The organism is Oceanobacillus polygoni (genome assembly GCF_008304605.1).
GTDB lineage: Bacteria > Bacillota > Bacilli > Bacillales > Amphibacillaceae > Oceanobacillus > Oceanobacillus polygoni.
The window spans coordinates 1-57,671 of sequence record NZ_PIJY01000030.1 but is presented as its reverse complement, the minus strand read 5'-3'; the positions used below and the strand labels follow the sequence as shown (position 1 = coordinate 57,671).

The window sequence follows — 57,671 nt, the reverse complement described above, 5'->3', positions numbered from 1 at the left end:
GATGTCTGGTCGTCCAAAACATCTATATAGCATTTATCAAAAAATGGTCAAGCAAAATAAGCAATTCAACGAAATATATGATTTATTAGCCGTTCGGATTATAGTAGAAAGCATAAAGGATTGTTATGCGGTTCTAGGTATAATTCATACAAATTGGAAACCAATGCCTGGCAGATTTAAAGACTATATTGCAATGCCAAAGCAAAACTTATACCAATCGCTTCATACAACTGTGATTGGGCCGAAGGGTGATCCACTCGAGGTACAAATTCGTACAAAAGAGATGCATGAAATCGCAGAGTACGGAATTGCTGCTCATTGGGCGTATAAAGAAGGAAAGCAAGTGAAGAGTGGGAAGAAATCCTTTGAGGAAAAATTAACGTGGTTCAGAGAAATTCTTGATTGGCAAAATGATACACATGATGCAGAAGAATTTATTGAATCTTTAAAGATTGATTTATTTTCCGATATGGTATATGTCTTTACACCAAAAGGGGAAGTGATCGAACTTCCTTCAGGTTCCATTCCACTTGATTTTGCTTATAAAATCCACACCGAAATTGGAAATAAAACCATTGGTGCTAAAATCAACGGGAAAATGGAACCACTCGATTACAAGTTGCAAAATGGCGATATTGTCGAGGTAATGACATCGAAGCATTCCTACGGACCTTCTCAAGACTGGCTCAAGATGACACAAACCTCACAAGCAAAAAGCAAAATTAAACAGTTTTTTAAGAAACAGCGTCGAGAAGAGAATGTGATTAAAGGGAAGGAAGCTGTCGAAAAAGAAATTCGGGCATTGAATATTGAACCGAAGGAAGTGCTTGTACCCGATAATATGCAACGCGTGTTTGATAAATTCAATTTCACAGGCGAAGAAGATATGTATGCAGCAGTTGGTTACCAAGGTATTACAGCTGCATTAATCGCTACAAGGCTGACAGAAAAAATAAGACAGACGAAGCAAAAAGAACGCGATTTAGAAGCAACTTTAGAAGAAGTCAAAACGGAAACGAAACCACAGCGATCGCATAAAAGGGATTCTGGTGTAAAGGTAGAAGGAATCGATAATCTACTTGTTCGACTCGCGAAATGCTGTAACCCGGTTCCTGGTGATGATATCCTTGGGTATATTACGAAGGGAAGAGGGGTGTCTGTACACCGCTCAGATTGCCCTAATGTACAGACCGAGGAAGCAAAGGAACGCTATTTGCATGTAGAATGGGAAGAAGGGAACTCCGATCGTAAACAATACCATGTAGATATTCAAATTACTGGATATGATCGGAGGGGCCTACTTAACGAGGTTCTTCAGGTTGTTAACGAGATGAAGACAAATATGACACATGTAAATGGCAAGTCTGACCGAAATAGAATCGTCGTCATACAAATCACGATACTGATTCATAACACAGGACATTTACGTAAGGTCGTTGAGCGAATTAAGCAAATTAGAGATGTATATACAGTAACACGGACCGTTCAATAGATTATTTTGATTGGTTGGATTAAAGGAGCTTTTGATAATGAAGGCAGTAATACAACGAGCAAAAGATGCCAGTGTAACAGTAAACGATGAAATTATAGGTGAAATTGCAGATGGGTTTGTCGTACTACTTGGGGTCACACATGATGATACCATTGATGATGTTCAGTATCTTGTAAATAAAATTGTTCATTTGCGCGTCTTTGAAGATGAAAATAAAAAAATGAACTTATCATTAAAAGATATCGGGGGTAGTATTTTATCGATTTCCCAGTTCACCCTGTATGGAGAAACAAGAAAAGGAAGGCGGCCAAGCTTTATACAAGCTGCGAAGCCAGAAATTGCAAACGAACTGTACAAGTCCTTTAATGCTTCGATTAAAGAGCAAGGAATCCCTGTAGAAACTGGTGAGTTTGGCGCAATGATGGATGTACAATTAACAAATGTAGGACCTGTTACATTAATTATTGATAGCAAAGATAAATAAAGTATAAAAATAAGGGAGGCCATCAGCCATCCCTTATTTTTTGGGATAAAAGTGAGTATTTGTTATTCTACAAAGTTTTTAGCTAGACCTTGTAAAATTCCGTGTACTAGCTGCTGTTGATAAACTTGTGTTTGCAGCTGAGCCTCTTTTTCAGGATTTGATATAAAGCCAAGCTCCAGCAACACGGAAGGTTTGAGATTGTGTCGAATAACAAATAAATCACCTTCATGTGCGCCTCTGTCTCGATCTCCTGTTTCTTCAATAATCCCCTGTTGGATGTTTTCTGCTAGCTTTTCAGCATAATCCGCATAATAATAGGTTTCAATACCAGATACATCTGGAAATTCAGGGATGCTGTTATAGTGGATACTTAGAAATGCATCTGTATCGACAATGTTAGAGTAGGTAATCCTACTAGCAAGTGAAATGAATTCATCTTCCTCCCTAGTGAGAAGTACATTCGCTCCAAGTGCTAAGAGTTCTTGCTCGAGCTCATGCGCTGTTAAATAAGCAATATCTTTTTCATACGTTTCTGATGCACCAATCGCCCCTACATCACGTCCGCCATGACCAGCATCGATAACGATTGTTTTATCTTTCCAGACATTGCTGTTTGATGTATTCTTTTTTGGTTCCACGAGACGTTTCAATACAAAGCCAGTAATCTCGTCATTTGCAACTTCATACCAATTATTTGTAGAAGCAATAACTTCCATTTCAGTATCTTTTTCTGCAAAATGAACAATGGCATAATCTGTGGAAGGACCATCACGAAGCTGTGTATTATCTTGTTGAATGACAATGCTGTCCATATCAGAATCTACTTCACTTTCTTCTTCCTCTGTTTCATTAGATTGAGATTCTGAAAGCGTCACGAATTCCAACTTAATCCAGCCGGTTTCATTCTCTAGTTTTATTTCTACCCAATCGTCTTCTTGTTCGATGACAGAAAACGTTTGACCAGTATCCACTCTCCCAATGCTTTCATAATCAGTACCAGGTCCACTCCGGACATTTAAATTGGAAGCATTTATGGTAACTTCAGCAGCACGAACGGTATATGGTTCCGATAGCAAGGAAAATACAGCTATAAGTAGGAATAATATAATTTTTCTTGAATGCACGATGTTCCTCCCTAACCTTAAATAATATATTTCATTTACCAAGTATAATAAAAATCTACTTTAAAGGCAAAGCTAGAGATAGATTGAATACCATACTCATCTTTAAAGGAGGAGTTCGTCGTGCGAATGAATGAAAAACAGTGGAACATTGGTAATCAGAAGGATATTTTATCAGCAGATTTGCATCGATTTACAGAGTTAGAAGGAAGAGGGACGAATTTGGAAATTGCCAGTGAATTAGGTATCTCCATCGAGGATGTCAAATTATTAAAGAAAAAGCTGAATCGTGCTTGACAATCGATTCTGTTCCGCTTAATATAATAGACATTCCATTATATAAATCAATAAATACCGTTGAAGGAAAAAGTAATCAAGTACCATTGGAATAGAGAGAAAATGTCATTGGCTGTAAGCATTTTCCCAGATGACTTGATGAAAGACGCTCCTGAGGTTTTGTATCGAAATAGAGTAGGTATGAACGTTTTGCAGGCGTTAACTGTGAAGAGCGGGTGCTATTTATTTAGCATCAACTAGGGTGGCAACGCGGGTTAAATCCCGTCCCTTATTTTATATAAGGGACGGGATTTTTTTAATACCATTACAATTATTAAGGAAACAGGGGGTTTTGAGATGAGTATGAAAGCACCAAGAGGTACAGTGGATATCTTACCAAAGGATGCAGCTAAATGGCAATATGCAGAAAATAAAATTAAAAACGTGTGTGATCGATTCCATTATAAAGAAATCCGCACCCCTATATTTGAACATACGGAAGTGTTTCAACGTGGAGTAGGAGATTCAACAGATATCGTTCAGAAGGAAATGTACACCTTTGAAGATCGGGGTGGGAGAAGTCTGACATTACGTCCAGAGGGTACTGCATCTGTGTCAAGGGCTTTTGTTGAGAATAAGTTATTCGGTGATCCGAATCAACCCGTTAAATTATACTATTTTGCACAAATGTTCCGTTACGAGCGTCCCCAAAAAGGGCGGATGCGTCAATTGAATCAATTTGGTGTAGAGGTGCTTGGTAGTGCTGATCCAGCAGTTGATGCAGAAGTAATCGACCTTGCGATGACGGTCTATAAAGAGTTGGGATTAACGTCATTAAAACTAGTGATTAACTCACTTGGAGATAAAGAAAGCAGAGATAATCACAGACAAGCGCTTGTTAATCACTTCGAACCGTATAAAGAAGAGCTTTGTTCGGATTGCCAAAAACGATTATCGCAAAATCCGCTTCGTGTGTTAGATTGTAAAAAAGATCGAGATCACCCAACAATGAAAACAGCACCATCGATTCTTGATTATTTAAATGAAGCATCGAAAACCTATTTTGAACAGGTGCAAGCATATTTAACATTAATGAATATCGATTTTGTTGTTGATCCAAATCTTGTTCGAGGTCTCGACTATTATAACCATACTGCATTTGAAATCATGAGTGAAGCGGATGGCTTTGGTGCTATTACAACGCTTGCTGGTGGCGGACGCTACAATGGTTTAATTGAGGATCTTGGTGGTCCAGAAACACCTGGAATAGGCTTTGGTATGGGCTTTGAACGTCTACTCATGGCACTTGAAGCAGAAAATGTTGCGATTCCAATTGATAACAGTCTAGATTGCTTTGTCGTTGCAACGGGATCTTCAGAAGTTGAAAAAGAAGCAACACGACTTGTACATGAGCTAAGAACGAATGGAATCCAAGTGGATAGAGATTATCAAGGTCGTAAAATGAAAGCACAATTTAAAGCCGCTGACCGTTACCAGGCGAAATATGTTTTAGTTCTTGGTGAGGAAGAAATAGAAAAGCAAGTGGTTAACCTGAAAGAAATGGAAACAGGGGAACAAATGGAACTACCGTTAAATCGTTTAATTGAGGAATTAAGTGAAAGGCTTTTAGGAGGGAAATAGAGCATGAGTGAACGAATCTATACAGGAAAATTAACAGAAGCAATGATTAATGAGGAAGTACTCCTAAAAGGATGGGTACAGAAAAGGCGCGATTTAGGTGGTTTAATATTTATTGATTTACGTGATAAATCAGGTGTTGTCCAGGTGGTATTTAATCCTGATAAATCACAAGAAGCATTAGAAATTGCGGAACGGATTCGTTCGGAGTACGTGGTAGAGGTTCAAGGAACAGTCGTTAAACGTGATGAATCAACAGTTAACCCGAATATGAAGACAGGAACAATTGAGGTTTTCGCAGCATCCGTTACTATTTTGAACAAATCGAAAACACCACCATTTGCAATTCAAGACGAAACGGATGTTTCGGAGGATATCAGGCTGAAATATCGTTACCTAGACCTTAGAAGAAATGCATTACAGGAAACATTCAAGTTACGTCACCAAACAACACAAATCATTCGTAACTTCTTGAATGATAATGAGTTTCTAGAAATGGAAACACCAATATTGACAAAAAGTACACCAGAAGGAGCGCGAGATTATCTTGTCCCTAGTCGCGTGCATCCAGGTGAATTTTATGCATTACCACAATCACCACAATTATTTAAGCAGCTCATTATGATGAGTGGATTTGAAAAGTATTACCAAATTGCTAGATGCTTCCGCGATGAGGATTTACGTGCTGATAGGCAGCCAGAATTTACGCAGATTGATATTGAAACTTCTTTCTTAACGAGTGATGAAATTATGGAAATGACGGAAAGAATGATGCAACAGGTCGTAAAAGAGGTAAAAGGTATCGATATGGAACTTCCTTTACAACGAATGCCGTATGATGAAGCGATGGATCGCTTTGGCTCCGATAAACCGGACACACGATTTGGACTTGAATTAATTCATGTTTCAGATGTATTAGCGGGGTCAACTTTCAAAGTCTTCCAAGGAGCAATCGAATCAGGCGGGAAGGTTGCACTCTTAAATGTAAAAGGCGAAGCTGCTAACTTCTCTCGTAAGGATATTGATAAATTAACGGACTTTGTAAAAGTGTATGGTGCTAAAGGTCTTGCTTGGGTGAAGGTAGAAGGAGACGAATTAAAAGGACCAATCGCTAAATTCATCACGGACGATGAAAAGGCTGGTCTTTTGGAAAAAGCAACAGCAACAGATGGAGATTTGCTCTTATTTGTAGCAGATAAAACATCTGTAGTCTTTGACAGTCTTGGAGCTTTACGCTTGAAGCTAGGAAAGCAGCTTGAGCTTATCGATGAATCGAAATTCAATTTCCTCTGGGTAACAGATTGGCCGTTACTCGAGTACGATGAGGAATTGGGTAGGTATTTTGCGGCGCATCATCCATTTACGTCACCAGTCGAAGAAGATCTAGATAAATTAGAAACCGATCCAGCTAATGTAAGAGCAAATGCTTATGACCTTGTGTTAAATGGTTACGAATTAGGTGGAGGATCAATTCGTATTTATCAGAAAGAACAGCAAGATCATATGTTTAAAGTGTTAGGATTTACAGAAGAAGAAGCGGGGGAACAATTTGGTTTCTTGCTTGAAGCTCTGGAATACGGAGCGCCACCACATGGTGGGATTGCACTTGGACTAGACCGTATTATCATGCTACTTGCTGGCAGATCTAACCTTCGGGATACGATTTTGTTCCCGAAAACTGCATCTGCATCTGACTTAATGACGAATGCACCGAGCGAAGTAAGTCACGCACAGCTAGATGAACTTGCTATTAAACTTTCAGAGAGAAACACGGTTAATTAAATTAAAAAGTGAAAATTTAATAGTTGTAAATATTGAAAAAAGTCTTTCGATATGTTAAGATAAATTTACAAATTAGCAAACATCTCTTCAATCCTGATGTGTTCGTCTATTCAACGTATTTTGACCGAACAACTGTATACTTGGGAGCTTGATTGTGTTTTTATAGTGAATGCAGGCCTTGTTGATTTTACATCCAAGGAAGCTTGATACCTATAAAACTGGGCACCCACCTGCCTAAAGCGGGATCAAAACTCAAGATAGAACGGCACAATCGGGATTGAACGAGTACATAAAAGATAACAGCGCAAGCGTCCATGGTTAATATCCTGGACAGAGCAAAAGGGACCTCTCAAAAGGTCCCTTTTGCTTACCAAAAATTAATTTGATCCTTGAGCTAATTGCTCTAAATTACCGTTTTTGTCCATACGGAAAGCGGGTGCTGAACGACTGTCTTTATCATCAAGTACAGTCATTTTACGAGCCCGATCCATGATTTGAATGAAAGTCTGGTAATCTTCTTGAATCGAAACGAGTTGATCTTCCGTAGAGGAAAGTTGTTTTTCTAGTTCTTGCACTTTTGATTTTAAGATGTTGTTTTCCTTTTCAATCGTTTCTAATGCTGCTTTTGATTGATTTGAAGCATTCGATTCCTTTTTTAATTCTCTTAAATATTGAATGATCATATCGATGTTTAAGTTTGGTTCTTCTGCAACAACTAGAGAGTTATTATCGAGATTTGTTTCTACTACTTCGTTTACTGTCGACAAGGAAATCGCAGGAACTCTCGTTTTCTTTATCGTAGAAGTCATTGCTCTTTTCTTCTCTTTTCGTTGTCTTTTTGCAAGGTCAATAGCACTCTCATACTTTGATCTGACTTCGGCATTCCAGCGGAAGCCGCAAGCTGCGGATGTGCGATTTAGATGATCTCCAACTTCATCGAATGCATTTAATTGTGTACTGCCCTCTCTAATATGGCGTAGCACTGTTTCTGCAAGTAGTAAATCGTCCTCGTGTGACCAAGCATCTTGTCTAACTTTAACCAATATATTCAACTCCTTTTTCATAGTAGCACAACAATAGATTGTATGTTTTAAGTCTATTGTTACCGCATAGAAAAGGAATTATACGTTATTTCTTATTCTCCCGCTGAATTTTGTCATGTACTTGTTTTAATGCTTGCTCGAATTTACCACTATCTTTTGGGTGGTAGTAGTTTTTATTTTTGATAGAATCCGGTAAATATTGTTGCTGAACCCAGGCGCCGTCATAGTTATGTGGATATTTATAGTCAATCCCTCGGCCAAGCTTTGCTGCACCTGAATAGTGTGAATCCTTTAGATGTGCTGGGATATCACCACTTTTTCCGCTCCGAATATCGGATAAAGCTGCGTCAAGTGCTTTGTATGCTGTGTTCGATTTAGGGGATAGCGCAAGCTCTACAATTGTTACAGCTAATGGTATTCTAGCCTCTGGGAAACCAAGCCTTTCTGCTGCTTGAACAGCTGCTACTGCACGTGGGCCTGCCTGCGGATTTGCAAGACCGATATCTTCATAGGCAATGACAATCATTCGGCGGGCAATACTATCTAAGTCACCTGCTTCAATTAATCTGCCTAAATAGTGGAGAGCTGCATTAACATCGCTACCACGAATCGATTTTTGAAAAGCTGAGAGCACATCATAGTGTGCGTCGCCGTCTTTATCATGTGAGAAGCTTTTCTTTTGCATACATTCTTCAGCTGTATCCAACCCGATAACGATTTGGTTATCCACGTTTTCTGGTGTGGAAGAAACTGCGAGTTCAAGTCCATTTAAGGCAGATCTTAAATCACCATTGGCAGAATTAGCGATATGATCAATGGCTGGATCAGAAATAACTACATCACGATTTCCATAGCCGTTTTCCTCATTGACTAAAGCACGGCGAATCGCAGTTTTGACATTCTCTGGTGTTAGCCCGTGCAGTTCAAATAGATGACACCTACTTCGAATTGCAGGGTTAATGGAATGATATGGATTGCTTGTTGTACAGCCAATTAATGTAACTAAATTGCTTTCTAGATGTGGAAGTAGGAAGTCTTGCTTTGCTTTATCTAAGCGATGTACTTCATCCAATATTAAGACGACCTGTCCCATCATCTTTGCTTCTTCGACTACAATTTCCATATCCTTTTTCTTATCAGCGACTGCATTCAGCATCTTAACTGGCAAACCGACACTTTTAGCAAGGGCATATGCCATGGAAGTCTTTCCGGTTCCAGGTGGACCGAAAAGAATCATCGATGCTAATTGATTCGCTTGTACCATTCGATTTATTATTTTTCCTTCCCCGACAAGATGTTCTTGACCGATAATATCTGTGATTAATTCAGGTCTCATTCGAAATGCGAGAGGTTTTTGTTTCATTTATATCTCCCTTTATATATAATTAATTAATTGTATTAAGTATTGTTCAAAAAGTCCGGTGGAAATGACACATCGAGAACAAGGGAACTTCTCCACAGGACGTGCTAGTTCCGGCTTTGCAACAAAGCTTTTCGATAGGGCGAGTAATCGCAGTCCCAAGACGTTGCGTACTTATCCGAGTTCGGTCCTTTTCATTCTCCTTTTGAACATTTATACTTAGGTTTGCTAAAATGCAAGATATACCCCATTCATGCTATAATAACAAATATTATAAACGAATGGACGATGGAAAGAAACAGAGGTGTGTTATAGATGAAGATTTCAACTAAAGGTAGATATGGTTTAACCATTATGATTGCTTTAACAAAAAAACACGGGGATGGTCCTTTATCCTTAAAGGCAATTGCCCAAGAAAATAATTTATCGGAGCATTATTTGGAGCAGCTTGCTTCTCCGCTTCGCAATGCTGGACTGATTAAAAGTATACGTGGTGCATATGGCGGATATATCTTATCGAAAGATCCAAAGGAGATTACAGCTGGTGATGTAATCCGCGTTCTGGAAGGTCCCCTTACGATTGTAGAGGGAATTGAAGATGAGCAGCCTGCACAGCAAGCATTATGGCTACAAATTCGTGATGCGGTGAAGAATGTTTTAGATAATACGACATTAGAAAATTTGGCAAATCATGATGATGATGAAGTACAGGATTCTTATATGTTCTATATTTAACAATGGTACAACCCGTTTATAAAAGAAAGGAAATGGATAATGGAACCAATTTATTTGGATCATGCGGCAACAACACCAATGGATGAGGAAGTTATTCAAGCAATGCTTCCTGTATATAAAGAAAACTTTGGTAACCCATCAAGCGTACATTCTTTCGGGAGGAAGGGTCGCCAAATTCTTGATGAGGCAAGACGTATCATGGCCTTAAGTATCCATGCAAATGAAAAAGAAATTACGTTCACAAGTGGAGGGACCGAAGCAGATAACCTCGCACTTTTAGGAACTGCGCTAGCAAACCGTCATAAAGGAAATCATATTATTACAACCAAGCAAGAGCATCACGCAGTGCTTCATACAGCTGAGGAATTAGAGGGTCTTGGCTTTGAGGTTACGTATCTTCCAGTGTATGAGAATGGGCAAATAGCGATAGAAGATGTTAAAGCCGCATTAACGGAACAAACGATTCTTGTGTCGATTATGTTTGTTAATAATGAGACAGGAGTTATCCAGCCGATTAAGGAAATAGGAGAGCTTCTAAAGGATCATCAAGCATATTTCCATACAGATGCTGTACAAGCATATGGTTTAATTGATATTGATGTGAAGGAATTGGGTATTGATATGCTTACCGTTTCTTCGCATAAAATAAACGGACCAAAGGGTATTGGTTTTTTATATGCGAATGAAAATGTCATGCTAAAGTCTCTGCAACATGGTGGGGAACAAGAACGTAAACGTCGCCCAGGTACAGAAAATGTTGCTGGCGCTTTTGGTTTTCAAAAAGCTGTTGAGTTAGCAATGGAGCATAAAACGAAAAGGAAAGAGCAGTATCAAGCCTATAAAGAGCTATTTATTCGAACGCTAGAAGAAAATGGAGTACAATTTGAAGTGAACGGAGATATTCAGGTAACCATCGCTTCGATTATTAATATTAGCTTTCCCGGAACAAATGTCGAAGCGCTATTAGCAAATTTCGACTTAGATGGGATTGCCGCATCTAGTGGTAGTGCATGTACGGCAGGAAGTGTTGAACCATCGCATGTATTGACAGCTATGTTCGGGAAAGATAACCCATGCACGACGAATTCGGTTCGATTCAGTTTCGGTATTTTTAATACAGAGGAAAATGTGAAAGAAGCAGCTAATCGTGTCTCTCGAATCGTCAAACGATTAACCGCATAAATGTGTAACCTCTATAAAGGATTGTGAAAAAAATGAAAAATAATAAAGATACACGTGTCGTAATAGGAATGAGTGGAGGTGTTGATTCATCGGTAGCTGCTTTACTGTTGAAAGAACAGGGCTATGATGTTGTCGGTATCTTTATGAAAAACTGGGATGATACTGACGAATTTGGTGTTTGTACAGCAACGGAAGATTTTGATGATGTTGTACGCGTATGTAATCAGCTGGATATTCCGTATTACTCTGTAAACTTTGAGAAGCAATATTGGGACAAAGTGTTCACCTATTTTCTTGATGAATATAAAGCAGGACGTACCCCAAACCCAGATGTTATGTGTAATAAAGAAATAAAATTCAAAGCATTTCTGGATCACGCTTTAGCACTTGGTGCAGATTATTTAGCTACTGGGCATTATGCGCAAGTACGCGAAAATGATGGACGCGTCGAAATGCTGCGTGGAGTGGACGACAATAAAGACCAAACGTATTTTCTAAATCAATTATCTTCAGATGTATTAGAGAAAGTAATGTTCCCACTCGGTCATTTACCGAAATCAGAAGTAAGAAAAATAGCAAAAGAACATGGTCTAGTTACGGCTGATAAAAAAGATTCTACTGGAATTTGTTTTATTGGGGAGCGGAATTTTAAAGAATTTCTTAGTGAATACTTACCGGCACAGCCTGGTGAAATGCAAACACTAGATGGTGTGGTAAAAGGTCGTCATGATGGCTTGATGTACTATACAATTGGACAACGCCAAGGATTAGGTATCGGTGGTTCTGGTGACCCATGGTTTGTTGTAGGAAAAAATTTAAAAGAAAACATCTTATACGTTGAGCAAGGCTTCAGTCACGAAACACTCTACTCGGATGCTTTAGTCGCTACAGATGTAAACTGGATAAACACGGATGTCATTACAGAAACATTTACATGTACAGCAAAATTCCGTTATCGTCAAAAAGATAGTAATGTAACAGTTACTGTTCAAGAAAACGGAAACGTTTATGTGGAATTTGCTGAAAGCGAGCGTGCGATTACTCCGGGACAAGCAGTCGTATTTTATGATGGAGATGTTTGTCTTGGCGGGGCTACCATCGATCAAATTATTAAAAATAATCGCGCACTAGATTATGTTGGTTAAGTAGGGAGTTTTTTATCGTGGATAAGAATTCACAAGCAATAGATTATATGAAAGAACGAAATTTTGAAGAAGCAGCAAAGCTATTTAATGAAGTGATTGAGCAGAATCCAAATGACGCACTTGGCTATATCAATTTCGCCAATCTGTTGATGCAGGTGAATGAAAATGATCGTGCACTCCGTTTTTTGGAAAAAGCTATTGAATTAGACCCAACAGCTGCTACAGCATATTATGGATTAGGTAATCTTTATTTTGAGCAGTCCGAGTTTTCGAAAGCACAAGCAAATTTTCAAAAAGCAGTTGAGCTTGGCCTGGAAGAAAGTGATGTATACTTCATGCTTGGTTTAACGTTGCAAAGTCAAGAACAACCAAGGCTCGCATTGCCGTATTTACTAAGAGCAACTGAACTGAACCCGGATGATGAAGAAGTACTTTTCCAATATGGACTTTCACTTGCACAGAGTAATAGTTTAGCTGATGCTGAGACAGTATTTCATCGTGTTCTTGAGATCAACCAAGAACATAGTGATGCCCATTACAACTTAGGAGTAATGGCGTTGTTTAATGAAAAAGCACAAGAAGCTTTGGAACATTTTGATAAGGCAATATACATTCAGCCAGATCATCTTCTTGCTTTAAACGGTAAGAAAAATGTGGAGCAGTTAATGAACGAAAACAAGTAATAAAGGCGGAAGCGCCCGTAGAGCGACTTACGGACTAGATTGAACCGATGTTCACTTCACCACAAGGGTATACGTGCGACTAAGCCTCTGTCACAGCGAGTCGGCAAGGCAAGTCTTCTTTAGATTGTCATGAAGTAGGAAAGTCTTGCTGGGCGCTTGAGTTGAAAAAAGATAGTGGGGTTGTTTCAAATGGAACGGGATCAACAATCAATCGAAGAAATGGGATATATTAAAGGTGAGATTCTATATACCATTTTTCATAATGAAGTAGAGCATTTTTCTATCATTAAGATCCGGGTTCAGGATACAAATGAAGATTTCAAAGAAAAAGAGATTGTTGCAAAAGGCTATTTTTCCAATCTCCAAGAGCAAACCCTCTATTACTTTTATGGAACGTTTGAAAGGCATGCCAGGTTCGGGTTGCAGTACAAAGTTTCTTCCTACAAAACGGTTGTACCGGATACAAAAGATGGTTTAGTAGCCTATTTATCAAGTGATCTCTTTTATGGCGTTGGAAAAAAGACTGCTGAACGAATCGTTGAACATTTAGGAGAAACGGCAATTACACAGATTTTGAATGATGGAAGTATTCTGCAGCGTGTGCCAGGATTGAAGAAAGAAACGGCCGAGCGTTTAGCGACGAGTTTACAAGAAAATCAAGGGTTTGAACATATTGCAGTTTATTTAGCCAACTATGGTGTTGGGTTAAAAATGGCGCAGCGCATTTATCAAGAATATAAAGATGAAGCGATTGATGTTTTGGAAGAAGACCCATATCAATATGTTTTTGCAATAGATGGATTTGGGTTTCAAACCGCAGATGACATTGCTAGGCAAAATGGAATATCAATGACACACCCAAACCGAATTGGAGCTGGGTGTATTTACATCCTACAAAAAAGCATTCAAGATGGTCACGTATATGTACCAATGGAACTTTGTGTTGACCAAGTTGGAGAATTGCTTCGTATTCATCCTGAAGAAGCTAACATTATTATGGAACAGATGGAAGAATTAAATAAAGAGAAGAAAGTAATCATCCAAGATACAAAGGTTTATCTCCCTTCGCTTTACTATGCTGAGGATGGTTTTGCAGCAAATTTAAAAAGGATCATGGAGAAACCGATTGAGGATGAGACGCCATTAGCTGAAATGATGAAGATTACTGGCGAAATTGAAGATTCAGAAGTACTTAGCTATGGGAAAGAACAATTTAATGCAATTAATCAATCGCTACATTCGAAAGTAATGATTTTAACGGGTGGACCTGGGACTGGAAAAACAACTGTTATTAAAGGGATTTTAAAAGCTTATGCAGTAATCCATGACGTTTCGCTTAATCCGAAAGACTATGAAGATCAAGCTGATTTTCCATTTGTTTTGACTGCGCCAACCGGCAGAGCAGCAAAACGTTTGAATGAGTCGACTGGTCTTCCAGCACTAACAATTCACAGACTGCTTGGTTGGAATGGAAGTAACGGATTTAATAAGGACGAGCAGGAACAGCTGGTAGGAAAGATTCTCATTGTTGATGAGTTTTCCATGGTAGATATTTGGCTTGCAAACAGTTTATTTAAGGCAATACCAGATGAAATGCAAGTACTGCTCGTTGGTGATGAAGATCAGCTGCCATCAGTTGGTCCTGGTCAAGTATTAACGGATTTATTGAATAGCAATTTACTACCTCTTGTTCGGCTTAATGAAGTATATCGTCAAAAAGAAGGATCGAAAATTATCCAGCTCGCACATGAAATTAAAAATGATCAACTGACAGACCAGTCGTTACAGAATGATAAAGATTTTAGTTTTATTGCATGCCATGAACATCAAATGCTCCAAGTAGTTACATCCATTTTCACAAAGGCTAAAGATAAAGGACTTGATGTCAAAGAGATTCAAGTATTAGCTCCCATGTATCGAAGCCAGGCAGGGATTACAATGATTAACCAAGAATTACAGAGGCTGATCAACCCTAAAACGAAAACCAAACGAGAAGTAAAGTACCATGATGTCGTTTATCGTGTTGGGGATAAGGTGATTCAGCTTGTTAATCAACCAGAGGATGGCGTATATAATGGTGATATTGGCGAAGTTGTTGCTATTTTTCGAGAAGAAGAGAACGTGGATAATGTGGAGCAGGTGGTCATAAGCTTTGATGATAAAGAAGTGGTTTATGAACGCAACAACTATATTAATTTTACACATGCATATTGTATTTCCATTCATAAGTCGCAAGGTAGTGAATTCCCAATCGTAATTCTCCCGGTTGTTTCGACCTATCATCGAATGCTGCGAAAAAATTTATTGTACACTGCAATTACAAGAAGCAAAGAGTCTTTAATTATTTGTGGTGAACACCAAGCGTTTTTAAGAGGGATTCAGACCGTGGATACGAATAAACGATTTACGTCATTGAAAGAGCAATTAAGTGAAAGAATGAAAGATATGAAAGTGGAAGAAACGGAAGAAGTGGCTGAAGAAGAAATCTCGCCATACGATTTCATGTAAATAAAGGTATAAAAAGTATTCAAGCGGGCAACTATAGTAGCGTAATACTCGAAAAGGAGTTAAAATCATGCTACGATGCCCGAACTGTAATGGAAAAGACATTGGAAAAATAGGAACACAAGATTATTATTGTTGGACTTGCTTTATTGAAATGACAGTAACCAGCAATGAATTAATGGTGCATCAAATCGAAGCTGATGGAAGCTTAAGCTCATTGGATGATTTGTTTACGAAAGAGGAAAGAAAATTACCATAAACACTCCCGGCGAGGATAACGAGATAAATACAAAATGCTTGAGGAGTGTTTATCATGGTTGAGGATAAAAAACGCTTTCGATTACTGTATTGGCTATTAATAGGGATTGTTTTATTTATATTTTCCTTTCTGCTAGTAAAAACAATGCCATATTACGAAGCCTTTTTTTCATTTTTATGGAAGTTTTTCATTCCGTTTTTAGTTGCAGCATTAATTGCTTATTTACTTCATCCATTAGTGGAAAAACTCCACGAGTGGAATATTCATCGAGGTCTCTCGATCCTGTTAATCTATTTAATATTCTTCGGCGGGGTCGGTTATTTATTTTACAGAGGATATCCTGCCATTGTTCATCAGGTTCAAGATTTGAATGAGAATCTGCCCGAGTTTATCCGTATGTATGAAAGTTGGATCTATCAGGTATACAGTTATACTTCGTTTTTACCAGAAACGGTTCATGACAAAATTGATCAACTTGTAGCAACGATAGAGACTTCCTTGGATAATTTACTCGGTAAGCTTGTCGGTGGTTTTACAAGAATATTCGACATGATTGTCCTTATAACGGTTATCCCGGTACTTGTCTTTTACTTCATCAAGGATTATGTGAAGATCGAATCTTTTTTTATGTGGTTTATTCCACATAAGTATAAGGATGAAGCGAATGAATTAATGAAGGAAATCGATAAAGGACTTGGGGGATATATTCGTGGTCAGTTAATTATTAGTTTGTTTGTGAGTTTGGCTTGTCTGCTAATCTTTAAATTATTACATGTTAATTATGCGTTATTACTAGCGATTGTGATGGGTGTAACGAATATTATTCCGTATTTTGGTCCAATTATTGGTGCTGTCCCTGCGGTGATGATTTCGTATACAACAGGTGGTAACACAGTTATATTTGTGATTATTGCTATTTTTGTTATCCAACTAATCGAAGGGAATCTTCTATCTCCATATATTATGGGGAGAAGTATTAAAATTCATCCTGTGGCAATCATCTTTGTGCTATTATTAGGTGGTCAATTATTTGGAGTTTGGGGCATGATTCTAGCTGTACCTGTCCTAACCATTTTAAAAGTGATTGTCGTTCAGTTTGTTTCTCTTCGTTCCAATCATTGACATCGCTACTAAAGTTTCATATAATTACGCTATCAAAGGATGTTCAAAAAGTCCGGTAAAAACGACACATCGAGAGCAGTAGACCTTCGACTAACTACCGACACGTGCTAGTGTCGGCGTTGCAACAGGACGTTGCGACTTTAGCCGAACTCGGTCCTTTTTATCCTCCTTTTGAACACGTAATTTCATCATAAAAGAAACACGAAGAAGGCTCGAAGTACATGAATACCTAGTTTAAAGAGAGGGATTTCCTTGGGTGAAAGAAATCCTAAACATAGTCTCATGGAAAGCTAAGCTGGAGTACGGCTAATCCCCGTCGGTCTCATACCGTTAACATGTTGAAGTGATGAATGATTTTGTCATTCATAATTAGGGTGGTACCGCGAACAAATCTCGTCCCTGCAATCATTGCAGAGAGGGGGTTTTTTTAATTTTATAGAACGTTTGGAGGAATGAATGATGAAACAATTAAGCTCAGCAGAAATTAGAAACCTATTTATTGACTTTTTTAAAGAGAAAGGACACCAGGTAGAGCCAAGCGCTTCTCTAGTCCCTATCGATGACCCGACATTACTATGGATTAATAGTGGGGTTGCAACATTAAAGAAATATTTCGATGGTCGAGTGATTCCGGAAAATCCGCGCATTGTGAATGCACAGAAGGCAATCCGAACGAATGATATTGAAAATGTCGGCTTCACAGCAAGACATCATACATTTTTTGAAATGCTTGGGAATTTCTCCATTGGTGATTATTTTAAGAAAGAAGCAATAGAATGGGCTTGGGAATTTTTGACAGATGAGAAGTGGATCGGTTTTGATCAGGAATTATTATCTGTAACCGTGCATCCAGAGGATGATGAAGCGTACGATATATGGTTGAATGAGATCCAAATACCAAAAGAGCGGATTATTCGCTTAGAGGAAAATTTCTGGGATATTGGAGAAGGACCAAGTGGCCCAAATACAGAAATCTTCTATGACCGTGGGGAGGCGTTTGGAAATGATCCAAATGATCCAGAGCTTTACCCCGGGGGGGAGAATAGCCGTTACTTGGAAGTGTGGAACCTTGTATTTTCCCAATTTAATCATAATCCAGACGATACGTACACACCGCTGCCAAAGAAAAATATAGATACAGGTATGGGACTTGAACGATTGACATCGATTATTCAGCAAGTACCAACGAACTTTGATACGGATTTATTTATGCCAATCATCCGTAAAACAGAAGCACTTGCCAATACTTCCTATGGGAAAAGTGATGCAGGTGATACCGCGTTTAAAGTTATCGCTGACCATATTCGTACGGTAAGCTTTGCAATTGGTGATGGCGCAGTTCCATCTAATGAAGGAAGAGGTTATGTATTAAGAAGGTTGCTTCGACGAGCTGTCCGTTTCGCTAAAGAAATTGGTATCGAGAAACCGTTTATGTATGAACTAGTTGATACTGTTGGCGAAATTATGAAGGATTTTTACCCAGAGGTATTGCGTCAGCATGAATTTATCCAAAATATTATAAAGGTAGAAGAGGAACGGTTCCATGAAACGTTGAATGATGGGTTGCATATCTTAGAAACCATCATGGATCGAGAAAAAGCTGCTGGAAATACGGAGTTTCCTGGGGAAGAAGTTTTCCGTCTTTATGATACGTATGGCTTCCCGAAAGAGCTAACTGAAGAATATTTAGAGCAGCAAGGATTCACAGTGGACCAAGCAGGTTACGAACAAGAAATGGAAAAGCAACGTGAACGTGCTAGAAGTGCAAGACAAAAGGTAGATTCCATGCAGGTACAAGATACGGTTTTAAGTGAAATCGAAATTGAAAGTGAATTTATTGGATATAATCAATTTGAAGTGGATACAACAATAGCATCCATTATTGGTGGGAAAGAAGTTGTTCGTACCGTACAAAAAGGGGATGAAGTTTTATTATTTTTAAATCAGACACCTTTTTATGCGGAGAGTGGTGGACAAGTTGCAGACCATGGTTGGATTTACACAGAAAATGCATCTGCATATGTTCTTGATGTACAGAAGTCACCAAAGGGTCAGCATATTCATCGTGTTGAAATAAAAGACGGTGAATTTCGTACAGGTGATCAAGTGAAGGCGATGGTTGATGAGCGCTTCCGTAAAGCTGTCGTAAAAAACCATACGGCAACACATTTGCTCCATCAAGCGTTAAAGGATGTTTTAGGAACACACGTTAACCAGGCGGGTTCATTAGTAACGCCAGAGCGATTACGTTTTGATTTTTCCCATTTTAATCCCGTAACGAAAGATGAAGTAAAACAGATTGAACAAATCGTTAATGAGAAAGTATGGGAATCGATTACCTTGTTTATTGAAAATAAAAAATTAGATGAAGCGAAAGAAATGGGAGCAATGGCTTTATTCGGTGAAAAATATGGCGACGTTGTAAGAGTAGTCCAAATTGGGGATTATAGTATAGAACTATGTGGTGGTTGTCACGTAACAAACACATCTGAAATTGGTTTGTTCAAAATTGTATCAGAAAGTGGAATTGGGGCTGGCACAAGAAGAATAGAAGCCGTTACAAGTAAACATGCCTATGAATACCTTACTGATAAATTGGAATTACTCGGTACATCTGCGAAACTTGCCAAAACAAAAGAAGAACAGCTTCCTGAACGAATCGAAGGATTGCACCAAGAAATCAAAGGACTACAAAAAGATAATGAATCCTTGAGTGCGAAATTATCCAATTTAGAGGCTTCATCTATTTTGGACCAGGTAGAATCCATTCAGGATATAAGCCTTCTAGCTCAAAAGGTAAATGTAAAGGATATGAATCAATTACGTAAGATGCTTGACGAATTGAAGCAAAAGTTAGATTCAGGTGTCATCTTACTTGCGGCAGAAAATGGCGGTAAAGTTCAATTAGCTGCGGGTGTGTCAAAGGATCTGATTGAGCAAGGCTTACATGCTGGGAACCTAATCAAACAAGCAGCTACCATTTGTGGTGGCGGTGGCGGAGGTCGACCAGATATGGCTCAGGCTGGCGGAAAGAATCCAGCCAAAATTACCGAAGCACTAGAGGCAGCAAAAAATTATATTATTGATAATGTAAAAAAGGGATAATAACTGATGAGCCTATACGTTCTTGGATGGATGACCTAACGTAAAAAAGCGACAGTTTGTATCCTGCTTAGGAAAAAGATATAATAATTTGTATAAACATGTTAGAATATGAATTAGAAGAGGTAGAAGCATAACAAGGCAAACTTGGAACGAGGTGTCACGATGAGTTCAATAGACAAGACGATGAAATTTAATTTCTCAGAGGAACCATTCGACCAGGATATTAAAGATATTCTTCTGACGGTACATGAGTCTCTACAGGAAAAGGGATATAATCCGATCAATCAGATAGTAGGTTATTTATTATCAGGAGATCCAGCATATATTCCGAGATACAATGATGCGAGAAATCTAATTCGTAAAGTTGAACGAGATGAGGTAATCGAAGAATTGGTTAAATTTTATTTAGAACAGCATAAAGATAAGTAAAGGATAAGTAAATGAAAATTGTAGGATTAGATGTAGGATCAAAAACGATTGGTGTAGCGGTCAGTGACGCATTTGGTTGGACAGCGCAAGGTTTAACAACGATTAAATGGGATGAAGCCGATATTCATTCAGCGGATGCTCAGCTTAAATCAATTATAGAAACACATGAAATTGGAAAAGCTGTCGTTGGTTTACCGAAAAACATGAATGGGACGATTGGCGAACGTGGTGAAGCATCTCAAAGATATGCGCGCCATTTGGAAGAAGTACATGGTATTCCAGCTGATCTGTGGGATGAACGGCTTTCAACAGTCGCAGCAGAACGTGTGCTTCTCGAAGCTGATATGAGTAGAAAGAAAAGAAAAAAGATTATTGATAAAATGGCCGCAGTAATGATTTTACAAGGTTATCTCGATCAAAAATAAAGGAGTGTTTGTATGGGATTAGAAGAAAAGGAAAGAATTATTATACCAGATGAAAATGGTGAAGAGCACCTATTTGAGGTACTGTTTACATTTGATGTTGATGAAACAAGCCAAACATATATTGCAGTTGTCCCTGCTGAGCAAGCAGATGATGAGGAAGTAGAAGTTTATGCTTTCCGTTATGAGGAAACAGACGACTCTGACCTATCACTCTTCCCGATTGAATCGGATGAGGAATGGGATATCGTTGAAGAAATGCTAAATACATTAGCGGATGAAGAGGACGAATCGTAAGTAATAAATCAATAAAAAAAGGGCTGATGTCGGAATTTGACATCAGCTTTTGCTTGGTAAATACCTATCTGTCGCTACACGAGCGCTTGTGCTTTTGTTGATTTCCGCTATATTATGGATAAAATAATCATTTTTTAGTATAATATAGCGGATGAAAGGGGGATATTGGATGTCCAAAAAGAAAGATTCAGGTAGTTTTAAGGACAACCTTATTACCAGAAGCCAAGAGGCAAGTACTGTAAGGAAGATTGTATTAATTATACTTGTTGCTTTATTCCTGATATTAGTCATCGGTGCAATTTCAGGTTATTTATATGTAAAATCGGCTCTGGAGCCTGTAGATGCAGAAAGCGAAGAAGAAATTACGGTAGAAATACCAATCGGTTCTTCAAGCTCAGGTATTGCTACGATATTAGAAGAAAACGGAATTATTAAAGACGGGAAAATTTTTCGGTTCTATGTAAAGTTTAAAAATGAGTCTGATTTTCAAGCAGGCGAATATACTTTTACACCAGCGATGACGTTTGATGAAATTATTGAGTCACTTAAAAACGGAAGGGTAATCCTAGATGCAGTACACACCGTAACCATTCCTGAAGGACTAACAGTTGATCAGATTGCTGAAATTTATAGTGAGCGGTTGGATTTCTCGAAAGAAGAGTTTCTTGAAACTGTAAATGATCGATCCTATATTAAAGAATTGATGAATCGATACCCGAATCTTTTATCAGAAGAAATACTCGATCCGGATATTCGAACACCATTAGAAGGCTATTTATTTGCTTCGACCTATGATTATTACGTTGAATCCCCAAGCATTGAATCTATTGTTGAAGGAATGCTTGAACAAACACAAAGCGTAGTATCTAAGTATATGCCAGCTATTGAGGAATTAGATTTTAATGTACATGAGGCACTCACATTTGCTTCTATCGTTGAAAGAGAAACAGCAAGTGAAGAACAAAGGGAGCAAATTTCAGGTGTATTTTATAACCGCTTGGAAGCGGAAATGCCACTTCAGACAGATCCTACCGTTTTATACGCTTTAGGAGAGCATAATGAGGTAGTTACTTACGAGGATTTGGAAGTAGAATCACCATACAACACATATAAAGTCACTGCTTTGCCAATTGGACCAATTTCCAATTTCGCAGAAAACTCCTTAAATGCAGTAGTTGACCCAGCAGAAACGGAATATTTATACTTCTTGCATGATAAAAAAGGAAATATATATTATGCTGAAACGTATGAGGAGCATTTGCAAAACAGAGATGAATATATGAATTAATCACCCGGAAATGTGAAATGGTATTTCACATTTCCCGTTTTTATAAGCATATTGAATAAAGAGGTTATAACTATGAACGAAGAGCTAACAAGCTATTTAACAGCTATATTACCGGAACAAGAAGATTGGATAACCCGACTAGAATCGGAAGCAAAGACAGACCGTGTGCCGATTATGGATAGAGCAGGGATGAATTTTGTAGCACAGCTTGTTCGGCTGACTTGTCCCAAGCAAATTTTAGAAGTCGGTACTGCGATTGGATATTCTGCATTACGCATGCAAGCAGCGAGTTCAAACTCTTACATTATAACAATTGAAAAAGACGAACAACGTTATCTTCAAGCAGTAAAGAATATTAAATCGTTAAACAAGCAACAGCAAATCAACGTGATACAGGGTGATGCGTTAGACAAGCTTCCAGAGTTAGCAAGTCAAGGAAAGCGATTTGACATGATATTTATTGATGCTGCGAAGGGTCAATATGAGCGCTTTTTTGAGCTTGCTAACCCAATGTTAAATCCAAACGGTGTTATCATTTCGGATAACGTATTATTCAGAGGGTACGTTGCTAACCCTGTCGATGTTCCAAAGCGTTATCAGAAAATGGTAGAAAAAATAAGGAATTATAATGAGATGCTAATGAACCACCCTGACTTCAAAACAACGATTTTACCAATCGGTGATGGGGTAGCAGTAAGTTATAAAATGAAAGAAGAAGAGGTGCTTTTTCGTGAGGGATAAGCCAGTAGTTATCGGCGTAGCAGGAGGAAGTGGCAGCGGAAAAACATCTGTTACACGTTCCATCTGTCAACGCTTTACAGATAAGACTATTCTTGTTATTGAACAAGATTATTATTATAAAGATCAAAGTCATCTTCCATTAGAAGAAAGATTAAACACAAATTATGATCATCCGTTAGCATTTGATAATGATTTGTTAATTGAGCATTTACGTGATTTAATGAATCATAAGCCTATCGAAAAGCCTGTTTATGATTATAAAATTCATACACGATCAGATGAGGTAATCGATGTAGAACCGAAAGAAGTCATTATTGTTGAAGGAATTTTAATACTAGAAGATCCTCGGCTTGTTGATTTAATGGATATTAAAGTATTTGTTGATACAGATGCCGACCTTCGTATTATCCGTCGATTATTAAGGGATATTAAGGAAAGAGGTCGTTCATTAGATTCCGTTATCGACCAGTACATTAACAGTGTACGACCGGCTCACTTGCAATTTATTGAGCCGTCAAAGCGATACGCAGATATTATAATTCCTGAAGGTGGACAAAACCATGTCGCCATTGATATAATGGCTTCTAAAATCGAAACAATCTTAGCTAAGAAATAAAGAGTAAGTTTAAATTGGAGGATTAAAAAGATCAAGAAGTTCCGCTCTCGTCAAAGGAGAAATTTGATGTATCATTTTCACCGGACTTTTTGAACTTCCTCTAAAACAAAAAGATTGAAAAACGGTTACAAATCTGCCATAGTAATGTTTAGTATATTTTTTTAATCGTGTGCATAAGCTTTAACGCTTATTTTTATTTGTATAGTGAAAAGAAGGAGTGTTTGGAATGGTTGTAGAGAAAAGTTATTACATGACCCAAGAGGGGAAAGAAAAATTAGAGAAGGAATTACATTATTTGAAAACAGATAGACGTCAAGAGGTTGTGGAACGTATTAAAGTTGCTCGAGACTTTGGCGACCTATCAGAGAACTCCGAATATGATGCAGCAAAAGATGACCAAGCTTTTGTTGAGCAACGCATTACGCAAGTGGAGAAAATGATTCGAAATGCAGTCATCATTGAAAATGATAATGATAATCCAGACATTGTTTCATTAGGTAAAACGGTAACATTTGTAGAATTACCTGATGGTGATGAAGAAACCTATACGATTGTTGGAAGTGCTGAAGCAGATCCGTTTGAAGGCAAGATTTCCAATGATTCTCCAATGGCAAAGAGCTTATTAGGTCATGAAATTGGAACAGAGGTAGCAGTAGCAACTCCTGGTGGCGATATTCAAGTTAAAATTACGAAGGTGGAGTAGTAAGTAATAAATTGGTTTTAAAACGGATAGTGGATACCGTGTCTAGGGACAATGGTACCCACTATTTTTATTGAATAAGTTTGTTCGGTATAAAATGTTTATTTCTCCAAGGGAGATCAAGGAAAATACTAAAAGGGTGTCATATCTAAGTTAAACACTTACATATGACACCCTTCATCTTACTCGTCTATTTCAAATTCCTCAGCTTGAGAATCAATAATAATGAAGTATTCATTTACATTGGAATCAAGTTTCCATTCTCCTGCATCTTCATCATAAATGACAGTTAGTTTTCTCGATCTTGTGTAATGGTCCTCATCATTATCGCGTAATAGCCAACCTAGGTTGCTGTTTGGTTCATGGAAAACATGGTGAACATAAAATTCAATTGAGTAGGCATCATGATCTTCATCAAATTGTGGATCGCTCACTTTTGACATATCGAATGTAGTGTGAACAAGTTTTCCAGTATAATCTGATTTTTTCTTTTCTACGTCGTCAATTTGATCTTCTAAGCTTTCTTTGAAATTATCTGTAATGCCATCAGTTAATAGGGAAGCATCTCTTTCAGAAAGTGCTACTTGATACTGTGCAATTGTTTCATTCAGTTGTTCCATTAACGCATGAAGGGCTTCTTCATTTAACGCATGAAGCTTGTTAAAGCTCACATGGTCACTATCAATTGTAACCTCTTCACTCTTTACCTCTCCCCATGGATAATCTTTTCTAATATCTAAGGAAACGGAACCGTCATTTGGAAAGGTTCCAATGGATTGTTCGCCTTCTGCAATCGTAATGTCAGATTCTTCATCGTTAATATATAACGTAAAATCATCCTCAAGAGCGTGTGCGGTAACCGGTGCAAGCGGAAGATCAAAATTGTGTAGCGCTGCTTGCTGGCGATTATTAAAGAGTTCAAGCTCACCACTTTGCTCTGCCGTTACATATGTATTATCAAATAAAGCGTGAACAGCGTATATTCCAGGCATAAATGGACCGAAACTCTCTTCAAATGTTTCCTCCGTTGTAGTAGCAACTTCCTCTTCATTTATGGATAATGTAATGTTTTCATTCTCTGCTCCTAGTGTAATCATAGCAGGGATAACTTCAAACTTGTATTCATCAAATAATAACCATGCCTTACCATCCTGGATAAGGTTTAAGGTCGCATAGACATCATCCATGTATGCAGTACCATTATTTCCGTCGGTTTGATTGATAAATTCTGCTTGACTATGAAATCTGGAAGTAAGCTCATCTAGTGAATCTGGATTAGAATGAAGATAATTGATAAATGCGCTTGTATTTTCCTCGGTTATTTCAAATGACTCAACAGCTGGAACGAGTAAGGACTTCAGTTTTGCTGTATCTTCATTAGCAACAGCCTCTTCGAAAGCAGATATGCTTTGTTCTGTACCAAAAGACTTGTTTCCAACTACATACAAACTGATGGCTGCAATTAAAAATACCCCGATAATTGCTCCTATGAATAGAAACATTTTCTTATTTCTTGGTGCTTTTTGTTCTGAAACGTTAGCCCCACATTCGGGACAGAATTTCTTTTTCCCGGAAAGTTCGTGGCTACAATTCGGACACTTCATAAACATATTTCCTCCCTTAATCTATGTCAATATTTTCATATTATCATAAGATGAACGAATTCGGATGCTACTTATATACTGTTTATTTCGATAGATATTTGGGTATTTAAAATTAACAGAATAAAATTTTAATTGTTAGTGATTACGAATTTGCTAATAAATCACTGTCAAAAAGCGATTTTTGCACGAGAATTAATATTAAAAAACATGTCGTTTATGTTACATTTTCGTTACATTCCCGAAAAAATTCAGCTAATTATCACTAACTAGTCAATTTGATCTACACATATACGATTATATAATTCCTTATTATTCCAATGCAGAATATGAAATATTTTTCGAAAACAAGATAAAACCTTCATTATTTTTATGTTTTTTTCAATTAACGGCTAATAAACGTACGATAATTGATTTAAAAGGAAAAACATATGTATTTAATGGATATATCTTAAATTTAATATATCCCCTTATCTTAAATTCAAGATAAAGCCCGAACTAAACCAGGACTAAATAACTGTTTTTGGTAAAACCCCTTAAAATTATGTGACAGTTTTAGTAATATTATGTGAGAAAAAGAGAAGGCATTAATTAATGTGGTGGTGAATGAATTGAAAAAAATACGAATTGTCGTGGCAGACCATAATAGTAGCTATATGGAATCATTATCAGCCTTTTTGCGCATATCAGAGGAAGCGTCACGATTTATCGTTACATATTTTTCTGAACAGGAGAAACTGGAATCCTATCTTAGCCGGGGAGACTTAATCGATATTCTGTTAATTAGTCCAGAGCTATATGAACCAAAGCTTAATATAGCTCTTGAAACATGCACAATTTTACTTGAAGATGATCAGTTATCGACAAGCAAGGATTCAATGGAATCGGTGTTTCGTTATCAACGGTTAAATCAACTGATTTCCAGTATCCTTGCAATCTACTATGAGCGAAACCAATCAGCTGGTAAGTTACTGGCCAGAAGCAAGAAAACAAAAGTTCTATCGGTTTATTCTCCAATCGGAGGAAGTGGTAAGACGACAATTGCTACAAATCTAAGTAAACAGTTGGCGCTTAATCATGCAAAAGTATTTTATTTAAATCTTGAGCTGTTAAATACAACAAGACTATATTTTACATCTGCTGAAGATAATCCGTCACTGCAAATATTTTATTATGTAAAAGCAGAATCACCTCAGCTTTTGTCTAAAATTGAAGCATTGAAAAAATACGATGCTTATTCCATGGTTGATTATTTTGATATTGCGATTAGTGCGGATGAGCTACTTGAATTCAATGAAGCAGACGTAAAGCGATTAATTAATGGAATTGTTGAAACGGGAGCTTATGATTATATTGTCGTCGATCTTGATAGTTCCTTACACGAAAGAAACATAGCGGCTATCAAAGAATGCGACCAGATCATCTGGCCAATTGCAAACGATGTCCAAAGTTTATTAAAAACAAAATCATTTTTTGATGAGGAAATGAAGTTAATTGGTAAGGAGAACGTCGTTAAGGATAAGCTGACAGTACTTTTAAATAAGTATACGGGTTCGATGATAGGTACGATGGAAGAATCTGGCGTTACCGTTGAAGGCTATCTCCCGTTTATAGAAAACTGGGTAACGATGCAATCCAGCTCCGAAATATTGGGGAATGAACAATTTAATCAGGAACTTCAATCCATTATTCACGATAAGATTTTAGTCGAACTGGAGGGGGTTTCAACCATTGGATAAAGAACAAGTTGTGAAAAAACTCATTCAGCAGCTTCGTGAAACTCTTGATTTAATGCACTCGATTACGAATGAAGAGTTAAAAGAATATGTGGAAGTTGCAGTCTTTGACTATGCGAAAGAACATTCTTTAAAGTCTGTCGAAATCAAATATTTGGTTGAGCGAATTTATAATTCATTTCGTGGATATGACGTGTTACAACCATTAATCGATGATAAAACAATTACCGAGATTATGATCAATAATCATAAGGAAATTTTTATCGAACGATTTGGTTCAACTACACAAGTAGATATTCAGTTTGAAAGTGAGCAAAAACTGGAGGATATTATTCAATCCATTGTATCAAAAGTCGATCGGGTCGTTAATGAATCCTCACCAATAGTCGATGCTAGACTACAAGACGGTTCCAGGGTAAATGTTGTTCTACCACCAATTGCATTGAAAGGTCCAGTAATGACAATACGGAAATTTCCAGACAAACCACTGCTCATTGAAGATTTAATCAAATATGATTCGATTTCAGAGGAAGCAGCTGAATTTCTAAGGAAGCTTGTTGTTTCGAAATACAATATTTTTATCGGTGGAGGTACTGGATCGGGAAAAACAACATTCCTAAACGTGTTATCAAACTTTATTCCACAAGACGAACGGATCATTACAATTGAGGATTCAGCTGAATTGCAAATTAAAAATGTTCCGAATCTTGTAAGTTTGGAAACTCGTAATGCAAATACGGAAGGAAAGGGAGAAATTACAATTCGTGATTTGATCAAATCTTCCTTACGTATGCGGCCTGATCGAATTATTGTCGGTGAGGTACGTGGTGCAGAAGCGCTTGATATGCTGCAGGCGATGAACACTGGACATGATGGTTCACTTTCCACTGGTCACGCTAACTCTGTAAAAGATATGCTGAGCAGGCTTGAGACAATGGTACTGAATGGTGCGACGCTACCGGTTGAAGTAATTCGTAAGCAAATTTCCTCAGCAATTGATATTATGATTCACTTAATGCGGTTGCGAGATAATTCAAGGAAAATTGTCGCTATAAGCGAAGTGCTTGGTGTTGAAAATGGGGAAGTCCTCTTAAATCCACTTTATGAGTTTGTAGAAGAAGGAGAAAAAGAGAATGGTGAAGTAATTGGCAAACTAGTTTCTACAGGTAACAATCTGGTTAACCAGTCGAAAGCGAATCTTGCAGGTATCGAAGTAGATCTTGAAAAGGTAAGCGGGTGATGCTATGACGGATATTATTCTAGTTATCCTGCTGGTTGCTTTAGTAGCAGGGTATATTTTCGCAGTATCGAAAAGAAAGAAACAAGAGGGAAATCAAACGGAACTGATGGATGAAGTTGCCCAAAATACAGAACTCGAACAATTAAAAAAGAAGCATTTTATGGAACGAATGCGTCATCGTACAGATAAGCATATAGAGTCACATCTCGTCGATTACTCGAAGTATCACCTTTTGAAGAGAGAGTATGTCTTTTATGCAGTACTGGCAATCATATTTTTCGCTTTTATCGGTTATTTATTTTATGAAAGCTTTATAGCTGCGATTATCTTTGGAGCTGCTGGATTATTTTATCCGAAAATCCAGAAGAAAACACTCCTGGAAAAACGTAAGGAAAAATTAAAGCTGCAATTTAAAGAAGCAATTGCCTCGTTGTCCTCCTCGCTTGCAGCGGGTAGGTCAATCGAGAATAGCTTTAAAGAAGTTGTATCAGACCTTTATCTTTTATATCCAGACCCGAATACAGAAATTATTCAGGAGTTCGAGATTATTAATCGACGAATTGAGAATGGAGAAACAATCGAGAATGCAATTTTAGACTTTAGTATCCGTTCCGATATGGAAGATATTCAAAATTTTGCGGATGTTTTCATTACGTGTAAGCGGTCGGGTGGGAATCTCGTTGAAGTTATTCGAAGAACGTCAGATATTATTAGTGAAAAAATTGATATACAGCAGGAAGTTGCCGTCATGGTTGCATCAAAAAAATTCGAATCACGAATTTTAAGTGTTGCACCACTTGGAATGATTTTATTATTGAAATACAGTGCAGAGGATTACTTAGCTCCAATGTATGATTGGAGCTCGGGCGGACCGCTAATTATGACTGTTTGTTTAGCGCTTCTTATTTTTTCCTATTGGTTTGGGCAGCGAATTATGGATATTAAGGTGTGATGAAGCATGGTGGTCTATGGGATATTAACTTTAATAATTATTGGTATCTATTTTGGAATTTCTGTTAAAGTTGGAAAGCAATATGATGTAGTTGTGGAGGATTTTAAGAATGACTATCCATTAATGTTTATGGCTCCAGTATCATTATTTATTATCGATAATTTAAAGATTATGGAGCGGCTATACAGTCAAATTGCCAAGATACAACAGAAAATGATAAGTCTATATGGCAATCGAACAGCACTACAGCATACGAGAATGTATGTTGCGCAACTAATTTCCACGTCCCTTGTATGTTTATTGGGTACATTTTTATTCACGCTATTAGCTGAAGGTGATGTAACGATCTTTATCGTTGGGATTTTATTCACTGTTTTAATCCCATATGCGATGATTAGCAAGCTCTCAAGTCAAGAAAAGGAGCGGAAGGAAAAGATTCTTACGGAGCTTCCAGAAGTAGTGAATAAAATTATTTTGCTAGTGAATGCCGGAGAAACAGTGCAGCAGGCATTAATCCGATGCGTTACGCAAACAAATGACCCGAATTCACCGCTGATTAAAGAATTAACAGAAACAGTAAATAAGATGGTGAGTAATGAACCTTTTCATCAAGTATTGAATGATTTAAGTAAAAAGTGTGGTGTGCAGGAAATTTCGATTTTTACTACAACAGTTCTATTGAATTATCGTAAGGGTGGAAATGATTTAATTCTGGCACTTCGAGAATTGTCTCATGAATTATGGGAGAAACGAAAGGCTATTTCCAAGACAAAAGGGGAAGAGGCATCTTCTAAGCTTGTATTTCCGCTCATACTAATCTTTGTAGCGGTTATGATCATTGTTGGTTATCCTGCACTTACCATTTTGTAAGTACAGGTTTCAAAATATAAAATTATAGAATTTTAGGAGGAAAACAAATGAATATGCTTAAAGAATCGATCAAGAACTTTTGGAATGATGAGGAAGGATTGCAGACATTGGAGATTATGTTAATTATAGCTGTTATCGTCGTAATTGCATTGCTTTTTAGAGACCGAATTATGGGTTGGATTGAGGATCTATTAAAATTTGGTGACGATAATATTAGTGAATTCCAATAAGATTAATTCTAGTTTTTTATGGTTACTTTAGATATGGAAAACTATTAGTTAATCGTACAACTATTAATAGTAACCTTTTGAGGGGACTTAAATTATGCAATTCATGAAAAAATATTTAAAAAGAATTAAAAAGGATGAGCATGGAGCATTTACGATCGAAGCATCCATTATTTTCCCGATATTGTTACTTTTGACCTTAAGTTTTATCTTTTTTGCACTAATAATCTATCAGCAATCAGTCCTGCACTACAGTGCAAATACAGTAGCAGAACGATTGGCATTTGTTTGGGATAACAGTGATAAAGACATTAATACCGGGGAATTTGATAAATATACTACTTTTCCTGGTGGAGATGGACTTTACTGGAGATTAACAAGTGATCAGTTCCTATCCCAATTTGGAATTGATATATTCTCAAAGGGAAATGCAACCATACAAATTGGTTCTGGAGGTGGTGGTAGTTTACCACAGCAAAAGTTGGGAAGAGCTACAACGAATATACTGCCGCCTGGAGCCACTGGTGAAGTGCAATACAACAATGGGTTAGCAGGTAGCGAAATCGTTGTTAAATTAAGAAGTCCACTAAATTTGCCTTCCTCCTTAAGCAGTTTGTTTGGTATTAATGAAATTGAGGCAGAAGCTAGTCATGTCGTTACAGAACCTACCGAATTTATTCGAACAATAGACTTGGCTATGTATGCTGTAAAGTCATTAAAAGATTACTCTGGCTATATAACAAAATTTATATCTAGTAATTAAAGGAGGGTAATTTTGAAGAAGAAATTAAAAACAGCATTTCGGCACCTTTTAGTGAAGGAAAATGGAGCTGTTTCTATTTACGTTATTATAGTTACCCTCTTACTATTCTTATTTAATGCAGTACTAATAGATTTTGTTCGAATAATGGTGGCGGAGAACCAAGTGGAACAGGCTGCCAAAAGCGCAATTCGTTCTGCATTCTCTTCCTATAATAAGGATGTACAGAATAAGGGATTGTTTATAATCAATGAAAATGCTGAAGATCCAGGAGTAATATTTGAGAATGTATTTGAAAATAATTTACAAGTAGAAGAAGATGGCTATTACAAATTTGTTGATACAAAAATGGAGAGTACTAGCTTTACTCCCGATTCTGGGCGTACTTTTTCTAATAAGGAAATTGTTAAACACCAGATATTAGAGGATATGAAATACACTGCACCGATAGAGTTTGGGAAAGTTATATTAGATGGTATCCTGCCTTATTCCTGCACCATGATGGAAGCAGAAATATATGTTGATATTTCCAAGGATGTCAACGACTTAGTTAAAGATAGAGACGCAGAAATGGAAAAAGCAATCAACCATATGAAGAATGCCTATAATGAATTAGATGCTGTTGATAATAAGGTTAATGGTACTAATGCATCTACCTATCCGAACTTAAATAATCTTGGTAATGCGATCGATCATTTTCCAACATATTTAGATGATGAAGATTCAGAGTTTGAGGATGATCTTAGGAATCTATTAAACGATATCCGTGATGCGGCAAATACAAATAAAACGGAATTAGAAGCTGCTATTGTTGATTTAAACAATGCAATGGAAATTAATGAAGCAATTCAGGAAAAAATTGATGATACAAGAGAAGAAGTTGAAGGAAAGTATGGCGATCTTTCCGATAGTCAATGTAGTGATAGCTCCATGTCCGAAGTTGAAAATGAAATAAGTGAATTAACGGATATGATAAACGATTATGTATTGGATAGCTCTTTTTTCACAACAGCTCGTTCTAATATTGAAGAGGCTTTGGATAGCGTTGATGATGGTGGTCAGCCAGGAGCATCGACAAGGCTTTTGCCATATGTAAAATATCAAATTGAAACATTATCTGAGATACTTGAATTTGATTTAACAGCTTTTCGTCCACCATTCAATAATATTATCAGTAAGTTTAATACAGCATTGAATGATACAGATGAAGCCAGGAAATATATTGATAATAATTATGAGGAAACAGACACTGGAGTTGATGGTGGAGAAGATGGTGGGGGTCTTTCAGATGCATTGAGAGAGCTTGGAAAAATAAAAGATATTCTTCAAAAAGGAATTGCTTTTACGCAGGATATCGGTGTTTATACTGACTTAGAATCATTAGTTCAAACCTATGGCAATGCTTCGTTAAACAACCCTGGAAACCTTGACTTGGAAGATCCTGAAGAAAGTGCATCTGATGCATTTGACATCGTATCAAATTTATTTAAGAGTCTTGGGGATTTATCCACTGATATTAGAAATAAAGCATATATCAACGAGTATATTCTTACGAGATTTGAAGCAGATGACAGTTTAGGTATAATGGAACCTGGCAGTTATCCGGAAAATTTTCTATTTATAAATAGAGAAGTGGAATATATTTTATATGGTCATCATGTAGCGGGATTAAATTATGCAAATGCATTATTGGAATTATCAGCAACCAGATTTGCATTTAATTTTATTTCCTCGTTTTCACAACCAGTAGTGCAAAGGGTTCTACATCCGTTACCAAAATTTATAGCCGCAGTGGGTTGGTCTTTTACCGAGACAGTAAATGATATTACAAAATTGACTAAAGGTGAGGAAGTTCCATTACTGAAAACTAGAGGAGTTAGATCATTCTCAACAGATTATAAATTTTATCTAAGGCTTTTCTTATTTCTGCATTCTGATCCGGATGATGAACGTATCACTCGAATACAGTCTGTCATTGACCATAAATCATCTGATGATTTAGTAGATGCACCAGTCTATGCAACAGCAAATGCAGAAGCTTCAATTGATTTGTGGTTTCTTCCAGGAATCATTGACATGCTTGGAACCACAAATATATTAGAGGGTCAAGTAAGAAATGGCAGATACTATATCGATACGGAAATAGACTACTCTTACTAAATAAGACAGGAGGAATATGATATGAAACGACTGTGTATGGCTCTGTTTTCTATAGCATTATTAACAAGCTTGCTCGTAGCTTGTAATAATGAAGAACAAGGTGAAGAAGTGGATCCAGTTACGGAAGAAGGAACATCAGAATCACCTGAGGAAGATGCTACCGAGAATGAAGACGAAGAAGATAATTCTGAAGGTGAACAAAATACTCAAGAAGATGAGACAACTGAATCATCTTCAGAAAACAGTGGAGAATTCCCCGAGGATCAAGAAGGTTTAGGTATTGGTGATACAGGACATATTGGAAACAACTTTGCCGAATATGAGATTACTTTAAATTCAGTCGAAATTCAAGAAGAAGTTGCTGGTGAGCCAACACGAGAAGGAAATTATGTACTTGTTGACGTGACAGTTAAAAACCTGACTAATGAACCACTTTCTGGTACAGATGCATTAGGTAATACATTCTTATCTACTGATAGAGAATCAACTGGATTTGCTTGGTTTTATATTGATGGTGTTGCAGAAGAATGGCCAGAAATAGCACCCGGGGAATCTCATACAGGAGTTTTATTGTATGATCTGCCGGTTAATGATTTATATGTGTTAAATACAGGACGCAATTTTTCTGACCTTTCTAATGAAGTTGCTTTTGAATTTACGCAAGAGGAAGCTGAATAACAGGGAAATGTAGACGATCATACTGGAGCTATTCTTATAATACTAAGAATAGTTCTGGTTTATAAGTTCTGTTTGGAGGATGTAGAATGCGATTTAAAAGTGAAAATGGAAGTATTACACTGGAAGCTGCACTAGTTTTACCGTTCTTTATGTTATTTATTGTTTTTATGGCTTCTATCATCCGTATCTCTGTGGCAGAAATTGCACTGAACAAGTCTGTATCTGAAACAGCACAAATCCTATCAACACATGCTTATCCGATAACGATTCTATCAAACCAAATCGAGAATCTTGCAAGCGATAAACTTTCTGGTATCAGTACTGATATTATTAGTTTGGAAGACGTTGAGAAAGTAGTTGGCACATCGTTAAAAGAGTTTTTGGATTTTGATCCTTCTAGTTCAAATTATTTTGATGAGCTTGGAACATCAGTTTTAACTCCAATCGTTCAAGAGAAATTTGCAAAAAATATGAATTCTAATTCAGTAACGGAGTCTAGTTTAAATGTTGAAGTTGAATTACCACGATCCATCAATGGTGGTACTGATTCGTACATTGGTATTACGGCATCTTATGATTTGGATTTAACTGTACCATTTGTTGATAGGACGATAACAATTAAAAAGCAGGCATATGAACGACTTTGGATTGGCGGATATTAATTTGAAGCAGAATAATACGTAGGTAAGGTGAACACATGTTGCAAATGAATGATTATTTTCTCTTTTTATTTATTATAATTGCATTTTTATGGGATATTAGAGTCCGAAAAATACCAAATTGGTTAACAGCAGGTGGGGTCTTGTTTGCATTTATTTTGCACCTAGTTACCAATGGTATTGATGGATTCCTATTCTCCGTTTTTGGTTTAATAGTTGCAACAGTGGTATGCCTAATACTTTATGGTTTTAAAGCAATTGGCGCAGGTGATGTGAAGCTATTTGCTGCAATAGGTGCATTTGTAGGGATTCAAATCGTATTATATATCCTTATGTATTCCATTGTTTGTGGAGGGATAATTGGTATACTACTATTAATAATCACTAGAACAAAGCTGTATATTTTATATAATAAAGGTATCCGTTTCCTCAATAGAAAGTGGAATAAACAATTTGCCGTAATTGACAAAGAATCCAAAATTATTTCTTTCCCTTTTATGTATGCAGTCCTTCCAGGGGTTATATTAGCTTACACCTTTCTATTCATTTAAGTATTGTTTCATTTCATTTTTTTATAAGGTACAGGACTGTAAAGGAAGTTTTCTAGTTACGAGAAAGGGAGAGGCAGATGCTCGGGGTTCATGATTATATACTATTTCTATTTCTAATCATTGCTTTCATCTCCGATATTAAAAATCAAAAACTTCCGAACTGGCTAACAGCTGGTGGGGCAGTTATCGGGATAATTTATCATTTCATTGCAGATGGATTTGGTGGTCTTCTATTTGCTCTTCTTGGTTTATTAACTGCGGGTGGGATTTTCTTAATCTTGTATATCTTTAAAGCAATTGGGGCAGGTGATGTGAAGCTCTTTGGCGCCATTGGTTCTTTAGTAGGCTTTGATATGGTGGTCAATATGATGCTTATTTCAATTATATTTGCGGGAATACTTAGTGCATTAATTTTATTATTTACTAAAACATTTATGCAAAAAATGATTAATGCGTTTTTTCATTTAAGGGATTCATTCTATATGAAAGATTATAGTAAATTAGAGGATTATAAAAAAAACAAGGCTACAAGGTTTCCATTTATGTACGCAGTAGTTCCCGCAGTTGTTATCACTTACATATATCCAATTATTTGATGAGGAGAGACATAATGAAAAAAATTGCAAATATTAACGGTCTTGTTTATCAGTACTCTATTGTTGGGTCATTGTAGTAGTGATGATTCAGAACCATCTAAAGAGGTAGACAATGGAACAACAGAAACAAACCAGTCTGCCGAAATAGAAGAGGATAACACGGAAGAAGATACCGACAACGATTCAAATAATGGTGGGTTCACTACGGGTACTGAAGACCAAGAAGACTTATCGATTGGTGATACAGGTAAATTCGATTCAGATTTGACAACTTATGAGATAACACTAAATAGTGTAGAAATTGTGGAAGAACTGGATGGAACTATCTCTCAATTTGCTGGAATTATCATTTTAGATTTAACGGTTAAGAACACTGGTGACGAAACTCAATCTGTTCGAGACTTATTGTATGGATTAGAAGTTACGAGTGATCTCGATAGAACAGGTTATCAAGATTATGCAGAAAGTTTTGATAGTGTTGAAGAAATGACTGGTGAACTTGAACTAGGAGAGGAAGTTTCTAGACAATGGATAACAGAAATTACTGAAGGAGAAACTCAGTACTTTCGTCTTCGTTTGGGAATTGCAGATTCTGTTTCTAGTAACCAAGTAACATGGGTTATTCCCGTAGAAGAAGCTGAGTAATTATTAGGTAAACAAACATACTGCACGAATCTATTTCCAGAATCGTGAAGTATGTACATGGAGTTTAGTAAAGCGAGAGGTGAGACAAATTAAAAATGCAAATCTATTGCTGACGCTATTGTTTATAAGTGGTTTATTATTGAGTGCTTGTAGCGGGAATGATAACTCAGTATCAACGAATGAAGTTGAGAATGAAAATATTGAAGAAAATGAAACAGAAGAGGATAGTACAGAAGAAAATACCGACAATGATTCAAATAGTGGCGGATTCACAATGGGAACTGAAAATCAAGAAGATTTATCAATTGGAGAAACTGGAAGATTTGATTCTGACTTAACAACATATGAAATTACATTGGATGAAGCTCAAGTGTTAGATGAACTAGACGGTAATACTTCTCAACTAGATGCATATATATTGCTCGATATAACCGTTAAAAATACTGGTGACGATACACAATCTGTACAGGATTTACTTTATGGCTTAGAAGTTACGGATAATCTTGAGATGACAGGTTACCAAAATTATGCGGAGAGCTTTGATAGTGTAGAAGAAATGACGGGCGAACTAGCTCCTGGTGAAGAAGTATCAGGTCAATTTGTTACAGAGATATATGAAGGAGAAAATTATTACTTCCGTCTTCGAACTGGTATTGCTGGTTCAGGGTCTAGTAACCAAGTAACATGGGTTATCCCAGCGGAAGAAGCAGAGTAATTTCAATTTAAATCAACAAACACACTGCACGCTTCTTTTTAAAGAACGTGCAGTACATACATAAAAAATTTAGTCCAGACTATCGATAATATTTTCAAATCGATTAGTACATATAAAATCAAACTAAATAAAAAATGAACATAGAATGGAGGTATTTGCAATGCATAAAATTTCCGTTACTAACTATCACTTTTAATTGGAATTACAATACTAGCTGTTTGTGGAGCGGATGGTGAAAATGATGAGGAAGCTGCAGAGTCAATCCAGTTCCAGAAGAATTAATTGAAAGAGAAGACCCAGTAAGAATTAAAGACCAATTAGGACTATCTATTGGTGAAACAGGCTGGGTTATTGATTGGGCTAACAGAAATATATTAGAGATCACACTAAATTCAGTTGAAATCACACGCGAAATTGACGGTCAGGAACCAGTTGGACATAATTCCGAAGACGATGTTTTTGTTATTGGAAATTTTACGATGAAAAATCATGGGGAAGTTGGTATCCCAGGCAAGGGTTTGCTTATCCTGACATTGTTGCTGGTGAAGATCGAGATAAAACTTAAGAATGATGGTTTTGCAAATGCAGGGGAGTTACTAGGAAGAGGAGACACATCCATTGTTATTGATGAAGCCATGAATAAACAGCCACCAACTGATCCTGGAGAAGAGCGAACAGGAAATGTAGTTTTGAATGCAGACTATGAAGTAGATACGTATATTATTTATTTTGGGTTTGAAGATTACGAGAGTAAATTGACATGGGAATTTGATGCAACAGAAGCAAACTAGCTATTATTATTCTATTATTTACAAAAACATTCATGAAAAAATTAACAACTGCTGTTTTTCAACTTTTCGGTTCTTTATTATCCCGTGATTTTAGGAAACTGGAAGAATATAAAGTAACAAAAGCAACGCGTTTTCCCTTTATGTATGCTGTTGCCCCGGCGATTATTGCAGTTTATTATTATGCGTTCTTTTAAGGCTATCTGGAAAACAATCATTTATTCATTTTTATTTAGTACATATTCGTTTAGGAGGAAGAAGAATGGGAACAATCTACAATTTGGAGTATGATTATTCGACCGAAAATGGTCAATCAATCGTATTCTCTAGAAAAGACAACAAAAAATTAACGGCAGACAATTTAAACGCTGTTCAGTTAAAGATGATTCAGTCTAATCGAATACCACATATGCTGCCAATGGCATTGGAGAATATCGACTTGGTTACGAAGCTTCATTATGATATTAATTCGAAGCAAAAGTTAATTTCCTACTTTCGTGACAATAAGGCTACGATGAATGATTACTATCAATTATTTCTTTCCCTTATCAATACACTTGAGGAAGCAAGCTCTTATATGCTTGATCAGAAAAATTATATCTTACAAATGGAATTTCTATTTATCGGGCAAAATCCGAGCGACGTATATCTAACCTATTTACCAGTGATCGATCTTGAGAAAACGAACAGTGTAACAGATGACATGAAAAAACTACTAACAGATGTCGCTGGTGAAATTGACGGACTTCAAGGAAACGAATTTAAAAGTATTTTGAACTACATTAAAAACGCATCCTTTAGTTTAAGTGGATTAAAAACATTATTATTAGAATTGATCTCGCTTCGTTCTAATGTCAACCAAATGTATTCAAATCATGAATATACGAATGGCAATCAGATGGAAGGAAGCTTTACGGAAAATCAAAACACAGCAGATCAGTCACATCCAGAACCGATTGTCGCTGGCAGCCAAAGTATGACGAAGAAAAAAGTAAAAAAGAAACTACCGCCGCTTACTTCAAGAACGAAAGTATATCTTATTATGGGTTCATTACTAGCGATAGCTCTGATTTGGAAGCTTTACGACATGTATAGAAATCCAGCGGTAATGTTAACAAGCAGTATATTAACAGTTGTTGTCATTGTAGCCGTATTTGTATTTTGGAAAATCTGGCGACCAGGAGTCGCTGCAGTTGAGACAGAAGTACCACAACCACTGGAAAAACCGGTAACTAAACAACCAAAACCTGAACAAAAAGTAAGACAAAAGCAGCAACAATTTAACGTACAAATACCGAAACAGCAGTATCAAACACAATTTAGCCCAACGAATGCTACACCACTTGCTGCAACACAAGCAGATACAACTTTATTAGCAGCAGATAATGAAGATACAGTGCTTTTAGAAGAGGAGTCTAATCTCTCCGTTGCTACAATGGAGAAGGAAGTTGACGTTTCGGCTACACTTATACGGACGACAGCAGATGAAGCACCGCAGACGATTGCAATCAATGCAAATAACTTCTTAATCGGCAGAAACGAGGAGGCAGTTAACTACCCTGATACAGCTGTTGGTGTTTCAAGAATTCATGCCGAAATTATTAAAATTGATGGTTCAAGCTTTGGTATTAAGGATTTAGGTTCGAAAAATGGCTCTAAATTAAACGGAGCTCCAATGGTTCCATACAAAGTCTACGCATTAAAAGAAGAAGATGAATTTGATCTTGGAAAAGCACATTATACATTTAAGTGGAGCAGTTCACAATGAGCAGAAACTGGCAAACTGGTGTAGCTACACACCAAGGTATGAAAAAAAGCAAAAATGAAGATTCTTATCTACATTTGATAGAGAAAGATACCAATGGAAATGAAATAGCCTTATTTGTTGTGGCTGATGGTATGGGTGGCTATCAAATAGGCGATATTGCAAGTCGTTTTGCGATAGCAGAGTTAGAGAAATGGTGGAAAAAGCGGATACCGAAGCTAGTTAAAAGAAAAGATACAATCGATCGTGTTTTAAAAGAAACAGAACATACATTACAACAAATAAATAAAGGAATTCAAGCTTTATCACAGCAAACAGGGAAGAAGATGGGGACGACGCTTTCGATGCTTGTATTGTATCAAGGATCCTACGCAGTACTTCATATTGGAGACAGTAGAATTTATCATATGAAAAACTGGAATTTCGGTCTGCAGCAATATTTTCAGCAAGAAGCTGTAAACGAGCAATATCTGTCTAGTTTATTAGAGGAACAGCATACTGAAATTCTTGAAACAGAGCCCGAGCTTTTAAAGCTAACAGAAGATCACTCTTGGGTGCAGGTACAAGTAACAAAAGGTGTATTAAGTGAAGAAGAGGCAAGAAACCATCCAAAACGACATGTACTTACACAATGTCTTGGAATTGAAAATACGATTGATGTGTATAGCCATAAAGGGGATTATCAAGCAAGTGACCTTTTCTTAGTTTGCAGTGATGGATTTTATTCATTGTTCTCCAATGAAGAAATTAAGAATATGCTTGTTAGTTTAGAAAAAGAGTATACCAATCTTCAAGCAATCTGTGATTACTTAATTAATTTCTCTAACTTTTCCGATGCAAATGATAATATTACGCTTATGCTCATTCGCAACCTATATGTAAGTACAGAACAAGCAATGGAAAAGAGAGGGCTCTTTTCCTTCTTAAAAGGAAACAAAATGTGATAGACGAGGTGTTTGTAATGAATAAACATAATATCCATATAAAAAAAGGTGATATTTTAAATGGAAAATACCACGTTCTCTCACATATTGCTACAGGCGGTATGTCAGAAGTTTATTTCGTTGAGGAAGTGAACGATACCAATCGGCGATGGGCGGTAAAGGTCACAAATATGGAAAGTAAGCTAGCATCTAAGTTAATTGACGAAACAAAGCTTCTTAGTGAATTAGAACATTCGAACTTGCCGCGTGTCGTTGATTTTTTCTCAACCGCGGATTATTTTTTCCTCGTACAGGAATACATCGATGCAGTGTCATTATCGGATTACTTTCAGCTATACAATAATCAATTGCCACTAGATACTATCATCAAAATCGGCGTACAGCTTTGCGATGTACTTCACTATTTACATACACAGAAACCATTTCCTATTATTTATCGAGATATAAAACCAGGAAACATTATGATCAACAAGGACAGAGAGATAAAGCTCATTGATTTTGGAATTGCAAGGAAGTTTCAGCAAGATCGGATGAAGGACACCGTTCAAGTTGGCACGGTCGGTTTTGCAGCTCCAGAACAATTTGAAAAAAAGCAAACCGATACACGTACCGATTTATTTTCACTCGGAGCACTATTATATTACTTACTATCCCAGGGGAAATATGTCTATATCGCTCAAAAACCAATCAAACAATTACATAAAAGGCTACCAAAAAGCCTTGATAAATGTGTTACACATTTAGTTGAATTACAGCCTGAAAATCGACTTCAAGATGCACGAGAAGCAAAGATATTGATGCTAAAGGCTAAAGAAGAATGGGAAAATAAACGGAATCGAAAGTGGGATTGGACGTTGCTCCGACCTATTTCAATTATATCCATATCTATTGTATTGATTGGTTACATTGTCTTTTCATTCATCTAATCTTAATAATTGGAGGGAAAATCCATGCCAGACCAACAGAATCTGCAATTTGGAACGATTGAGGAAAAAAAAGATGTCGTTGTATATGAAATTCCAATAGCCGAAACGAATCTAGTAGAAGCAGAGCAGCTTGAAGAATTGAAACGAAAGGATGCTTTGTTTTTTGAATGTCAGCATTATATGGTGGATCAACAAGTCATACGTATTTTTTATAAACGAGAAAGCAATTACAAGAAAATAAAAGAATATAAGCAAGCATCCAATGAATTAAAGCAAAAGGCAGCAACGAACATGCTGATGGTGGAAAGCTTAATTGGTACACAATATACAACACTGATTCATCCTGAAAACATTTATATGAATGCAGAAGGTGATATTAAACTTGCTCATCGGGGAATTCGTTCTGTTTTTCCTAAAGAGGAAATGAATACATCTGAGCTTTTAAAAGAACTGAAGCGGGTATTGCTATATTTTTACAGTTCCTATAATTTTAATGAAATGAATGAAAAATCGGATCTGAAATTTAATGAACCGATTGCAGAAAGTATTCGTCACGTTCATTCTATGCGTGATCTAAAGCAAATCATTCACACAGAACCTAATACACCTGCACCACCATCCATTAAGAAACAGTCTGAACCAGGCCCAAATCCGAATAAAAAAATGACACTCTTGTCTGGAGTCCTCATCGGACTTATTGTTGGAATGCTTGTCATATATGTGATCCAAGTTGTACCACTTAATAAAGAAGTAAATTCTGCTGCAGCAGAAGGAGAAGCGAAGTCGATGGAAAATATCGAAATGCTTACAGAAAAAAATAAGGAGCTTCAGCAGTTACTGGATGATAACCGAACCATTATGCATGCATATCGTTCTACGATTGTAGGAGATACAGAAGAAGCAATTACGCAATTTGAATCAGCTAATCAACTGGATGAAAGCGCGGAACGAACATTAATTGAACAATATATTGAATTAGACACTGTTGAAAGTCTTACAACGGCAATTGACCGGGGTGAAGATTATCATACAGAGGTTTTAGCAGCACTTGTTGCAAAGAACTCAGATGAGGGAAAGGAAGCTATTTTAGCAATTGAATCCAGTCTAGCTGAGGTGGAAATTGAACAAGCTTGGATCAATAAAGCCTACGAGGAAGTTGTAACACTTTACGATGAACTAACCGATAATAACCGTGCTAAATTATTAGCAGCTAGAAGCTATATTCAACTAGACGATACAGAAGAAGCAATTAAACTAGCAAAAGATCTTGATAATAAAAAGCTTCAAATTTCAGCACTTAAAAGAGAGAAAAAGCTGATTGAAGCGGACGATGACTTGGATAAAGATGAAAAAGAAGAGGCAATTGATGAGATTGATGAGCAGATTGATGATCTTAGTTAATTGGTAAATCTTAATTTTACCCTGTAAATTGGGATTGATACCGCAAGAAAGCTGTATAATATTGCATTATACAGCTTTAATTAGTTTGAAGCGGTAATATTACACAGATAAAGGGGGGGCATGAATGGCTGACTTTCTTGCACCGATAATTGATTTTGTAGCAGGTATTCTTGAGTTAATCTATCGCTTTGTATTTGGGGCAATACTATGGGTAATTATATTCCTTAGAGACCTATTGCTTCAAACTGGAATTGTTGACAGTGTAATAACAGCTACTGTCATACCGATTGTAGTTTTGTTAGGTATCTTCCTGGTATTGGTAGGATGGATATGGGGACCAATACGAAGAACGTATGGATCGGATTGATTGAAATGAATAATGTAACATTTTTATTTTGAACTAGATAATATAGAAGAGGCAAGTAAACTAGCAAAAAATCTTGGTAACAAAAAGCTTCCAATTTCAACACTTAAAAAGTGAAAAAGCTAATTGAAGCAGACGATGATTTGGCTAAAGATGAAAAAAACCAGTTATTGAATTATTCGACGAAGAAACGGAGGAACTTGGAAATTTGTGGATAATAAGTAATTACCTACCTTTTACATCGAGAGGTAGGTACTATTTTTAGGAATAGAAAATGAAACTACCAACATAAAACGGTGCGTTAAAGCGAATCCATATATAAATGAAAACCATTTTACTAGGAGTGGTACATGGTGAACCAGATTGGCGAATACATTGGAAATGTAATAGACGCAATGCTAAAAGCTATATTAGCTGCTATAGAATTCACAAGCGACTTATTACTCGATACTGGTATAATTGATAGTGCAAGTGCTGCTACAGGAATAGCTTTCGGTATACCAATCGTTATTGGAATCATTTTAGTAGGTATTTTTATCGGTCCGAAGTACAAAAGAAATAGATACCAAAGGCGTTATTACCAGCATAAGAATCGCAGACGCAAATAGTGATTACATGGATAGATGAATCAGCATATTATCTGTGTTATGATACTATAATAAAGATAGATGATGTTCAAAAAACTATTAAAATGACACAATGGGCTTCCCATTAATAGAGGAAAGGAATGCCCGCTTTAACTCTTAATTTTATGTTATTCTATTTTTGAACATGCATTTTTAGGAAGGGGGAAATGAAATGAGCGAATCAGACAAGCATTCACGTTTAAACAAATTTGAAAAACGCAGAAAAAATACAAAGTTAATTTCCATTTTCCTTATCGCTGGCGCACTTCTCATCATCTTATTGCTAGGTATGTGGTTATTTGGTGGAGGCAATGATGGAACAGAAGAGCAAACAGGAAATAATGAAAATGAATCCTCGGATTTTCTAATTACGGAAGAGAATGAGGAGGAAGCTGAAAATGATAATCCTGAACAGGATGAAAGCGACAATGATTTAGCTTCAGATGAGGAAGCTAACGATGAAGAGAATGAAGAAAATGATGCTGATGAGGAAATCGAAACAGAGGAAGCTGAACCGTCTGATGGTAATGTTGCAGAAGCTTACACTGGAGATTGGTCACCTGTTGGAACAGAACAAGAAGGTCCACATACAACATCCTTTGAAGGTGGATCGCAGGATCGAATTGAAATGAGAAGAGCGATTACACAAGCCACTGGTTTAAGCGAAGATAATATGGTTGAATGGTGGATTGGAAATGGTGGCGACCAAAAAGCAGTTGCTACTGTATCTGACACAGCAGAAACGGAAGTATATCGGGTTTTCTTATCGTGGGTAGATAATGAAGGATGGCAGCCTACGAAGGTAGAAATTCTAATTGAAAATGATAAAAAATAGAAGCAGATTGATGGAGGATGTAGTATGACAATCGGAATTATTGGTGCAATGGATGAAGAAGTTGCGCTATTATTGGATCAAATGACAGAAAAACAAGAACAAAAGGTAGCAAATTGTTTATTTGTTCAAGGAAAACTACAGGATAAATCTGTTGTTCTGTTAAAGTCAGGGATCGGGAAAGTGAATGCAGCAATGGCTACAACCATCATGCATGAACGTTTCGCACCAACGCATGTAATTAATACAGGATCTGCTGGTGGTTTCGCTGATAACTTGGAAGTAGGAGACATTGTCATTTCGACTGAGGTTGTTCATCACGATGTTGATGTAACTGCCTTTAATTATAGTTATGGACAGGTACCAGGATTACCTCCAATGTACGAAGCCGATCAAACATTGATTGAAAAAGCAGTTGCTGCAGTAAAAAATATCGATATTAATTGTGAACAGGGAATAATTGCAACAGGTGATTCGTTTATGGAGGACCCTGAACGAGTTGCATTCGTTCGTGAAAAATTTCCAACGATGCTTGCCTCAGAAATGGAAGCAGCAGCTGTTGCACAGGTTTGCCATCAGTATAACAAGCCATTTGTAATCATTCGTGCACTATCCGATATTGCAGGGAAGAAATCCTCAATATCATTTGACCAATTCCTTGAAACAGCTGCAAAACATGCAGCACAACTAATTATCGCTGTCGTTAAGGAAATATAAACGTAAGATTATAGTAACACCAAAAGCCCAGCGACATTGATAACATAATGTCGCTGGGCTTTGTGATTTAATCGATATCTCCTTTACGTAGTGCAATTAAAGATTTCGTTCTTTTCTGTAATACTCATGAAACACTTTCATAAGCGCTCTTTTTTCAATACGTGATACATAGCTTCGTGAAATATTTAGCTTTTTAGCAATTTCTCGTTGTGTCATTTCGTTATAATCATTTAATCCATAACGATAAATAATTACTTCCCGTTCCCGTTTATCGAGAACCGAAAAATATTTCTGCATTTTGGCGATTTCCATATTCAATTGGATGTATTCAATCACATTATCGTTTTCTGCCTCAAGAATATCAATTAAACTAATTTCATTTCCCTCTTTATCCTGACCAATCGGATCGTGTAAAGAAACGTCTTTTTTCACCTTTTTTAAAGCTCTTAGATGCATCAGTATTTCATTTTCTATACAGCGAGCGGCGTACGTAGCCAATTTCGTGCCTTTGTCTGTTGAGAAGCTCTCAACTCCTTTAATAAGTCCTATTGTTCCAATTGAAATTAAATCCTCCATGTCTTCCCCAGTATTTTCAAACTTTTTTACAATGTGAGCAACAAGTCTTAAATTATGTTCGATCAGTTTGTTTCTTGCTGTTTCACTTCCGTTTTGCATCTCCTCGATGTATTTCGCTTCTTCATCAGAGGGTAATGGTTGCGGGAATGCATGATTTTTTACATAAGAAACAAAAAAGAGGGCTTCCTTAATTAGAAGAGCAAGCACAGATAAAATCCCGGACAAACGCAATCACCTCCTAAGTGAATACTCTGCTTCAAGATGGGCTTTTGCCTATATAACATCTTTATGTCTTAGAGGAGGGATTCGTGTCTGTCCAAGATAATTTGTTTTTAAAACAGATTTAAATGCGCACAGTACAATTATTGGAGAATCATCGCATCATGTTTAAATAGATAGAAATCTTTATTTATTAAGTTATTGTCCATTATATATTTACAAATCGCTTAAAGTAGCGTTCATCATAACCCAATCGTTCCGAGGCATCTTTTCCGGCCTCCATTACTGCCTTGGATAGAACAGGAATTTTATTGTCTTTCATACGTTGAATCGGTCCAACAATCGTAATTGCGCTAACTACCTTACCAGTATGATCCTTAATTGGTGCAGCAACAGACCTAGTTCCTTCCGTTAATTCTTCTGTACTGATTGCATATCCTTGCTGTCTTATTAATTCAAGCTCTTGGTGTAGTTTATCCGGATTAGTTATACTATTTTTCATATGTGCCACTAATCCGTTTTCGATAACTTTTTCTACGTTTTGTTTGTCACCAAAAGCAAGTAGTACTTTACCGGAGCTTGTACAGTAGGCCGGATTTTTCCTCCCGAGATGGGTTAAAATTCGTACTGGATGATTGCACTCTTCTTTATGGATATAAATTGTATCAAGCTCATCCATAATCGCTAGATGAGCAGTTTCACCAGTATCATTCACTAGTTTGTTAAGAACGGGTGCAGCCTCTTTATGAACTTCTAAATTGTTTGTAACAATTCCACCTAGAGTAAGAACGGATAAACCTAATTGATACTCGTTCGTATTTTTATTTTTAATAACAAAACCTTCGCTTGCAAGCGTAGATAGCAATCGACTGACTGTACTTTTAGCTAAACCTAATGACTCCGATAATTCAGTTACCCGTTTGGAAGGTTCGAATGTTGTAAAGCTTTTAAGAATACGTAAAGCATTTGTTACAGATGAAAGCCGTTGCGGTTCATTTTTCTTTTTATTCATAGACTAACCCCCATTTAAATATTGTTCTGTTTAAAAGAACAACCTACTTTGCTACTCTTATTAAAATAAATCACTATTGACATCACTTTGTCAACGTTTACATAATAATAATTTAAAATTATTCATTAATTCTATCAAATTGTTCCATATAGAGGAAATGTTAGCTTTTCTTATTTTATTTAGACTCTTATAATGAAAGCGTATTAAGAAATAGCATAGTAAGTCTAAAAATCAAGGGTGTATTGTTTGGTAATGATAAATACAGAAGGAGGACTTTTTAATGCAAACGCAAACTACGGAAGCAAAAACAGAAATAAAGTCAATTGATTGTTCTCATTACATTAATGGTAAGTATGCTCCATCTAAGAATGGTAAAACGTTTGAGAATATTAATCCGGCAACAGAGGAAAAGCTGGGAGTTGTGGCAGCAGGTAGTAAAGAAGAGGTTGATCAAGCAGTAAGTGCTGCCAGAAAAGCATTAAAGGGAGAATGGGCAAACCTCCCATTAAGAAAACGATCAGCAATAATTCGTAAAATTGGTGATTTAATTTTAGAAAGAAAAGAAGAGTTGGCAACACTGGAATCCTTAGACACTGGTAAACCGTTATGGTTATCCAACAGTGTTGACATTGATCGCGCCGCATATAACTTTCATTTCTTTGCGGACTTTATGACCTCGGTTGGCAATGAGACATACCAACAAGATGATATTGCTGTTCATTATGCTGTTAGACGTCCAGTTGGCGTAGTAGGATTAATTAATCCTTGGAATCTACCATTACTGTTAATGACATGGAAATTAGCTCCGGCGCTTGCAGCGGGTAATACGGTAGTAATGAAACCATCAGAAGTTACACCAATGACTGCAACGGTATTGGCTCAAATTTGCAGTGATGCAGGCGTACCAGATGGCGTCGTAAACATGGTTCACGGATTTGGAGAAACCGGTGCAGCACTTACTTCCCATCCCGATGTGGATGCAATTGCTTTTACTGGTGAAACCGTAACAGGAAGCGAAATCATGAAATCTGCAGCGCCAACTTTAAAGAAACTATCCTTTGAACTTGGCGGGAAGAATCCAAATATAATTTTTGCTGATACAGATTTAGATGACACGATTGAAACGACAATTAAATCCAGCTTCATCAACCAAGGCGAAGTTTGTCTATGTGGTTCTAGAATTTATGTAGAACGCGCAATTTATGATGCGTTTTTAGAGCGGTTTGTAGCAAGAACAAAAGAATTAAAAGTTGGAAATCCATTTGAGGAGACTACCAATATTGGTGCCTTGGTAAGTGAGGAACATTATAAAAAAGTGCTCCGTTATTTGGACATTGCAAAGGAAGAAGGAGCGACTTTCTTAACGGGCGGTACTGCTTCAGAAGGCTTCGAAAAAGGATTCTTCGTAGATCCAACGATTATTACTGGTTTAGGAAAAGATTCCAGGTGTGTTAGGGAAGAAATCTTTGGTCCCGTTGTTACTGTTATTCCATTCGATACAGAGGAAGAAGTGCTTGAACAAGTTAATGGTACACACTATGGGTTAAGTGCTAGTTTGTGGACGAGTGATATTAAACGTGCACATCGTGTAGGTGGGCAAATTGAAGCTGGTATGGTTTGGATTAATACGTGGTTCTTGCGTGACCTACGTACACCATTTGGAGGTATGAAACATAGTGGTATTGGCCGTGAAGGTGGCGCACACAGCTTTGATTTTTATTCAGAATTAACTAATATTACGGTTAAGCTTTAGGAGGACAGGTATGGAAACGAAGTCTCTATCTAAAATTGAACGTCATGCCGAGCATTTAACGAATGCATGGAAAATAGGAGAAGGGGTTCAGCCGGTTACCGCGCTGGATCCTGAGCTTACAATTGATGAAGCCTATTATGTACAGTTACAGTCGATTGAAGTGAGCATGAAAACTGGCCAAAAGATAACAGGAAAGAAAATTGGCTTAACTTCCAAGGCAATGCAGGACATGTTAGGCGTCGGAGAACCTGATTATGGCCATTTGTTGGATAAAATGGAAGTAGAAAATGGTGGAACCATTTCCTTTAAAGATGTGCTGCAACCAAAAGTTGAAGGGGAAATTGGCTTTATCTTAAAGGATGATTTGGTCGGACCAAATGTTACAACATTTGACGTATTGCAAGCAACGGATTTCGTTGTTCCTGCACTTGAAATTGTTGATAGTCGTATTAAAGATTGGAAGATTACATTAGAAGATACGGTTGCAGATAATGCTTCTTCTGGGTTGTATGTCCTTGGCGGGAGACCTAAAAAGCTAGCAGATATAGACATAAAGCAAATTGGGATGGCGCTTTATAAAAATAATGAATTGCAAAATACCGGTGTTGGAGCTGCTGCACTGGGGGATCCAGCGCAATGTGTTGCTTGGCTAGCGAATAAACTAGCAACCTATGATATTTCTTTAAAAGCTGGAGAAGTCATTTTATCTGGTGCTTTATCTGCTGCAATAGAAGCAGAACCGGGAGACGTTTTTAGCGCAAAGTTTGCTGAACTTGGAGAAGTAAGGATTTCGTTTACGGAATAAAGAGTTACAGAGTCAAATTTCCTAAAATGAAGCTTGTCCTCTATCAATCGACAGTATTTAATGATGTAGGACGTAATAAGGAGGAATAAAATGGATAAGGAACGAATTAAACAGCTTGCTAACTATGTGCACCATGCAGAAAAGGAAAAAAGGGAAATTGTGAAAATTACAGCGGAGCTATATCCTGAGCTCTCAATCGAAGAAGCGTATTTAGTACAAGAAGAGCTAGTCCAACAAAAATTAGAAGAAGGTAAGAAAATAGTAGGTCCCAAAATGGGAATTACAAGTGAAGCAAAGATGAAACAAATGAATGTCGATAACCCTATCTATGGGTATGTTTTTGACGATATGATCGTTGAAGATGGCGGAACTATATCTGTTTCTGATTATATTCATCCAAAAGTAGAGCCTGAAATCGGATTTATATTAAAAGAAGATTTAGAAGGGCCAGGAGTGACTGCACTAGATGTATTAAGAGCGACAGAATATGTTTTTCCAGCATTAGAAATAATCGATAGTCGCTATGAAAATTTTAATTTTACATTGCCAGATGTCATTGCTGATAATACGTCTGCAGCAGGGGCTATATTTGGTACGGTTCTTAAGCGGCCAGAAACATTAGAGCTTGATGTTGTTGGTGTTACATTATCCATTAACGGAGAAATGAAGGCACTTGGCGCGGGTGCTGCTGTACTTGGTCATCCTGCTAATTCCGTTGCAAGACTTGCCAATATGCTGAGTGAAAAAGAAGAAAAAGTAAAAGCAGGTCAACCTATTTTAACAGGAGGAGTCACTTCAGCTGTCCATTTAACTCCTGGTGACTATGTCCACGTAAAGTATGGTGGATTAGGCGATGTATCGTTTCTTGTTACTGAATAATCAAAGAAAAGGGGGAGAATGAGTTGCCACTTATCAATATACAAGTGTTAGAAGGGAGACCTCAAGAGAAAATGGACCTGTTAATGAAAAACGTTACAGAAACAGTTCATGAAACCTTAGATGCTCCAAGGGAAAATATCCGAGTTATTGTTACGGAGGTACCAAAAACCCACTGGAGCATTGGTGGGGTCAGTGTTTCTGAGCTTAGAAGTTAGATCCATTGTCTGGAAATCCATTAAATACCCATGATTATTAATAATTTTAGCAGAAAATTAGGAATTTGTTCCTTATAAAGGAACTGTCTAGTTTCTTCATATTGATATTCATTTATAATTAATAAAAAAGCGCAAGTACTGTTATTTCAATAATTGTATGCGCTGTCAAAAAGGGGAGATTTAGGATGGAAAAAGAATTGAAAAGGTTTGATGTTGCCCAACTAGCCCATGTGGAAATTTTTACACCTAGACCAGACGAAACGTTATGGTTTTTTAAAGATTTACTAGGAATGACAGAAACTGCACGAGAGGGCCAGTCTGTCTATCTTCGCTCTTATGAAGACTTTTATCATCACTCATTGAAGGTAACCGAAAGAAACGAGCCTGGTTTAGGCCATGTTAGCTGGAGAGCAAGTTCCAAAGCTGCCTTAGAACGCAGGGTGCTAGACCTTCAAAAATCTGGTTATGGAAAGAACTGGATTGAAGGAGATCTGGGTCACGGTGAAGCCTTTCAATTTGTAACCCCAGACAATCATCAAATGGAAATCCTTTTTGATTTAGACTACTATCAGGCTCCTGACAGTGAAAAAACAGTGTTGAATAACCGACCGCAAAAAAGACCGAACAAAGGAATACCAGTACGCCGTATTGATCATGTTAATTTGTTATCAAGTGATGTAACGGTAAATAAGAACTTTATGGCAGATGAACTTGGCTTTCGTTTAAGAGAACATGTTGTTAGAAAAGATGGTTCCGAGATCGGGGCATGGCAAAGTGTCAGCCCACTTGTCCATGAGTTAGCCTTTATGGCAGACCAAGGCACCGCTGAAAAAGGATTAGGAAGATTACATCACGTAGCATTTTGGTACGGATTTCCACAGCATTTGCACGATTTATCGGAACTTTTGACTGAGAATGATATTCCAATTGAAGCAGGTCCTTTAAAGCATGGAGTTTCTCAGGCAATGTGTATGTATGTAATGGAACCTGGTGGAAACAGAATTGAGTTGTTTGGAGATTCCGGCTATCTTATTTTCGACCCAGACTGGAAACCAGTAACATGGTCAGAAGAGGAGACGGAAAAGGCAATTATTTTTTATGGGGCACCGTTACCTGACTCTTATTTTAAATATGGTACACCTTCAGTTAGTTCATTAGTTGGAAAGAAATAGTACTTTTTACAAGGCCAAGTAGAAATCCCATCGAAGCGGGATTTCTACTTTTACTATTGGCTAGTATCATCATAATGTTATTTTCCAATGGTATACGAACGTGCATATCCTTATTAATATATAATTCAAATAATATGAAAGAATCCATTGACATTTATGAAAACGCTATCTATACTATTAACTAATAAGAATTGTTAACAGTTCAGAATTTTTAATTAGTAGGTGTCAAAAGAGGAATGAAGAAGAATATATTTAATCATGTGCTTGAACATTTAAGAAAGGAAATAATTCTTGGAAATTATGCAGTAGGGGATTATTTAGTAGAAGTAAAATTAGCGGAGGAGCTTAACGTAAGCAGAGGCCCAATAAGAGAAGCGATTGCTAGATTAGAAGCAGAGAACCTCGTTGAAAAATATTCCAATGGTCGTACCGTAGTAAAGGGTTTCGGTGTAAAGGATATTCAGAATTTGTATGATAGTCGAATTCTTCTAGAAAACCATGCCTTAACACAATTATCTAGGGATGAGTTTACTAAAAATGAGAAAGTCCTTTTCTTATATATTGACCAAATGAAGGAGGCTCATGAAAAAGAAGAACGAGATATTGAAATTGACCTAGCTTTTCATGGACTATTAGTGAAGATGTCAAAGAATAATACACTCGTACAGCTATGGTTAGCGTTGCGGGAATTGTTTAGAACATTAATTGATATCACAAGCGAAGCAACCATTGCAAACCAAAAAGAGATTATTGCACACCATGCTCGTATTGTAGAAGCTCTAGCTGATGGAGAAATGAAGCAAGCCCAGATTTTACTAAAAGCACACTTAGAAGAAGCTTGTCAATATTGTTGTGAACAAATAATACGAAATCAAAGGGGAGAAAACAATGTCACAGAAGAAGGTTAAATGTGCGATTATTGGCTCAGGAAACATTGGAACGGATCTCATGTTCAAATTATTGAGAAGTGAAAAACTAGAGGTTACAGCTTTAATCGGAATAGATCCGGAATCTAAAGGACTGGAAAAAGCACGAGATAATGGGGTAAAGGCAATTGCAACTGGGATTGATGGATTGAGAGAAAATCCTGATCTTGCAGAAATTGTCTTCGAAGCAACTTCTGCAAAAGCACATGCACACAATGCTCCGATTTTAAAAGCAATGGGCAAAAAAGCAATCGATTTAACACCGGCTGCAGTTGGTCCTTTTCTAGTACCTTCCGTTAACCTGAAAGAAGAGGAAATACCATACTTAGATAATGTAAATATGGTTACATGTGGTGGTCAAGCAACGATACCGATGGTAAGAGCAATCTCGGATGTAATCGAGATAGACTACGCGGAAATTGTTGCATCGATAGCAAGTAAAAGTGCCGGCCCTGGAACACGGCAAAATATTGACGAATTTACCGTAACGACTGCAAATGCACTGAAGGAAGTTGGTGGAGCGAAGGAATCTAAAGCGATTATCACACTTAATCCAGCCGATCCTTCAATTTTGATGCGAAATACAATTTATGTGCAAACAGCGGAAAATGCTGAGTCATATAAAGCGGAAATTATCAAATCCTTGAATTCGATGCTAGAGACTGTACAGGGATATGTCAAAGGATACCGTTTTAAAGCGGATCCCGTAGTGAAGGGAAATATTGTTACTGTATCTGTAGAGGTAGAAGGAAATGGAGACTTCTTGCCAAAATATGCAGGAAACTTGGATATCATCACTTCTGCAGCTGTAAAGACGGGAGAAGTTATCGCAGAAAGTTTATTGAAGGGAGAAACAGTTAAATGAGAAGAGCGAAAGTGATTTTTAACGACGTGACCTTACGAGATGGGATGCATGCCATCCGACATCAGTATTCAACCGATCAAATTGCCGAACTAACTAAGTTAATTGACGATTCAGGTGTAGATATTATCGAGGCCACGCATGGTGACGGTTTAGGTGGAAGCTCGATTCAATATGGATTTTCGAGGGAGACAGAAAAAGATATTATTAAAACTACGGTAGCACATGCAAAAAATGCAAAAGTAGGTGTGCTTCTACTACCAGGAATTGGTACGATTGAACATTTACAACGCGCACATGATTGGGGAGCACAAGTAGTACGTGTTGCGACGCATTGTACAGAAGCAGATGTGTCTGAACAGCATATTAAAAAAGCTGTTGATTTAGGGATGGATACCGTTGGATTTTTAATGATGTCTTCCCGTACGACACCTGAAAACCTGCTTGAAGAAGCAAAGAAAATGGAGTCTTATGGAGCGGGAACCATCTACGTTGTCGACTCTGCTGGCGCATTAACAATGGATGACACACGCAACAGAATTGCACTATTTAAAGAACATTTAAATACAGCTGTCGGCTTCCACGGTCACAATAATTTATCGCTTGGAGTAGCAAACTCCATTGTTGCTCTAGAAGAAGGAGCAGATCGAGTGGATACGAGCCTCGCTGGTATGGGAGCAGGTGCTGGGAATACAGCAACAGAGCAGCTTGTTGCTGTCATGAATCGAATGGGGATCCCACATGGAGTTGATTTATACAAAGCAATGGATGCTGCGGAAAATGTGATGAAACCGATGATGGAACGTCCAGTACAAATTGACCGTTTAAGCCTAACACTGGGCTATACAGGCGTTTATTCAAGTTTCTTATTGTTTGCAGAACGGGCTGGAAAAGAATATGGCGTTGATCCGCGTGATATTTTGACCAAGGTAGCAGAAATGGGTGCTGTAGGCGGGCAAGAGGATTGGATTATTGGAGTCGCACAGGACTTAGCAAAACAAAAGCTCTCCGTATAGCTTTATATTAAGTCAAGGCGACTTAAGTTGCTTTGACTTTTTTGAGTTGCGCAAATATTGTGTGAAGATAGCGGAAAGAAAATTTAGTAGCCTTTTGCTGCAAATTGAGAGTATAGGGGGAAGAACTATGGAAGTTACTGTTCACGACAAAAGCATTACAAATGAACAAAAAAATGAAAAACGAACCATTACGTCGCCTGCCACATCTCTAGGTATTTTACGAAAACAATTGGCTGCTCATATAGGGATTGAACGTATTGGCGGATTTCTATTTCAATATGGTTGGGAGATGGGCGTTGCTGGAGGGAAAAAATCAGAGAATAGTGATAAAACATTGGAAGAATTAGTGATAGAAGGACCGTTACTTCACATCAAAAGTGGGCAAATTACAGGAATTGATCATACATGTGACATCACCTATAACCAAGATGGTGAGTTTTCTACTCTGTTTGGAAGAGGTGAATGGATTGGCTCTTACGAAGTAGAACAACACCTCCGTTTTATAGGAGAATCGGATAAGCCTATTTGTCACACCTTATCTGGTTACGCTAGTGGATTTATGTCTACAGTTTTTGATAAGCCTTTACTTGCTAAGGAACTGACTTGTATCGGTGCTGGTGATGAACAATGTAAGTGGGTCATAAAGCCACAAGAAGAATGGGAGGAAGACGTAGAACATGACGTAGAAATCCTTAATAAGACACCAATTGTAAAAGAATTAGAGGCTACTTATGACAATCTTGTGGACCAAAAGCAAATTGTTACCAAACTATCCGATTTTCAAAAACAGTTAACCAAAGAAGTAGTAAATGGACAAGGCTTGCAAACATTAGCAAATATAGCCTTTACGACGATTGGTCTACCTGTTATTATCGAAGGGTTGAACTTTGAAAAACTATCCTCTGCTGGTTTGAGTGATGAAGAATTAAAGTTCATCAAAAGTGACACGGTAGATCAAATCCATTACTTAAAAAAGCAAAATGAATACCCTCAATCTTTCCGTGAAAAAACGTTCCACATGAATGCATATCAACGAGTAGTAGTCCCTGTTCTGGTGCAACAAGAAGTATTAGGATATTGTTCGTTTATCATTCACGATGTAAAAAAGTCTAATCACGAAGAAATTTATCTGTTTTTGGATCATTTATCCAATGCTACAGCTCTAATACTATTAAAAGAAAAGGTAGCCTTTGAATCATTTGAACGTATGAAAGGAAACTTCTTAGATCAAATATTGGATGGAAAAATGGAGGCAGCTGAACTCTTGAATAAAGGAAGGTATGTGGAAATAGATTTTAAACAACCATACCGATTGATTGTACTTGATTATAAAGATGAGCATACTACCTTGGAAGAGGAATTTTTATATGAAGAGCACGCACTAGAAGCTACTTTTAAATATTTCAGTAAAGCAAACATCCAAGTATTGGCAGGTCATCGAAAAGGTAAACTCGTGATTCTATTAATAGAATCAAATCATATCAATCCAATAATTAAAGAATTTTATGATTACATGACGGATAAATTTAAAAATCATCGTTTAAAAATAGGTGTAAGTAATTCGCAAACTGGGATAGAAAAAGCAAAAGAGACATATGAGGAAGCAATTATTGCGTTAAGGTTAGCAATCAGGAAACAAATTGTTCACTTTAAAGATTTGGGAATTGTAGGGATATTAATAAACTCCAATAATATTGAGGGCATACATACGATTGCCGAGCAAGAACTAAAAGAATTATACCATATGGTAGACAATAAAAGTGATGAATTGTTTGAAACCCTTTACTTTTTCTTAATGAATGGTGGCAATTTAAAAAATACTTCAATTGATTTATCGTTATCCATGAGTGGATTAAGACATCGCATCCAAAAGATTGAAGAATTACTAGATAAAGATTTGCGAGATCCGGATGTTGCTAACCACTTGTTGCTTATACTAAAAGCATTAATTGTTTTAAAAAAGATCGATTTGAGATAAAAAGGGGCTGGGACATAACTAGCCAAATGAACTGAAAAATGGTTCCAATCATCGGTTTTTGATGATTGGAACCATTTTTC

Annotated in this window: 57 protein-coding genes, 1 other RNA gene and 2 other annotated features (1 of these 60 running past the window's edge); of the genes, 52 read left to right on the top strand and 6 right to left on the bottom strand. The window is 37.1% G+C overall.

The features are described 5' to 3' along the window. Both F1560_RS15030 and dtd read left to right on the top strand, forming a co-directional pair. Positions 1-1,492, top strand: the 3' portion of a protein-coding gene (locus tag F1560_RS15030; RefSeq protein WP_149475469.1) for a RelA/SpoT family protein. It extends 710 nt beyond the left edge of the window; only the last 1,492 of its 2,202 coding nucleotides appear in the window; its start codon lies beyond the left edge, outside the window; its stop codon occupies positions 1,490-1,492. Positions 1,493-1,529: 37 nt separating this feature from the next. Further along, a complete protein-coding gene (gene dtd, locus F1560_RS15025) occupies positions 1,530-1,976 on the top strand; it encodes a D-aminoacyl-tRNA deacylase (protein WP_149475468.1) in 447 nt (148 codons plus the stop codon). A 62-nt stretch (positions 1,977-2,038) separates the two neighbouring features. On the opposite strand, the gene F1560_RS15020 is transcribed toward dtd, so the two are convergent. After that, the gene (locus F1560_RS15020; protein ID WP_149475467.1) at positions 2,039-3,100 is read right to left on the bottom strand and encodes an N-acetylmuramoyl-L-alanine amidase family protein; all 1,062 of its coding nucleotides are present in this window, start codon (positions 3,098-3,100) and stop codon (positions 2,039-2,041) included. Between the two features lie 120 nt (positions 3,101-3,220). On the opposite strand from F1560_RS15020, the gene F1560_RS22185 reads away from it, so the two are divergent. The 4 genes from F1560_RS22185 to ssrS all read left to right on the top strand — a co-directional run bounded on the left by F1560_RS22185 (position 3,221) and on the right by ssrS (position 7,075). Next, positions 3,221-3,394 (top strand): hypothetical protein, encoded by a 174-nt coding sequence (locus tag F1560_RS22185; protein ID WP_187773743.1) that lies wholly within the window; start codon positions 3,221-3,223, stop codon positions 3,392-3,394. Positions 3,395-3,445: 51 nt separating this feature from the next. After that, positions 3,446-3,666: a binding site (T-box leader), on the top strand. A gap of 64 nt (positions 3,667-3,730) precedes the next feature. Then, positions 3,731-5,014: a histidine--tRNA ligase gene (gene hisS / locus F1560_RS15015; RefSeq protein WP_149475466.1), complete on the top strand. Its 1,284-nt coding sequence runs from the start codon at positions 3,731-3,733 to the stop codon at positions 5,012-5,014. Positions 5,015-5,017: 3 nt separating this feature from the next. Further along, on the top strand, positions 5,018-6,793 hold the full coding sequence (gene aspS, locus F1560_RS15010) for an aspartate--tRNA ligase (protein ID WP_149475465.1): 1,776 nt from the start codon (positions 5,018-5,020) through the stop codon (positions 6,791-6,793). A gap of 87 nt (positions 6,794-6,880) precedes the next feature. Then, a non-coding RNA gene (gene ssrS / locus F1560_RS15005) (6S RNA) lies at positions 6,881-7,075 on the top strand. 95 nt (positions 7,076-7,170) lie between these two features. On the opposite strand, the gene F1560_RS15000 is transcribed toward ssrS, so the two are convergent. Both F1560_RS15000 and F1560_RS14995 read right to left on the bottom strand, forming a co-directional pair. Beyond that, positions 7,171-7,836 (bottom strand): RsfA family transcriptional regulator, encoded by a 666-nt coding sequence (locus F1560_RS15000; protein ID WP_149475464.1) that lies wholly within the window; start codon positions 7,834-7,836, stop codon positions 7,171-7,173. A gap of 85 nt (positions 7,837-7,921) precedes the next feature. After that, on the bottom strand, positions 7,922-9,199 hold the full coding sequence (locus F1560_RS14995; protein WP_149475463.1) for a replication-associated recombination protein A: 1,278 nt from the start codon (positions 9,197-9,199) through the stop codon (positions 7,922-7,924). Between the two features lie 312 nt (positions 9,200-9,511). Here F1560_RS14995 and cymR point away from each other — a divergent pair, with 312 nt between their 5' ends. The 15 genes from cymR to greA all read left to right on the top strand — a co-directional run bounded on the left by cymR (position 9,512) and on the right by greA (position 24,428). Then, positions 9,512-9,931, top strand: coding sequence for a cysteine metabolism transcriptional regulator CymR (gene cymR, locus F1560_RS14990; RefSeq protein ID WP_149475462.1), 420 nt, complete (start codon positions 9,512-9,514; stop codon positions 9,929-9,931). Positions 9,932-9,970: 39 nt separating this feature from the next. Then, positions 9,971-11,113: a cysteine desulfurase family protein gene (locus tag F1560_RS14985; protein ID WP_149475461.1), complete on the top strand. Its 1,143-nt coding sequence runs from the start codon at positions 9,971-9,973 to the stop codon at positions 11,111-11,113. A 32-nt stretch (positions 11,114-11,145) separates the two neighbouring features. Next, the gene (mnmA, locus tag F1560_RS14980) at positions 11,146-12,258 is read left to right on the top strand and encodes a tRNA 2-thiouridine(34) synthase MnmA (RefSeq protein ID WP_149475460.1); all 1,113 of its coding nucleotides are present in this window, start codon (positions 11,146-11,148) and stop codon (positions 12,256-12,258) included. A 17-nt stretch (positions 12,259-12,275) separates the two neighbouring features. Further along, positions 12,276-12,941, top strand: a complete 666-nt coding sequence (locus F1560_RS14975; RefSeq protein WP_149475459.1) for a tetratricopeptide repeat protein — start codon at positions 12,276-12,278, stop codon at positions 12,939-12,941. A 189-nt stretch (positions 12,942-13,130) separates the two neighbouring features. Next, positions 13,131-15,449 (top strand): SF1B family DNA helicase RecD2, encoded by a 2,319-nt coding sequence (recD2, locus tag F1560_RS14970; protein WP_149475458.1) that lies wholly within the window; start codon positions 13,131-13,133, stop codon positions 15,447-15,449. 67 nt (positions 15,450-15,516) lie between these two features. Further along, entirely contained in the window at positions 15,517-15,705 is a 189-nt protein-coding gene (locus F1560_RS14965) for a hypothetical protein (RefSeq protein ID WP_095307137.1), read from the top strand. Between the two features lie 54 nt (positions 15,706-15,759). Next, positions 15,760-16,827: an AI-2E family transporter gene (locus F1560_RS14960; protein WP_149475457.1), complete on the top strand. Its 1,068-nt coding sequence runs from the start codon at positions 15,760-15,762 to the stop codon at positions 16,825-16,827. A gap of 195 nt (positions 16,828-17,022) precedes the next feature. Then, positions 17,023-17,231: a binding site (T-box leader), on the top strand. A 55-nt stretch (positions 17,232-17,286) separates the two neighbouring features. Continuing rightward, positions 17,287-19,932, top strand: coding sequence for an alanine--tRNA ligase (gene alaS / locus F1560_RS14955; protein WP_149475456.1), 2,646 nt, complete (start codon positions 17,287-17,289; stop codon positions 19,930-19,932). A 162-nt stretch (positions 19,933-20,094) separates the two neighbouring features. Then, on the top strand, positions 20,095-20,361 hold the full coding sequence (locus tag F1560_RS14950) for an IreB family regulatory phosphoprotein (RefSeq protein WP_095307133.1): 267 nt from the start codon (positions 20,095-20,097) through the stop codon (positions 20,359-20,361). Positions 20,362-20,372: 11 nt separating this feature from the next. After that, a complete protein-coding gene (gene ruvX, locus F1560_RS14945) occupies positions 20,373-20,786 on the top strand; it encodes a Holliday junction resolvase RuvX (protein WP_149475455.1) in 414 nt (137 codons plus the stop codon). A 12-nt stretch (positions 20,787-20,798) separates the two neighbouring features. After that, complete coding sequence (locus tag F1560_RS14940) at positions 20,799-21,080, top strand: DUF1292 domain-containing protein (protein ID WP_149475454.1); 282 nt, start codon at positions 20,799-20,801, stop codon at positions 21,078-21,080. Between the two features lie 169 nt (positions 21,081-21,249). Further along, positions 21,250-22,368 (top strand): endolytic transglycosylase MltG, encoded by a 1,119-nt coding sequence (gene mltG / locus F1560_RS14935; protein WP_149475453.1) that lies wholly within the window; start codon positions 21,250-21,252, stop codon positions 22,366-22,368. A gap of 72 nt (positions 22,369-22,440) precedes the next feature. Beyond that, positions 22,441-23,109 carry an O-methyltransferase gene (locus F1560_RS14930; RefSeq protein ID WP_149475452.1) on the top strand — a complete coding sequence of 223 codons (669 nt, stop codon included), beginning with the start codon at positions 22,441-22,443 and terminating at the stop codon, positions 23,107-23,109. Further along, complete coding sequence (gene udk, locus F1560_RS14925; protein WP_149475451.1) at positions 23,099-23,725, top strand: uridine kinase; 627 nt, start codon at positions 23,099-23,101, stop codon at positions 23,723-23,725. Before F1560_RS14930 ends, udk begins: the two co-directional genes overlap by 11 nt. A gap of 226 nt (positions 23,726-23,951) precedes the next feature. Beyond that, positions 23,952-24,428 (top strand): transcription elongation factor GreA, encoded by a 477-nt coding sequence (greA, locus tag F1560_RS14920; protein ID WP_149475450.1) that lies wholly within the window; start codon positions 23,952-23,954, stop codon positions 24,426-24,428. Positions 24,429-24,607: 179 nt separating this feature from the next. On the opposite strand, the gene F1560_RS14915 is transcribed toward greA, so the two are convergent. Next, positions 24,608-26,029: a zinc ribbon domain-containing protein gene (locus F1560_RS14915; protein ID WP_149475449.1), complete on the bottom strand. Its 1,422-nt coding sequence runs from the start codon at positions 26,027-26,029 to the stop codon at positions 24,608-24,610. Between the two features lie 608 nt (positions 26,030-26,637). Between F1560_RS14915 and F1560_RS14910 the strand changes: the two genes are divergently transcribed. From F1560_RS14910 to mtnN, 22 genes are all read left to right on the top strand, one after another. Continuing rightward, positions 26,638-27,765 (top strand): AAA family ATPase, encoded by a 1,128-nt coding sequence (locus tag F1560_RS14910; protein ID WP_149475448.1) that lies wholly within the window; start codon positions 26,638-26,640, stop codon positions 27,763-27,765. Continuing rightward, entirely contained in the window at positions 27,758-29,002 is a 1,245-nt protein-coding gene (locus F1560_RS14905) for a TadA family conjugal transfer-associated ATPase (protein WP_245347686.1), read from the top strand. Before F1560_RS14910 ends, F1560_RS14905 begins: the two co-directional genes overlap by 8 nt. Positions 29,003-29,006: 4 nt before the next feature. Continuing rightward, complete coding sequence (locus F1560_RS14900; RefSeq protein WP_149475447.1) at positions 29,007-29,954, top strand: type II secretion system F family protein; 948 nt, start codon at positions 29,007-29,009, stop codon at positions 29,952-29,954. A 6-nt stretch (positions 29,955-29,960) separates the two neighbouring features. After that, entirely contained in the window at positions 29,961-30,824 is an 864-nt protein-coding gene (locus tag F1560_RS14895; protein WP_149475446.1) for a type II secretion system F family protein, read from the top strand. A gap of 47 nt (positions 30,825-30,871) precedes the next feature. Then, a complete protein-coding gene (locus tag F1560_RS14890) occupies positions 30,872-31,054 on the top strand; it encodes a Flp1 family type IVb pilin (RefSeq protein ID WP_149475445.1) in 183 nt (60 codons plus the stop codon). A 94-nt stretch (positions 31,055-31,148) separates the two neighbouring features. Continuing rightward, complete coding sequence (locus F1560_RS14885; RefSeq protein ID WP_149475444.1) at positions 31,149-31,814, top strand: TadE/TadG family type IV pilus assembly protein; 666 nt, start codon at positions 31,149-31,151, stop codon at positions 31,812-31,814. A 12-nt stretch (positions 31,815-31,826) separates the two neighbouring features. Next, on the top strand, positions 31,827-33,971 hold the full coding sequence (locus F1560_RS14880) for a DUF5702 domain-containing protein (protein WP_149475443.1): 2,145 nt from the start codon (positions 31,827-31,829) through the stop codon (positions 33,969-33,971). Between the two features lie 21 nt (positions 33,972-33,992). After that, positions 33,993-34,649, top strand: coding sequence for a DUF4352 domain-containing protein (locus F1560_RS14875; protein ID WP_149475442.1), 657 nt, complete (start codon positions 33,993-33,995; stop codon positions 34,647-34,649). An 86-nt stretch (positions 34,650-34,735) separates the two neighbouring features. Continuing rightward, a complete protein-coding gene (locus F1560_RS14870; RefSeq protein WP_149475441.1) occupies positions 34,736-35,311 on the top strand; it encodes a TadE family protein in 576 nt (191 codons plus the stop codon). 44 nt (positions 35,312-35,355) lie between these two features. Continuing rightward, the gene (locus F1560_RS14865; protein ID WP_246811944.1) at positions 35,356-35,859 is read left to right on the top strand and encodes an A24 family peptidase; all 504 of its coding nucleotides are present in this window, start codon (positions 35,356-35,358) and stop codon (positions 35,857-35,859) included. A gap of 77 nt (positions 35,860-35,936) precedes the next feature. Continuing rightward, positions 35,937-36,455, top strand: a complete 519-nt coding sequence (locus F1560_RS14860) for an A24 family peptidase (protein ID WP_149475439.1) — start codon at positions 35,937-35,939, stop codon at positions 36,453-36,455. Positions 36,456-36,479: 24 nt separating this feature from the next. Beyond that, positions 36,480-37,100 carry a hypothetical protein gene (locus tag F1560_RS14855; RefSeq protein WP_187773741.1) on the top strand — a complete coding sequence of 207 codons (621 nt, stop codon included), beginning with the start codon at positions 36,480-36,482 and terminating at the stop codon, positions 37,098-37,100. Positions 37,101-37,179: 79 nt separating this feature from the next. After that, the gene (locus tag F1560_RS14850; protein ID WP_149475437.1) at positions 37,180-37,815 is read left to right on the top strand and encodes a DUF4352 domain-containing protein; all 636 of its coding nucleotides are present in this window, start codon (positions 37,180-37,182) and stop codon (positions 37,813-37,815) included. Positions 37,816-38,294: 479 nt separating this feature from the next. Then, complete coding sequence (locus F1560_RS14845) at positions 38,295-38,606, top strand: hypothetical protein (RefSeq protein WP_149475436.1); 312 nt, start codon at positions 38,295-38,297, stop codon at positions 38,604-38,606. A 259-nt stretch (positions 38,607-38,865) separates the two neighbouring features. After that, positions 38,866-40,371, top strand: coding sequence for a DUF6382 and FHA domain-containing protein (locus F1560_RS14840; RefSeq protein ID WP_149475435.1), 1,506 nt, complete (start codon positions 38,866-38,868; stop codon positions 40,369-40,371). Continuing rightward, positions 40,368-41,312 (top strand): PP2C family protein-serine/threonine phosphatase, encoded by a 945-nt coding sequence (locus F1560_RS14835; protein WP_149475434.1) that lies wholly within the window; start codon positions 40,368-40,370, stop codon positions 41,310-41,312. The genes F1560_RS14840 and F1560_RS14835 overlap by 4 nt, the downstream gene beginning before the upstream one ends. A gap of 17 nt (positions 41,313-41,329) precedes the next feature. Then, positions 41,330-42,238 (top strand): serine/threonine protein kinase, encoded by a 909-nt coding sequence (locus F1560_RS14830; protein WP_149475433.1) that lies wholly within the window; start codon positions 41,330-41,332, stop codon positions 42,236-42,238. 24 nt (positions 42,239-42,262) lie between these two features. Continuing rightward, complete coding sequence (locus tag F1560_RS14825) at positions 42,263-43,639, top strand: type VII secretion protein EssB/YukC (RefSeq protein ID WP_149475432.1); 1,377 nt, start codon at positions 42,263-42,265, stop codon at positions 43,637-43,639. A gap of 124 nt (positions 43,640-43,763) precedes the next feature. Continuing rightward, entirely contained in the window at positions 43,764-44,006 is a 243-nt protein-coding gene (locus F1560_RS14820) for a hypothetical protein (protein ID WP_149475431.1), read from the top strand. Between the two features lie 350 nt (positions 44,007-44,356). Then, positions 44,357-44,611: a hypothetical protein gene (locus tag F1560_RS14815; RefSeq protein ID WP_149475430.1), complete on the top strand. Its 255-nt coding sequence runs from the start codon at positions 44,357-44,359 to the stop codon at positions 44,609-44,611. 190 nt (positions 44,612-44,801) lie between these two features. After that, positions 44,802-45,464, top strand: a complete 663-nt coding sequence (locus F1560_RS14810) for a YrrS family protein (RefSeq protein WP_149475429.1) — start codon at positions 44,802-44,804, stop codon at positions 45,462-45,464. Positions 45,465-45,488: 24 nt separating this feature from the next. Next, positions 45,489-46,178 carry a 5'-methylthioadenosine/S-adenosylhomocysteine nucleosidase gene (gene mtnN, locus F1560_RS14805; protein WP_149475428.1) on the top strand — a complete coding sequence of 230 codons (690 nt, stop codon included), beginning with the start codon at positions 45,489-45,491 and terminating at the stop codon, positions 46,176-46,178. Positions 46,179-46,274: 96 nt separating this feature from the next. Here the strand turns inward: mtnN and sigK are convergent, their stop codons facing one another. Continuing rightward, positions 46,275-46,979 carry an RNA polymerase sporulation sigma factor SigK gene (gene sigK, locus F1560_RS14800; protein WP_149475427.1) on the bottom strand — a complete coding sequence of 235 codons (705 nt, stop codon included), beginning with the start codon at positions 46,977-46,979 and terminating at the stop codon, positions 46,275-46,277. A 202-nt stretch (positions 46,980-47,181) separates the two neighbouring features. Then, positions 47,182-47,985 (bottom strand): IclR family transcriptional regulator, encoded by an 804-nt coding sequence (locus F1560_RS14795; protein ID WP_149475426.1) that lies wholly within the window; start codon positions 47,983-47,985, stop codon positions 47,182-47,184. Positions 47,986-48,265: 280 nt separating this feature from the next. Here F1560_RS14795 and F1560_RS14790 point away from each other — a divergent pair, with 280 nt between their 5' ends. The 9 genes from F1560_RS14790 to F1560_RS14750 all read left to right on the top strand — a co-directional run bounded on the left by F1560_RS14790 (position 48,266) and on the right by F1560_RS14750 (position 57,591). Continuing rightward, positions 48,266-49,738: an aldehyde dehydrogenase gene (locus F1560_RS14790; RefSeq protein WP_149475425.1), complete on the top strand. Its 1,473-nt coding sequence runs from the start codon at positions 48,266-48,268 to the stop codon at positions 49,736-49,738. A gap of 10 nt (positions 49,739-49,748) precedes the next feature. Beyond that, a complete protein-coding gene (locus F1560_RS14785; protein ID WP_149475424.1) occupies positions 49,749-50,543 on the top strand; it encodes a 2-keto-4-pentenoate hydratase in 795 nt (264 codons plus the stop codon). Between the two features lie 90 nt (positions 50,544-50,633). Next, the gene (locus F1560_RS14780) at positions 50,634-51,422 is read left to right on the top strand and encodes a 2-keto-4-pentenoate hydratase (RefSeq protein WP_149475423.1); all 789 of its coding nucleotides are present in this window, start codon (positions 50,634-50,636) and stop codon (positions 51,420-51,422) included. 23 nt (positions 51,423-51,445) lie between these two features. After that, positions 51,446-51,637, top strand: a complete 192-nt coding sequence (locus tag F1560_RS14775; RefSeq protein ID WP_149475422.1) for a 4-oxalocrotonate tautomerase — start codon at positions 51,446-51,448, stop codon at positions 51,635-51,637. Between the two features lie 185 nt (positions 51,638-51,822). Further along, positions 51,823-52,809: a catechol 2,3-dioxygenase gene (locus tag F1560_RS14770; protein WP_149475421.1), complete on the top strand. Its 987-nt coding sequence runs from the start codon at positions 51,823-51,825 to the stop codon at positions 52,807-52,809. A 236-nt stretch (positions 52,810-53,045) separates the two neighbouring features. After that, positions 53,046-53,717, top strand: coding sequence for a GntR family transcriptional regulator (locus tag F1560_RS14765; RefSeq protein ID WP_149475420.1), 672 nt, complete (start codon positions 53,046-53,048; stop codon positions 53,715-53,717). Further along, a complete protein-coding gene (locus F1560_RS14760) occupies positions 53,698-54,600 on the top strand; it encodes an acetaldehyde dehydrogenase (acetylating) (RefSeq protein ID WP_149475419.1) in 903 nt (300 codons plus the stop codon). The genes F1560_RS14765 and F1560_RS14760 overlap by 20 nt, the downstream gene beginning before the upstream one ends. Next, positions 54,597-55,613, top strand: a complete 1,017-nt coding sequence (gene dmpG / locus F1560_RS14755) for a 4-hydroxy-2-oxovalerate aldolase (protein ID WP_149475418.1) — start codon at positions 54,597-54,599, stop codon at positions 55,611-55,613. The genes F1560_RS14760 and dmpG overlap by 4 nt, the downstream gene beginning before the upstream one ends. A gap of 127 nt (positions 55,614-55,740) precedes the next feature. After that, positions 55,741-57,591 carry a helix-turn-helix domain-containing protein gene (locus F1560_RS14750; protein WP_149475417.1) on the top strand — a complete coding sequence of 617 codons (1,851 nt, stop codon included), beginning with the start codon at positions 55,741-55,743 and terminating at the stop codon, positions 57,589-57,591. Positions 57,592-57,671: the final 80 nt, after the last annotated feature.

Excerpts from the sequence above, each read along its gene's own strand:
- dtd (WP_149475468.1), top strand. The coding sequence starts at position 1,530 with ATGAAGGCAGTAATACAACGAGCAAAAGATGCCAGTGTAACAGTAAAC.
- hisS (WP_149475466.1), top strand. The coding sequence starts at position 3,731 with ATGAGTATGAAAGCACCAAGAGGTACAGTGGATATCTTACCAAAGGAT.
- aspS (WP_149475465.1), top strand. The coding sequence starts at position 5,018 with ATGAGTGAACGAATCTATACAGGAAAATTAACAGAAGCAATGATTAAT.
- F1560_RS14995 (WP_149475463.1), bottom strand. The coding sequence starts at position 9,199 with ATGAAACAAAAACCTCTCGCATTTCGAATGAGACCTGAATTAATCACA.
- cymR (WP_149475462.1), top strand. The coding sequence starts at position 9,512 with ATGAAGATTTCAACTAAAGGTAGATATGGTTTAACCATTATGATTGCT.
- F1560_RS14985 (WP_149475461.1), top strand. The coding sequence starts at position 9,971 with ATGGAACCAATTTATTTGGATCATGCGGCAACAACACCAATGGATGAG.
- mnmA (WP_149475460.1), top strand. The coding sequence starts at position 11,146 with ATGAAAAATAATAAAGATACACGTGTCGTAATAGGAATGAGTGGAGGT.
- recD2 (WP_149475458.1), top strand. The coding sequence starts at position 13,131 with ATGGAACGGGATCAACAATCAATCGAAGAAATGGGATATATTAAAGGT.
- F1560_RS14965 (WP_095307137.1), top strand. The coding sequence starts at position 15,517 with ATGCTACGATGCCCGAACTGTAATGGAAAAGACATTGGAAAAATAGGA.
- F1560_RS14960 (WP_149475457.1), top strand. The coding sequence starts at position 15,760 with ATGGTTGAGGATAAAAAACGCTTTCGATTACTGTATTGGCTATTAATA.
- alaS (WP_149475456.1), top strand. The coding sequence starts at position 17,287 with ATGAAACAATTAAGCTCAGCAGAAATTAGAAACCTATTTATTGACTTT.
- F1560_RS14950 (WP_095307133.1), top strand. The coding sequence starts at position 20,095 with ATGAGTTCAATAGACAAGACGATGAAATTTAATTTCTCAGAGGAACCA.
- ruvX (WP_149475455.1), top strand. The coding sequence starts at position 20,373 with ATGAAAATTGTAGGATTAGATGTAGGATCAAAAACGATTGGTGTAGCG.
- F1560_RS14940 (WP_149475454.1), top strand. The coding sequence starts at position 20,799 with ATGGGATTAGAAGAAAAGGAAAGAATTATTATACCAGATGAAAATGGT.
- mltG (WP_149475453.1), top strand. The coding sequence starts at position 21,250 with ATGTCCAAAAAGAAAGATTCAGGTAGTTTTAAGGACAACCTTATTACC.
- F1560_RS14930 (WP_149475452.1), top strand. The coding sequence starts at position 22,441 with ATGAACGAAGAGCTAACAAGCTATTTAACAGCTATATTACCGGAACAA.
- greA (WP_149475450.1), top strand. The coding sequence starts at position 23,952 with ATGGTTGTAGAGAAAAGTTATTACATGACCCAAGAGGGGAAAGAAAAA.
- F1560_RS14915 (WP_149475449.1), bottom strand. The coding sequence starts at position 26,029 with ATGAAGTGTCCGAATTGTAGCCACGAACTTTCCGGGAAAAAGAAATTC.
- F1560_RS14900 (WP_149475447.1), top strand. The coding sequence starts at position 29,007 with ATGACGGATATTATTCTAGTTATCCTGCTGGTTGCTTTAGTAGCAGGG.
- F1560_RS14895 (WP_149475446.1), top strand. The coding sequence starts at position 29,961 with ATGGTGGTCTATGGGATATTAACTTTAATAATTATTGGTATCTATTTT.
- F1560_RS14890 (WP_149475445.1), top strand. The coding sequence starts at position 30,872 with ATGAATATGCTTAAAGAATCGATCAAGAACTTTTGGAATGATGAGGAA.
- F1560_RS14885 (WP_149475444.1), top strand. The coding sequence starts at position 31,149 with ATGCAATTCATGAAAAAATATTTAAAAAGAATTAAAAAGGATGAGCAT.
- F1560_RS14875 (WP_149475442.1), top strand. The coding sequence starts at position 33,993 with ATGAAACGACTGTGTATGGCTCTGTTTTCTATAGCATTATTAACAAGC.
- F1560_RS14870 (WP_149475441.1), top strand. The coding sequence starts at position 34,736 with ATGCGATTTAAAAGTGAAAATGGAAGTATTACACTGGAAGCTGCACTA.
- F1560_RS14865 (WP_246811944.1), top strand. The coding sequence starts at position 35,356 with ATGAATGATTATTTTCTCTTTTTATTTATTATAATTGCATTTTTATGG.
- F1560_RS14860 (WP_149475439.1), top strand. The coding sequence starts at position 35,937 with ATGCTCGGGGTTCATGATTATATACTATTTCTATTTCTAATCATTGCT.
- F1560_RS14845 (WP_149475436.1), top strand. The coding sequence starts at position 38,295 with ATGAAAAATCATGGGGAAGTTGGTATCCCAGGCAAGGGTTTGCTTATC.
- F1560_RS14840 (WP_149475435.1), top strand. The coding sequence starts at position 38,866 with ATGGGAACAATCTACAATTTGGAGTATGATTATTCGACCGAAAATGGT.
- F1560_RS14835 (WP_149475434.1), top strand. The coding sequence starts at position 40,368 with ATGAGCAGAAACTGGCAAACTGGTGTAGCTACACACCAAGGTATGAAA.
- F1560_RS14830 (WP_149475433.1), top strand. The coding sequence starts at position 41,330 with ATGAATAAACATAATATCCATATAAAAAAAGGTGATATTTTAAATGGA.
- F1560_RS14825 (WP_149475432.1), top strand. The coding sequence starts at position 42,263 with ATGCCAGACCAACAGAATCTGCAATTTGGAACGATTGAGGAAAAAAAA.
- F1560_RS14820 (WP_149475431.1), top strand. The coding sequence starts at position 43,764 with ATGGCTGACTTTCTTGCACCGATAATTGATTTTGTAGCAGGTATTCTT.
- F1560_RS14810 (WP_149475429.1), top strand. The coding sequence starts at position 44,802 with ATGAGCGAATCAGACAAGCATTCACGTTTAAACAAATTTGAAAAACGC.
- mtnN (WP_149475428.1), top strand. The coding sequence starts at position 45,489 with ATGACAATCGGAATTATTGGTGCAATGGATGAAGAAGTTGCGCTATTA.
- F1560_RS14795 (WP_149475426.1), bottom strand. The coding sequence starts at position 47,985 with ATGAATAAAAAGAAAAATGAACCGCAACGGCTTTCATCTGTAACAAAT.
- F1560_RS14790 (WP_149475425.1), top strand. The coding sequence starts at position 48,266 with ATGCAAACGCAAACTACGGAAGCAAAAACAGAAATAAAGTCAATTGAT.
- F1560_RS14785 (WP_149475424.1), top strand. The coding sequence starts at position 49,749 with ATGGAAACGAAGTCTCTATCTAAAATTGAACGTCATGCCGAGCATTTA.
- F1560_RS14780 (WP_149475423.1), top strand. The coding sequence starts at position 50,634 with ATGGATAAGGAACGAATTAAACAGCTTGCTAACTATGTGCACCATGCA.
- F1560_RS14770 (WP_149475421.1), top strand. The coding sequence starts at position 51,823 with ATGGAAAAAGAATTGAAAAGGTTTGATGTTGCCCAACTAGCCCATGTG.
- F1560_RS14765 (WP_149475420.1), top strand. The coding sequence starts at position 53,046 with ATGAAGAAGAATATATTTAATCATGTGCTTGAACATTTAAGAAAGGAA.
- F1560_RS14760 (WP_149475419.1), top strand. The coding sequence starts at position 53,698 with ATGTCACAGAAGAAGGTTAAATGTGCGATTATTGGCTCAGGAAACATT.
- dmpG (WP_149475418.1), top strand. The coding sequence starts at position 54,597 with ATGAGAAGAGCGAAAGTGATTTTTAACGACGTGACCTTACGAGATGGG.
- F1560_RS14750 (WP_149475417.1), top strand. The coding sequence starts at position 55,741 with ATGGAAGTTACTGTTCACGACAAAAGCATTACAAATGAACAAAAAAAT.